This is a genomic window from Corallococcus sp. AB032C (genome assembly GCF_003668935.1).
GTDB classification, from domain to species: Bacteria; Myxococcota; Myxococcia; order Myxococcales; family Myxococcaceae; genus Corallococcus; species Corallococcus exiguus.
On record NZ_RAWP01000026.1, the window covers coordinates 57,146 to 97,829 of the forward strand.

Consider the following 40,684-nt stretch of genomic DNA (forward strand, 5'->3'; position numbering starts at 1 on the left):
CGCATTCCTGTCGTCAACCAACTGCGCCGGGTGTCGTCCACGCCCATCGCGGTGCTCTCGCTCGCGTACGACCTGTGATGATCCGCGCCTCGCGTCTGGGATTGTTGCTGTTGGGCCTGAGCGCGTGTGGCGAGCGCGTGGACGGCATGACCGTCACGCTGGGCCTGGAGCACCGGGCCACCGCGCAAGGCGTGCAGGCGGCGGGAGGAGAGCGCTCCTTCACGCGAGCGGACGGCCAGGTGCTCACGCTGACGCGCGGCTACGTGGCGCTGAACAGCGTGGAGTTGAAGCCATGCGAGGAGGCGCTGGGGTGGCGGCTCTTGAGGGCACTGTCGCCCATTGGCACGGCGCACGCGCACTCGGAGGGGTCGCCGCTGAGGCTGGGCACGCCGCACGTCAGTGGCCTGGAGCGGCCGGACGGGAACGTGCTGACGCTGGGCACGGTGCGTCCGCCGCCGGGGCGCTACTGCCGGGCGAGACTCACCTTCGAGGCCGCGGACGCGGACGCGGAGGGGCTGTCGGACGTGGCCCACGGTGTGGACATGGTGGGGCGCACGCTGTGGCTGGAGGGGACGCGGGTGCCGGCGGGCGGCGGTGAGCCCCAGCCCTTCCGGCTGGTGACATCCAACATCGCCACGGTGGACGTGGTATTGGACGAACTGACGCTGTCCGAAGACGAGCCGGCTGCCGAGCGCACCTTCGCGCTCGCCTGGGACACGTGGCTCGCCACGGTGGACCTGGAGTCGCCCGGGGCAGCGGCCTCGGCGCTGGACACGGTGGCCCGCTCCGTGGCGATGTCCTCCGTCGCGCCATGACGTCTTCTCCACCGCCCTCCTCCTCCGAACCCTCGCTCCGAGCCCGCATCAACCTGGTGTGGCTGCTGAGGCTGCGCTGGGGCGTGCTGATGGGGCAGGCGGTGCTGGTGGCGGTGGCGGCGTGGGGTCTGAAGCTGGTGCTGCCGGTGCCCGCGTTGGTGGCGCTGCTGGGCCTGGAGGCGGTGACGAACGCGGCGGTGCGAGCGGGGCTCACGAGGGCGAGGCCGGTGGCGGAGGCGGCCATCTTCGGGCTGATGCTCTGGGACACGCTGGTGCTGACGGGGCTCCTGGCGTTGAGCGGAGGGACGCACAATCCCTTCACGACCCTGTACCTGGTGAACGTGGCGCTGGGCACGGTGCTGCTGCCGCCGCGCCGCACGTGGGCGATGCTGGGCTTCACGCTGTTGGCGTTCGGGTCGCTGTTCGTGTTGCAGGACGTGACGCTGCCGGGTCTGGAGAAGCCGGACCACGCGGAGTTGATGCGGCTGCACCTGAGCGGAATGTGGGTGGCGTTCGCGGTGGCGGCGGGCTTCATCGTGTATTTCATCCAGCGAGTGACGCGGGCGCTGGCCCGGCGTGAGCAGGAATTGGAGCAGACGCGGGCGAGGCACGAGAGGCAGGAGAAGGTGGCCTCGCTGGCGACACTGGCGGCGGGAGCGGCGCATGAACTGTCCACGCCCTTGTCCACCATCGCGGTGGTGGCGAAGGAGCTGGAGCGGGCGCTCGCGGCGTCACAGACGTCTGAATCCGTAAGAGAGGATTTGAGACTGATCCGCCAGCAGGTGGACCGCTGCCGGGACGTGCTGGTGCAGATGTCGGCGGACGCGGGCCAGACGACGGGCGAGCCCTTCCAGGCCATCCCTCTGGAGCGGCTGGTGGAGGAAACGCTGTCGGAGTTGTCCGGCCGTGAGCGCGTGAAGGTGGACGTGCCGGAAGCATTGAAGGCGCATCCCGTCCACGGACCGCCGAGAGCGTTGGCGAGGGTGCTGAGGGGCCTGGTGAAGAACGCGCTCCAGGCGACGCCCGTGGGTCGAGGCGTGGAGCTGCGGGTGCTGCCGGAGGGTACGGGAGCGCGGCTGGAGGTGCGCGACGAAGGCCAGGGCATGCCGGAGGCGGTGCTGACACGCGCGGGAGAGCCGTTCTTCACCACGAAGGCACCGGGAGAAGGCATGGGCCTCGGGCTGTTCCTGGCGCGTTCGCTGGCGGAGCAGCTGGGCGGGGCGCTGGAGCTGCGCTCGAAGGCAGGAGAAGGCACAACGGCGAGCCTGCGTCTGCCGGGGGTGGATGCGAAGGAGGCGGCGGCATGAGCACGGCCCCAGTGGATCAACGTCCCAGCCTGCTGCTGGTGGACGACGACAGCACCCTGCGCGAGCGATTGGCGCGGGCCTTCCGCGATCGCGGCTGGGACGTGACGACAGCAGGCAACCACGACGAGGCGATGGTCGCGGCAAGGCGCGAGTCACCCGAGTACGCAGTGGTGGACCTGCGCATGCCGGGGCAAAGCGGATTGGAGCTGGTGCGAGACCTACTGGCCGTGGACGCGTCCACACGAGTCATCGTGCTGACGGGCTACGGCAGCATCTCCACGACGGTGGATGCCATCCGGCTGGGAGCGGTGAACTACCTGCCGAAGCCCGCGGACGCGGACGACATCCTGGCGGCGTTCGCGCGCGCCGAAGAGGCACCCAACGTCGCGGCACCAGAGACCCTCCAGGCGCCATCACTGGCGCGCGCGGAGTGGGAACACATCCACCGCGTGCTCGCGGACAGCGCCGGCAACATCTCCGAAGCCGCGCGCAAGCTGGGCATCCACCGCCGGTCGCTCCAGCGGAAGCTGCAGAAGTATCCGCCGTCGCGCTGACGCGGGGTCTTCACTTCCGTTGCCGGAGTGCCGAGATCCACGCATCCACGTTCGGTTGTCCGGTCTCCCGCAGGGCATGGACGACGTCGGGCTTCAAAGCCTTCTCAACCTCGGAAACGGGCTCAGGGAAGTAGAACCGCTCCACGAACCATCCCTGGTCGAATGACTCGACGCTGAGCGGAAGCGCACCGAACAACTGCACGTATTCAGGCTGACCGCCGTACTCGGACCTGAGCCAGGCCAGGAAGAGGAGTTTCATCTACACGAGATGATCTTCCCGGCTCCACGGCGAGCGGTCCGGTTCGCCCAAGACAGCCCACATTCGCACAGCCATTACTCCTACAGCTGCAGTTTGAACCGCGCCTTTCGGGCCCGGTAGTGGCATTGCATGGCCACGGCTTGGTGGTGGCGTCGCCAGCGACTCCACGCCAGGACATGGGCAAGTGGAGCCGCCGTGCGCCGAAGTAGCGCGACCAGGAGCGCTCGCACTTCCTGGACGGAGTAGCGGACGAAGGCCGTCAGTGAAGGCCGCGCCGGGCGAGAAACGCGCGCATGGGGTTTCTGCGCCTCGGCAGGCCGAGCGCTTTTGGGGGCAGGCCCTCCTGGAGTTGCTGATTGGCCACGGCGCGCGCGGCGGCAAGAAAGACGTGGGCCACCAGGCACAATGTCATGTGCCGATGCCAGGCCGTCCAGGTGCGCACCTCATAGTCGGCGAGGCCCACCTCGTTCTTGGCCGATTCGAAGTCCTCTTCCACGGCCCACCGACTGCCCGCCGCGCGCACGAGCGACTCCAGCGAGGCATTGCGTCGGGCATGGGCGACGTAGAAGGACACCTTGCCGTCCGCGAGGCCTCTGCGAAATAGCAGCCACCGCGACAGGCCCAGGTGCCGGTTGAGACGCATGCGCGCCCAGTCACAGAGGCGTGGGCCCTTGGCGCCCGCGCCCGCGGACAGACGCGCCCAGGCCTCTGGAGGTACCTCCTTCACCATGTCGCCAGGCTTCACCTGGTAGAAGCCTCGCCAGACGTGCGTGTTGGAGGCCACTGCCAGCACATAGGGTTGGTGCAAGTCTTCGAGGAATCGGCGCAGCGTGCTGTCGCGTCCATAGACTTCGTCCCCCACCACCCACGCGGGCTTCAGTCCTGCGCCCAGCGCTCGCTGTAGCATGCCTTGCGCCAAGGCCGGTTTGGGCTCAAAGCCCACTTCATCCGGAATCCCTCCCGCCTGGCGGCGGGCAGCGTCTTCCGCCCACGGCTCTGGCAGGTACAGCTCCCGGTCCACCAGGGCGTGCCCCAGAGGCGTCACGTACGAGAGGAAGACGCCTACCTGCGCATTCTCCACCTTGCCCGCCGTGCCCGTGCACTGGCGCGCCACGCCCACGGACTTCTCTCCTTTCTTCAGGAAGCCCGTCTCGTCCACCGCGAGAATGCCGCCTTCACCCAACGCCCTGCGCGCGTACTCCAGCACGTCGTCGCGCACCGCATCCGCGTCCCACTTCGCACGCAGTAGCAGGTGCTGGAAGGCATAGGGCGCTCGATGCCCTGCATCCTCCGAAAGGCCCCACACATTCTTGCGCTGCGCCCGCCCCAGCAGGGCCTTCATGTACTCGACGGCGGCGGCATAAGCCTCGCGCCTGCGGAAGTGCGGCTGCATCCAGGTGCCGACCGCCTCCAGCTCCGTCACGAGACGGCCAACCAGCCGGACTTCCGGTGCCTTCTCTTCTGTGCCCGATGGCTGCTGCATGGGAAGTCTCGCACCTCCCCCTCCTGTTTCTTCAACAAGAGGAGGACCGCGTAGTCTTCCGAACTACAGCTGTAGGATTAATCAGCACCGTCAATCGGGAAACTCCACAACCACACACAAACCCAATGCCAGAGCCCTCTCCTTCAACTCCTCGGCCATGCCAGAAGTCAACCCATCAAACACCCACTCACCGTGCCCCCTAATCCTGGCAAGGACATCACCCACTGACAGTTCCTTGAACTCCTGAACGAGTTGCCGAAGCGCTAACGCATCGCGAGCCCGAGGTTCCTGATTTTTCCAACTTACCTTGAGCCGGCCCCTAGGGCCTAACGCGCGATAAAGCTCCTCAGGATCTGGAACCACATGGAACGCCTGCTTTTTCCCACAGCCCCGGCATCGATAAAAGGCTGTCGCTCCCACTTGCTCCAAAAACTCCAACTCCCCGCCACAGGCAGAACAGCCAAGACCATCATCAGGGCCACCATCCGATCTCGACATCTCAATCACTCCGGCACATTCCGATAAAGCGGGCTCAAGTTGATAATCTCCCAAATTTCCTCATCAGTACTCGCCGCACGCGAATCTACTCTCGACTGCCATTTATAGGCCTCAAACTCATGATGCCGCCCATAAGTTTCCGGTGTCAACCGCTGCAGAAAATGCTTCGTTTCATGGACGGCCACACCAGCAGCCTGCCTCGGACTTCGAGCACCATACACATGCAACTCGTTCGTAAAGTATGGCTGGAGTCCGCCACGCCTCATTCCCAGTGGATCTCGAGTAAACAACCTCAACCTTACGGTTCCCCGCTTAATCAACTTTGCTGCAGCCGCACCCTCAACCGCCTTGCTTTGACGCAAAGCCCGCATAACGCTCTCTGCGGTAACCCTTTCACTCTCAGCCGCAGCTTTCCGTGCATATCCTGGGGCCGCGCTAGAGGGACCATTGAGGATCTCCTCAGCGATCCGAACCCCCTCGGAATCCGCTGCTGAGACAGTAGCCCTTGCGAGTGCCGCTTCCTCAAGCGTACGAAGGTTCCTCATAGCGCTCAGGCTAGACAGCCCTGCAGTTGCACCAGACAACAGAACGCCCTCTGGCGTCACTTGCCGCGTCATTCCATATTCTGCGAGAACTCCACTCGCAGTTTCTCCTGCGAGCATGAACCACCCTGCTCCTGCAGCAGACACTCCAGCGGTCTCCACCAGGAGCGGCGCCGCAACAGGTACAGCAACAGTCAACGCCGCGCCCGCGACCAGCGCAGCTCCCTGAAACTGAAGGTACTCTTGCTGCTTGCGCCGCGCGTGAAACAACTCTGCTTCGCTCTTGAATTCCTTGAGCCCTCCCGGACTTGTGTGGCTCTCTACGGCCACGTACTCCCGGAGCTTGGGGGGCTGTGGCTGTCGAATGCGAATCGCATCCGCCTCTGAGTGATATATCGGCTGCTCTTCACGCGGATCCGCCGGAGCATCCCGCAGCCCAAGCGTCACGAGCGCGTCGTTCCAGTCCTCCTTGATGTAGTCAATGCATTTGTCATCCCAGAAGCAGCGCCCGCTGAAGTCCGTGTATCGCAGAGGATTGTTCGCTGCGTACACGTACCGATGCAGGCTCGGAGCATCATTCAGCAAGCCCTCGTAGCTGTCCCTTGAGATGAACCGCCCCAGCTCACTGTCGTAGTACCGGGCTCGCGCATACGTGAGCCCCGTCTCCACGTCGTACTGGTGCCCCGTGTAGCCCAGCTTGAACTCACTGGCCGTGGGCGCGGATCCACTCTTGTGGCTGCCCCAGGCGTCGTACTGCCGAGCCGCCGTGACGTCGCCGCTCGTGGACAGCGCATCCGTCACGCTTCCCAGCGCATCCATCCCTAGGAAGTTCGTCGCAGCAGAGGCCACCTCGCTGACGGCCAACGGGCCTCCGCCGTAGTGGTAGCGCCGCTTCGACGGGTGAGTGGACTGGGCTCCATCCAACTCCTGCACGATGAAGCCATCATCAAGCACATACGCGACGTCCTCAGACGCCGTGTGCCTTTGCGTCCGCTGGAGGTCGCTGTCGTAGTCATACCGCCCCACCTCCTGCCCGTTGTCATACACGGCGGTGAGGGTGTTGCGGATGTCCCAGGCGAAGGTGCGGGTGCTGGCCTGCGTCACCTTCTCCACTAGGTTGCCCACAAGATCGTAGTTCAGCACCGTGTTCCGCGTGGCGTCCTTCGCGTCCTCCAACCCACGCAGCCAGCTCACCCTATTGAAGGTCGCGGTGACATCGCGCGTGAGCGCCTTGGGTTGCACGCTGGAGTAGGCATCGGGCCCGAGCCCCCTCACCCATCGAGTCGAAGCCTGACGCTCGCCTGTGCGGTTACCCACGGCATCCAGCCGATACAGCGTGCTTTTCAGGTCAGGCCCAGCCACTCCTGTGAGCCGATTCAAGACGTCGTAGCCGTACTGGGTCCTCTCCCTGGCGCCCAGCACCTGCGTCGAGGGGGACGTGCGCGTCTCCGCCTGCAAGTATCGATTCCCGTTGGCGTCATAGGTGTATTCGAACCGGCTGACCACCGGCCCACTCGCCTGACACGTATCGCTGACCGTGCCTCGGACAGTGACCAACTCAACCAACTGCCCGGCAGCGTCATAGCAGCGCCCTTCCGACAAGCCGTTGGGCCACACCACGCCCTTGAGCAAGGAGTCCGGCCAGTACCGGTACTCCACGTTGCCGACCGGAAGGGTCGCCTGCCTCAGGCGCCCCAGGGCATCGTACCCATACCCCGTTGCAACTCCGTCCGAGTCCGTCACGCTCGTACGGTGCCCCATGTCGTCGTACTCGAAGGAGAGCTGCTTTCCGTCCTGCTCCCTCAGTCGCGTCTTCACACGTTCGAGCGCGTCATACGTGTACGTCGTCGCCTCCTCCACCGCGCCGCCTGGCGTCTGCTTGAGCTGTGACTCATGCAGGAGGTTCCCGTTACCGTCATACGCGAAGCCCTCCGCGTCCACCGACGGCAGTTCTCGCGGTTGCGCATGCTGCGAATAAACGCGTGACTCCAGCCGGTCGAGGAGCCCATACCCAGACACCGTCGACTGCCCCTTCGGGTCGACCATGGAGTCCGGATTCCCGTTCGCGTCATATGTGTGGCGCCACGTCAGCGTGCCCACGTTGCCCGACGGCGTCGCGCCAGCCTCAAACAGCGGAACCTGGCTCCGCTGGGCCGCCGTCAACCGCGCATGCGAGTCCAGGTGCTGGTGTTCGGCCGTGCGCAGGTTGCGCACGTCGTACTCGTAGGTCGTGAGGCTCTCGTTCGCGTCCTGTTTCGCCACCAAGTTGCGGGCCGCGTCGTAGACATAGGACGTGAGCCCACCGGCGGCATCCGTGACGGACAGCAGCTTGCTCTGCTCGTCATAGGCGTACCACGTCACGTACGTGCCCGCGCAGCTCTCCTCCTCTACCTGCGCCAGCGTCAGCCCGACCGCCCCACCATGTGAAAGCGAGGGAGCGCCGAGCGGCGGGTTCATGCACACACGGTTGCCCGCGGCGTCATGGGCCCATGCCGTGACCTGCCCGAGCGCATTCTCCTCGCGCACGCGCCGGCCCAGGTCGTCGTAGGTGTAGCGCGCATCGAAGAGAACGCCCGTGGCGCGGGGTCCCTTCTGCTGGGTCAGCTGACCGGCGGCGTCGTACTGGAACGCAGTCGTCGCCGCTTCCGCCGTTCCGGCGCCCTGGGTCTCCTCCACCAGACGCGCCGCTCCATCGTAGAGCCGGGTGGTCGCGTAGCCATTCGCATCCACCGCCCGCACGACCTGCCCCGCGGCGTCATGGATCCAGGACTCCTCCGCCACATCCTGGCCCTGCCCCCGCGAGGAGTGCACCTTGCGCCCCAGACCATCCTCCCGGTGCACCGTAGGTACCTGGCGCCGGTCCCAGTGTGTCCGCTCGCGGGTCGCATCTTCGTACTGCCAGCTCTGGCCGTAGGCCGCCGGGCCGCTCGCCGACGCGGCTTCGGACTGGCTCAGCACCCGGCCCACGGCGTCGTAGGCGAAGCGGGTGAGGTGCCCCTTCGCATTCCTCTCCACGCGCTTGTAGAGCGCATCGAACCAGGTGTCCGAGGCATATCCCGCCGCGTCCGTGTGACGGACGACACGCCGGAGTCCGTCGCGGTACGTCACAGTGAGCTGCCCCCGCGCGTCCCGCACCTCCTCGCGCGTCAGCGCCTCAGGGTTCGGAGCATCCACATACGTGCGCTCGCTCACCGTCAGGGACTGCCCCCCCTGGGACAGACTCTCCATCAGGGTCTCGCTTCGCGGCCGCCCCAACGCGTCGTAGGTGAAGCGCCGCTCCACGCCGCGCCCATCGATAGCGCGGATGACATGGCCTTCCCCGTCATGCGACTGGCTCTCGGAGACCTCCATGGGGCGGTGCACTTCCAGTAGCCGGCCCAGCGCGTCGTGTACCTTTTCCGTCCGCCGGCCCAGCGCATCCACTCCGGCGGACTCATGGCCATAGCGGTCGTACTCCACGGTGTGGACCAGGTTGAGCGCGGGCCCCACCCTCGGGTCGTCCGGCTGGCGCGACAGCGGTCCATTTGCGGCGTCCTCCACCCCCTTGAAGACGCGTCCCAGCCCGTCCTGGTGCCGGGCCTGGACGAAGCCCCGTGCATCGCGCGTCCACTCGACATGTGCCACGTCGTCATGGACGGTCTGCGCCGTGTAGACAGCCTCGCCTGAATCGGTAGCGACCCGCTCCGTCATGGACAGCACGCGGCTCAAGCCGTCATACGCGGTGATGCGCATCCGATGCTGGACTCCTCCCGCCTCCCAGCGCGCCTCCGTCACGTTGCCCCGTCCGTCATGGACGCGCCGCTCGACCCGCCCCACAGCGTCCGTCTGGACCGTGGCACGCCCCAGCAAGTCGTACTCCACCGTCGCAGCGTGACCGTTCCCATCCACCTGCCGCACCCGGTGCCCCGTCAGGTCATAGGCAAACGTCTGCGTGTAACGAACGGAAGGCGCATCATGACTCGCGCCCTGCACCTCGGGGCTCTGCTCCTCGACGACACGGTAGAGCGAGTCCAGCCGGTAGCTCCGGTCGAAGCCGTACACATCCTCGTCCGCCACCTTGTTGCCCACGGCATCGTAGGTGACATGGGAAAGCGTGTGGCTCTTGCCGACCTCGTCGCTGCTTCCACCCTGGGACGTGAACCGGGGCCCGTCCGCCACGGCCACCCGCACCTCCACCGGACGGTCCGCGAAGTCGTACACCGTGGTCGTGCGGACACCGCGCCGGTCCACGACGGACGTGCGGTTGCCCGCGTCGTCATGGCCATAGCGGGTCTCCAGCGAGCCGGAGAGACCGCCCCCGGACTCCACCGTGCGCGCCCGCCGTCCCGCGGCGTCCAGCCAATGCTCTCGGACGAAGTCCGCTCCCAGGGTCTCGTAGTGGAGCTGACCGCCCGGGTAATACAGCGCCGTGCGCACCTGCCCCTCACCGTGAGGATTCACCCACTCCTCGCGCTTCACCCGGTCCAGTCCGTCCCACGCCTGGGTCCGATGGCGGCCCAGGCCATCCTGCTCGTCCTCCAGTCGGCCGCGAGCGTCGTAGACGGTCTGCACCGTCACCGTGGACGTTCCGCTCACCTGGAGCGTCTTGGTCCGCAGCTGGCCGTAGACGTCGTACGCCGTGGCCTTTTCCCGGTGCCCGTCCGCCCCCACGCTCTCCACCCAATCACCCGTGACGGACAGCGGCGGACAGGCCGCGCCTTCAACTCCGCAGTAGCGCCAGCTCAGCACGACGTCTTTCGACGTCTCCTGCAACGAGGCCACGGCCTCCTCACAGGTCGCGGAGGAGGTCAGCACGGCGCGCGGCACACGGTTCACGTAGCGCCGGGTCTCCAGCAGGCGCCCCGTCCCCAAGGGCAGCACGTCCTCGGGCGCATCTCCGGAGGAATCCACCTGGGACACGGTGGCGTAGCCTTCCGCGTCCACGTGGCAGACCTGCGCGTTGAAGCCCGCTTCGTAGCCCCACTTCTCCACCACCTCCGCGACGGGCTGCCCCTGCGCGTCGAGCACGGGCAGCGTGGCCGCGGCCTCCCCCTGTGCAGGGAGCGCGGTTCCCGCGATGCGGCGCTCCACCAGGTTGCCTCGCGTGTCGTAGACGAGGTGCGTGACACGCCCGCGCTCGTCCATCTCCGTCTCGCGCACCCGGTGGACCGAATCCCAGAGCGCCTTGGTCCGCGCGACCACGCCCTCCGACAGAGGCTTCTCCGTCTCCACCACGGCCCCGGTCGCCATCATCCAGTAGAGGGACTCGGGAACCTCGGTCCGAGGGCCCTTCACCGCCGTGCGGTACGTGGTGAGGGACTGCCCCAACAGGGTTCTCGACTCCGGCGCGATGGAATAGGTGAAGGTGGTGGTGGCCTCCCGCAGCGGCGTGGTTTCCAGCACCTCCACCACCTGCTTCACCCGCGCGTCCTTCTCCATCAGCAGCAGGAAGGCGTCCTCTCCAGGCATCGCCTCCGTGCTGCCGTAGTAGGTGTAGCGGATCACTTCACCACTGGGCCCCGTGTACCGGGTCAGCCGCGTCCGCCCCACCTCCGAGGCCCCCTCCGCGTAGGCATGGGACTCCGTCCGCAAGGGGCTGCCGCCCCCGCACACGCCGTCGTAGCGAGATACGGAAGCCAGTCGCTGCTGGCTGTCGTAGCCGTACTGTACGCAGACGCCGAGGAAGGTCGTGGACGTCGCATCCACCGAGGTGGCGTGGCGCAGCTCCACCGTGCTCAGTCGCAGATGGCCTGCCTCGCGTACGTGGCCCAGTTCCAACAGCCGCCCGCTCGCCTCGTCGAACACCCGCGTCAGCGCCCCGTCGACCGAGGCATCGCCGTAGCGCATCAGCACCCGGTGTCCCGTGGGCGCCACGACGGAGGTGAGGCGGTACTTCACGGGGAAGCTCGCACTGTCGAGCCGGCCGTGGCGGTACTCCGTCCCGTCTTTCGCGCGGAAGACGTACTCCCGTGCGGCTCCCACGCCTTCCACCCGCAGCGTGCCGTGGTAACCGCGTTGGGCCACGCATCCCGTGCCATCTCCCGTGCAGGCAAACACCTGCCCGCCGCCCTCGCCGCTGGTGACCGCGTAGCGGAAACCTCCCCCCACCCCCAACAGCGGCTGCACAGCGCCTTCGTACGCGTGCGTCCAGCCCAGGCCCAGCGCACCCTCCACGGAGTCGCCGCTGGCATAGGCACGCTGCCATGAGAGTCCCAGGCCCCGGCTGGGGGCCTCCACGTCCACGGCCTGCTTCACCAGGTGGCCGTCCACCACGCTGACGCCCTTCACGAAGGTGTGGCCCACGGGCAGCTTGCCCACCGTCCCCACCGTGGTCGTGAGAGGGGCCTCCCTGTTCAGGGATGCCTGATTGGGATTGTCCGGAATGAGCGTGACCCGGACCGTCTCCTGTCCCACCGACCCGGGCGGGACCTCCATCACCGCGAAGCCCTCCTGCCCCAGCACGATGGCGGCGCCCCCCAGCGAGGAGACTTGGGTGATGCCCGCGGCGTTCGCCAGCACCTGCGCGCTCGCCACCTCCATCGCTCCGCGGCGAACCACCAGCCGTCCGTTCACGAAAGCCTTCATGCCGAGCGGAGCGCCGAAGGCGATGGGCGACTGCGCGTCGTCCAGCGGAGGTTCACCGGGCGCCGGCTTCCACGCGGACACGAAATCCCATACCGGCAGCACCCAACGTGCCCGCAGCGGAAGCCCCGCCACGAACAGGCCCGGCTCCGGGGGACGCAGGTCCACGTCCTCGGTGGCCTGCAACACCTTCACAGAGGAAGTCGCGGAGTAATCCTTCGCATACAGCTCGAAGCGGACCCGTCCTCCCTGCGTTCCCGCCGCCAGGGACAGGGCCTTCTGAACGTTGGAGGACGCCGGCAGGACGATGTCTCCGTCCGCGTCCCTTTGCAGACTGGAATCCAGGACCAGGACATCGTCTCCAGGCACGTTGGGCTGGAGCGTCACCCGGACATACAGATTGTCAGAGCTCTTGTTGACGACGAAGAACCCCAATCCCGAGTCAGACGTCGATGCCTGACCTCCCGCCACGACCATCGAGCCATCCTGCAATCGCCGACGGGCCTGCAAGGTCGGAACGGTCGAGGTCTGCTGGGTGTAAAGCTCCTGACCGCAACACACCTCCACGAGCTGCCCGTTCGCTTTTCGCTCGTACGCCTCCGCGACGAAGATCACCCACTGCGGTCCATTCTCCACCAGGTACCTCGGCCGGAATGCCACCGAGTCCTCATCGTCCAGGGGTTCGGGGCCCGTCGTAGCCGGAGTCGCCACGAAGAGATCCAGGATGGTGTCGTCTTCCGCGACCGTATAGACGCCCACCGCCACGCCCTCGAGCCCGGCCTCGTCGCCACGAACCGGCACCCAGCCAGGGGCCCCCACCGGCCAGCGCAGGATTTGCGCGACCAGTACCTCGGGACCAGCCGTCTGATAGACGCCGTTGAAGTCACCGTTGTAGGTCGCCCGCAGGGTGTATCGAGCCGTGGGGATGGTGGCGGAGACGCCGAACGCGCGAGAAAGGCCTCCCACGGAGGCTGTCACGGCGTAGTACCCCGCGGTCATGCCTGGGATGTAGCCCGCGCTCAGCCAGCCATCGACGTCCGACCACTCCTGCATCGTCAGCAGCTGCATGGGATTGCTGGGATCCAGGACCTGAGCGGTCGTCGAATCCTGATACCGGAAGAATCGCCCAGTCGCGGGGGACTGGGTCCACGTCACCTGCTGATTGGCCAGAGCATTTCCATAGCGATCCAGCACCTTTCCCGAGAAGGGGGCAATCATCTGCAATCCCACTTCGGTCGACGGCGGAACAGCGAACGCCTGAATCTGGTACGGCGCGTCCGGCAACCCCACCTCGATAAACGGCGCATCCAGCACGAAGGTCTGGGTGCCGTTGGAGGTCTCCGCCGTCACGGCGTTGTAGCCCAGCCGCTGGGGGAAATGCGTTCCCTGCCTCAAGAAAGACAAGCGGGGGATGTTCGTGTCCGGCAGCACCTGGACCGCGGCCAGACCATTCTCATCCGTGGTCGCCTGGAGTTGAGCCTGGGCCTGTCCCGTGCCACCGACGGGACGGAAACCGGGTTGGGAGCCACTCGCGCGCTTGAAGGTCACAACCGCCCCGAGCACCGGTTCCCCGTTGGCGGTCGTCACCCGCACCGCCACAGGTTGGGGAAGGGGCTGCCCGACCACGCCTTCCTGCAGGTCGGTCATCACCACCTTTTCGATGCGGGCGACCTGCGTCACGTCCTCCACGGCGAGGTCCGCCTCCAGGAGGGAACTGCTCTCTCGCAGACGAGCGATTCCGTCCTGCGGAAACCGACCCAAGGCCATCTCCCATGCCCGGGAGAAGCCACCTTTCATCAGCGTATCGAGCGACTCCACCTGCTGATCGAACTCCAGCAGCATCAACTGTCTGCGCGCTCGGGCCGATTCATCCGCGAGCTCGACCTTCTTCAGCTGCCTTCTGGCTCGCAGCAATTCATCCCTGGAGCGCGCAAAGGCCGCCTTTTCGGCCTCCCCCACTGACGTGGAATGCCAGAATCGCATCCACCATGCGGGCCTGGGGCCGAGTTCGGCACGCGCCTTCAACAGGGATTGCGCCAATTGCTCCTGGGGGGTGTCCCGCTTCGCCTCCCATGCAAGCCGGGCAGCTTCGAAGGATCGTGTCTGATCGGTGGCCACGATGGCGGCACGCGACTGCATCTGCCTGGGGTCCTCCCGCACCGCGGCCTTCTCATGAAGTGCGAGGCGGCTTTGCCATCCCACGGCGTCGCCTTCCGCTCTCGACACCCATGCCACCCCCAACACCAGCAACACGACAACCCATCGGCCCGCTTGCATCAGACGCTCCCTCAGGGGCCTTGACTCAAGGCGCCTGCATGGATTTCCGCCCCATTCAATGCAACCTCCTTGCCTGCATTGGATAGCGGGGACTCGTCTTCGGGGAGTCCGAAGCTCCGGACCCGTTGTCCACGAAGTGGGATGGGCCCCTCTGTCCTTTCCGGCGCGACATAGGCTTTACTGAGAGGCGCTTTGCATTTCTCTCAGGGGGGCAGAATGCATTGTCGTTGGCTCGTCGTCGCATTGACCCTGCTGTCCATCGGCTGTGCCCATTCGAAGCGTGCACCCGAAGCGGAGCTGCCCAAGTACGAGCACGTCTTCCAGAAGCCGCTGACGGAGGCGCTCGCCGCCACGCGCCAGCTGCTGGAGGAACAGGGCTACACGTTCGAGGACACGGAGGACCCCAACCAGCTCGTCACCACCTGGTCCGAGCCCGACCGAGCCGGCTCGCGCAACACCACATACACGCGCTACCTGGTGACAGGCATTGCACTGAGCCCGCGCCAGTCCGTCGTGCGCATCTTCCGCATGACGCACCAGGCGGCGGGCAATGACGTTGAGTGGAAGAAGGTGTGGTGGAAGGTCTACATGGAACGCGGGGAGCAAGTGTCCAATCCCTTCGTGAAGGAAGTCGACTTCAGCATCGACGACGCGGAGACCAAGCGGCTGTCCATGCTGCGAGGCGCCCAGCACGGCACCCGCGACCTGGACCTGGAGCAGGCCCTCACGCTGCGGCTGGAGTCCGCGCCCTCCGTCGAAGTCCTCGCCGGTAACGCGGCGGAAGACAAACGCCCCGCCCCCGTCCGCGCGCCGGAGTTCTACCTGGAGCGCTGGAAGGATGAGGCCGTCGCGGAAGGCCCGTGCACCACGTCCGTGCGCGGCCTGCCGGAACTCCTGCACCCGGGCCTCACGCTGCTCATCGGCGAGCAGCTGGGCTCCAACGAAGTGCCGGACGTGGTGGGCCACGTGGTGTGCCAGGCGGCCCAATCCGGGCTCGCGGTGACACTGGGCCTGTCCATCCCCGACACGGAGCAGGCGCGCGTGGACGCGTACCTGTCCAGCCCCGGCGCCCCCGCCGACCAGGACGCGCTGCTGGAAGGCCGCTTCTGGACGCGCACGTACCAGGACGGCCGCAGCAGCCGCGCCGTCATGGAACTCATCGACCGCGTGCGGGCCCTGCGCGCGGCGGGCCTGAGGGTGACGGTGGTGGCCTACGACACGGACCTGATGAACGGCAGCGAGCGCGACGCGGCCCTGGCCCAGGTCTGGACGAAGCGCCGTGCCGTGAAGCCGGACGAGGTCCAGGTGGTGCTCGCCGGCAACACGCACACGCAGATGGAGAAGGGCACGCAGTGGGACCCGTCCTTCACCCCCATGGCCCACCTGATGAAGGACCGCTCACTCGTCGTCCTGGACATGAGCTACGCGCAGGGCACGCGATGGGGCTGCGACCTGAACCGCGACAGCAAGCTGGTCTGCGGCATCGTGGGCGCCACGCCCGCGCCGACGGTGGCGGCCCGCGCCGGTCTGAGCCCGTACATCCAGATGCGCGAGACCTCCGCCACCGAAAGCCTCCAGGGCCTGCTGTACGTGGGCAAGCTCACCGCCTCCCTGCCGGCCATCCTCGGGCCACACGTGGAACCGCCAAAGGACCCCCGCCAGGCCCCCCGGATGCCCGGCCGCGACCGGCCTCTCCCAGGCGTCTTCTAGCGGACCACGGGTTGACGATAGTTAACGTCAGGGTTAACCATTCACCCTGACGTTAACGAACCTCGTCCGCCCGGAGTCACCGCCATGAAGCCCATCCCCGAGGACTGGCCGCGCATCTCCTCCAGCCTCTTCTACGTGGACGCCCCCGCCGCCATCGACTGGCTGGAGCGCGCGTTCGGCTTCCAGACGCGCCTCAAGGTGGAGGGCGCGGACAACAGCATCGTGCACGCGGAGCTGGCCTACGGCGACGGCGTCATCATGGTGAACTCCTCCGGGCGCCACGGCCTCCACCAGAGCCCCCGCCTGCACGGGGGCGTCAACACGCAGACCCTCACGGTCTACGTGGACGACGTGGACGCCCACTGCGCCCAGGCGCGCTCGGCCGGCGCCGTCATCCTCATGGAGCCCGAGACCAAGAACTACGGCGACGACTGGGGCACCAACCGCACCTACGGCGCCGAGGACCTCGAAGGCCACCGCTGGTGGTTCACCCAGCGCGTCTTCGGCCCGAAGTAGGTTCCTCACTCATGGCCACCCCGTCCGCGCTCGACCGCACCCTGGCCGCCCTCGCCGACCCCACGCGCCGGGGCGTCGTGGACCGGCTGCGCCACCGGCCCCACCCCGCCGGAGAGCTGGCCGCCGCGTTCGACATGAGCCCCCCGGCCATGTCCCGCCACCTGCGCGTGCTGCGCCAGACGGGGCTCGTGGAGGAACGCATCGACGCGGACGATGCCCGCGTGCGCGTCTACTCGCTGCGCCCGGAGCCCTTCGCCGCCCTGCGCGGCTGGCTCGACGAGGTGGAGTCCTTCTGGGGCGACCAAATGGGCGCCTTCAAGGCCCACGCCGAACGCACCCGCGGCACGAAGCCCTCCAGAGGCCGCAAGTCATGACGGCCGACCGCGCCCGCGTCACCACCTTCGTCGCCGTGTCCCCGCTGGACGCCTTCGAGGTCTTCACCGAGGAGACCGACCTCTGGTGGAAGAAGGGCCCGCGCTACCGCGGCCTCCAGAACCCTCGCGGCGTCCTGCGCTTCGAACCGCCCGGCCCCGGCGGCCGGCTGCTGGAGTCCTGCGAAAACGACGTCTACGAAATCGGCCGCGTGCTCGTCTGGGAGCCCGGCGCGCGGCTCGTCTTCCAATGGCGCGCGAGCAACTTCGCCCCCGGAGAGACCACCGAGGTCGACGTCCGCTTCGAGCCCACCTTCGGCGGCACCCGCGTGGTGCTCGAGCACCGGGGCTGGGACGCCATCCGCATGGACCACCCCGTGCGCCACGGCCAGGATGGACCGGCCACTGTCGCGACCATCGGCCGCTGGTGGGGGGACCTCGTCACGCGCTACCGGCTCCACGCCGCGCGGCCCCGCTCCACTTGAGGAAGCCCCGCGGACTACTTGCAGGGGCCGCAGTCCGCCGCGCAGCTGTCCGCCGTGTTGCTGCCGCCGCACTTCTCCGTCAGCTGGCACACGCCGTCACCGCAGCGGTAGATATCCTGGGGCAGCATGCGCGTGGTGATGGGCCGGTAGTTCACGCCGTTGTACGTGCAGCGCGTGTAGTACGTCCGCGTGGCGTCCAGCGTGCAGTAGTACCGGCACGCGCCCACGTGCTTCATCGGCGTGCACGCCGTCGTGTCGCTCCAGGACGACAGGCCGCAGGTGCGCACCGTGCTCTCGTCGTAGTCCAGGTACGCGCCGTCGTTCGCCGCGAACGTGCCCTCGCCCGTGAAGAGGTTGCCGAAGAAGCACGCCTCCTTCTCGTTGTAGGTGCTCAGCTCGTCCGTGGAGTACGGCATCGTCCCGCCCACCGCGTCGCGCCCCAGCACGGAGATGTTCACGTGCACGCCGTACTTGTTCGCGTGCGCCGCCAGACACGCGCTCACCACCTGCTGCTCCGCCACCGTCGCCGGCTGTCCCCCGGCCCACCCCGGCGCCAATCCCAGACTCCCGTCCCACAGGTAGCTCTTCCCCGTGGACGGCGACTGGTAGGTCAGCGTCATCCCCGCCGCCATCGAGCACCTCACCACGTAGCGCATCACCATCTCCGCCGTGGCGGGATCCTGCTGGAACCAGGTCTGGAACGCGTTCGTGGACAGCCCGTTCACCGTCAGCCCATTCACTGTCAGGCCATTCACCGTCAGCCCATTCACTGTCAGGCCATTCACCGTCAGGCCATTCACCGTCAGGCCATTGGAGGAGACGAGCGCGTCCGAGGACTGGCCCGTCACCTCCGTGGCTTCGTCGAGGGGAGCACCGCAGCCCACCAGCGCCGCGGCCAGACAGAAGAGCGCCGTCCAGGGGGAGGAACGGAATGAAACATTGCGAGGGGGATTGAGCTGCATGGGGACTGCCTCCGCGTGAGGGCCTCACGAGCCGTGCGGCCTGATCAACCGGTAAACGCACTCCGACGAAGCGAGCAGCACCCCTGCCCTCCCGGCCCATCCCCTTCGGTCCTTCGCACAACACGCGCGGCGTGCGGCGGCGGACGCTCCCTCCCTCAGCGCATGGCTGCGAACGCTCACCCCTTCCAAAAAGGTCAGGCAGTCCGCGTCCTGCTCCGGCCGGCCTTCGCCTTCGCCTTCGGGCGCGGCGGCCGAGGCAGCCGCACCGTGAACGTCGTGCCGTCCTTCTGCGTCGACGTCACCTCCACCGTCCCCCCGTGGGCCAGGACAATCTCCTTCACGATGAACAACCCCAGCCCCAGCCCGCTGTTGCGCCGGCCGCCCTGCTCACGCTCGCCCTCGCCCTGGTGGAACGGATCAAACAGCCGCTCGCGCAGCTCCTCCGGAATGGGCGCACCGGGGTTCTGCACCTCCAGCACCTGGTGCTCGCCCTTCGCCCAGCAGCGCAGGAACACCGGCGAGTCCGGGCTGCCGTGCTCCAGCGCGTTGCCCACCAGGTTGGAGAGCACCTGCGCCAGCCGCTCCGCGTCCCACTCCCCTTCCGCCTTGCCGTCCACGTCCACCGCCACCGCGCGGTCCGGGTACGCCGCGGACAATTCGTCCACCACCTGCTGACACACCGCCCCCAGGTCCGTGGGGGCCTTGCGCAGCGGGATGCCGCCGGCCAGCCGGGCGCGCGTCAAATCCAGCAGGTCCGCGATCATGTTCCCCATGCGCGTCGCGGAAGACTCAATCCGCTGCGCATGCTGACGGTGCTGCTCCGGCGTGCACTCCAGCGGCCCCCGGCGCTTCTGCGCCCGCGCCGACAGCACGATGGCGTTGAGCGGGTTGCGCAGGTCGTGCCCCAGGATGCCGATGAAGCGCTCGCGGAAGCGCGCCTCCTCCACCATCGTCTCCATCTGGCGGGTGCGCTCGGTGACGTCCATCATCGAGCCAATCATCCGCACCGGGCGCCCCTCGTCGTCGCGCGCCAGCACGCCCCGGTCCAGGACATGCGCCCAGCTGCCGTCCGCGCGCTGGAAGCGGTACTCCTCGCTCCAGACGTCGCCCGTGGACGCGACGAACTCCACCAGCCGGTCCACCACCCGGTCCCGGTCGTCGTCGTGCACGCGCTCGCCCCACCAGCCCAGCTTGTGCTCCAGGATGGACGTGGCGTGGCCGAACGCGTTCCCCGTGCCCGGGTCCCACCGCACGTGGTCCGTGGCGAAGTGCCAGTCCCACAGCACGTCATGCGTGGCGCGCGTCGCCAGCCGGTAGCGCTCCTCCGCCTCCCGCAGCGCGCTCACCGTCTGCTCCGCCCTGGCCAGCGCCGCCTCCACCTCCTGCCGCGCCGCCCGCTCCCGCTCCGCCTGATGCGCGTCCGCCGCCTGGCCCTCGTCGCGCGGCAACAGCCACAGCGCCAATCCCTCTCCGTGCCGCACCACCACGTACCGCCGCCCCGCCGGGTCCCCCGGCAGCAGGCCCACATGCGGAACACCCCGCATCAGCACGCGCACGAACGTCGCCACGTCGAACAGCGCGGCGCCCTCCCGCGTCCACAGGGACACGTGACGGCCCAGCTCCAGGGAGCGCACCCAGCCCTCCGCCGGGACGTTCATGGACGTCCAGCGGAAGTCGAGCGCTTCGCCTGTCTCCCCGTGCAGCGGCTCGAGGAGGACGCAGGGCGTCTCGCTGTCAGCGGGCAGTTCCCATGCCGGAGCCATTCCCGGCCCCCAGGACAAACCCATCATCGTGCTCCCCCCGACGCTACAGGTCTGTTCCCCCACCCTTCACGTCGGTGCCGGGCAGGCTGGAAAAACCCGCGTCTCACGGAATACTGACACATCTGGCCAAGAGTGGAGCAGCCCTGGAGGGCAGGGTGCGCGAAAATCGGTTCACCCCCGAGCAGTGGACCTGCCCTTCAGGACAGGTCAGTACCGGCCCTTGACGCCAATGATGGGCAGGGCAATGGGCAGTCCCACCGCACTCTTGGTCAGGGGTTGCCGGCTGTAGCCGCCGCCCAGGTAGTCGAAGCCCAGCGTCTCCGTGTTGAGGGTGACGTTGAGCATGTCCAGGTAGGCCTCCAGGGTGAACGTCTCGTAGGCCCAGGCCTTGGAGACGCGCAGGTCGAAGCGGAAGAAGGGCGGCAGCCGGTCCACCTGATCGCGATCCACCTGCACCCACGCGGGGCGGCCGTCTGCGTCCACGCCCTCGCGGTGCGTCTGGCTTCCCAGGGTGCCGTACTCCGGGCGTCCGCTGTTGAAGTGGAGCACGCCTCCCAGGGTGATGTTGTTGGAGAACTTGTGGCTGACCACCAGGTTCAGGATGTGTGTCTGATCGAACGCGAAGGGCAGGTCCGCGCTGTCCTCGGAGACGGCCCGACCTGACGAGTCATACCGATAGAAGGTGGTCCGCCGCGTGCTGCGCTGGAGGCTGTACGAAAGCCAGCCGAACCAGTTGTTCCCCAGCGGGTAGCGGATGAGCAATTCCAACCCATACGCCAGCCCATGGCTGGTGAAGTCCGGGATGTCCCAGTCGTCCCGGCTGACGGGCGGTCTATCAACGTCAATCTGCCGCGCGCGCACCCGGCGGAAGCCATCCTGGCGAGGGGGGCCCCCACCGGGCGGAGGTTCAACGACGTCCGGGTCTCCCGGGTCTCCGATGTCGTCCAGGTCGTTCGTCAGGCCTTCGTCGGAGAAGGGCGTGAGCTCGATGGTGCGCAGCATGGGGTTCACGTAGAACTCCAGCCCCACCTCCCACTTGTCGAAGGCCTTCCACTCCACGCCCGTGGAGAGCTGCACGCCCTCCTGAAGTCCCAACAACAGACTGCCCACGTCCACCACCGGCAGGCTGATGAGGGTGGTGGGCGGCTGGTGGAAGATGCCGGCGCCGCCCTTGAGCGTCACGGTGTCGGTGAGCTTGTGGCGCACGGTGAGGCGCGGCTCGATGACCTTGTGGTCGAACCCGCCGGACAGGTGGTAGCTGTCCAGGCGCAGGCCGGGCACCACCGTCCATTTGTCATTGGGCATCCACACGGCTTCCGCGTACGCGCCGGTGAAGGTGGCCAGGGCCACGGGCACGCGCACCGTGTCCTCCTCCACCTCCTGGCCGTTCTCCACCGTGAGCACGTCCACGATGGCGCGCTTGTGCTCCAGGTCCGCGCCCGCGCGCAGCACCAGCCGCTCATCCCATGGCACGCTGTAGCCCAGGCGCCCGGAGAAGTTGCCCTGGTCGATGTAGATTTCGTTCCCGTTGTCCGGCCCGCGCGACACGACGGCGAAGCGGTCCAGGCCCCACGTCCCGCCAATCTCGAGCTCGCCCTTGCCCAGCGGGTGGCGGCCGCGCAGGTCCACGCGGTGGAAGGCGACGGACTGGAGCGCGGTGTCGCCCTGGTCGTCCTGCGCCTCCGAGCCGAAGGTGTCCGACGAGCCAAAGGCAAACAGCCGCAGCTTGCCCTGCCCCACGTCCTGCTCCACGCGGGCCTGGTAGTCCCAGAAGTCCAACACCACCTTCGGGTTGGTGCGCCCCGGCGGCGGCGGGTCCTGCAACTGATTGGCCGCCAGCGCGATGATCCACGGCGTATAGGAATAGCGGCCCGCGAGGCTGACGTTGGTGCCGGTGGACTTGAAGGGCGTCTCGATGAAGAAGCCCGCGTTGATGAAGTCCGCGTAGGCGCTGCCGTGCACGCGGTCATCGCGAGGCCGGGTGAGGCGTCCGTCGATGGCTCCGCCCATCAGCCGGCCGTACCGCGGCGGCGGCGAGCCCGGATAGAAGTCGATGGCGTCCAGGAAGTCCGGGTGGATGACCGCGGGCCCCAGGAACAGGTGGAAGAGGATGGGGATGCGGATGCCGTCCAGGAAGTAGCCCGTGGACGCGGGCTGGCTGCCGCGCACCACCGGGTACGCCACGCCGGACAGCATGCTGCCCACGCCCGGCAGCAGCATGACCACGCGGAAGGGGTCGCCCATGGTGCCGGGCACTTCCCGCAGCTCCGCGTCGTGCAGCGTGATGCGGCTCACCTCCGTGCGCTCGCGGTCGCCGCGCACCACCGTCTCGTAGGGGTTCAGCACGAGCGGCTCCAGGCCGTAGACGACCTCCAGCGACTCGGTGGACTTCAGCGCCTCGCGGAACAGGCCGGGCTTGTGGCCGGGGGCGAACACGCGCACCGCCTGGCCGCCCGTGGGGAAGCGCGCCTCGAAGCGGCCGTTCTCGTCCGTCTGCACCGGCGAGTCCGGCGCCGCGTCCGACACCAGCGTCGCCCCAATCAACGGCCGGCGGTTGCCCTTCTCCCGCACCAGGCCCTTGAGGGTGATGGGGCCCTGCGGCATGGGAACGCCGCCGTCCGCGCTGGTGGCCATCGGGACGGGCGCCTCGAAGCGGTACTCGAAGAACAGGCGCACCGCGACGGGCTGGCCCTCCATCATCGCGGGAGAGAAGCGCAGGGACGGCGCCGCGTGCAGCGCGGCCTCGTTGAGCAGCGGGTGCACGCCGTCCACCAGCGTGGCGGAGTCCACCTCGCCCGCCTCGTCCACCAGCAGCTCCAGCTTCACCGTGCCCGCCACGCCCTCGCCCACCAGCCGGGGCGGGTACGGCGCGGGCGAGTCCCTCACCAGCGCGGGCGGCACGAAGGCGGCCAGCGGCCCCCCGTCCACGCCAGCAGCCGCCGCGCCGGGCTCCACCGCCCAGCCGCCATCCGTGGTGCGCTGGAGGTCCGCTTCCTTCGCGACCGTACCCGTGCCCCCGTCCTGGGGACCGTCCCCTTCCGTCCACGGCGCGTCCATGCTCCGCGGGGCGGCGCCGGTGGTGAGGTTCTCCTGCGTGACGGGCAGGCCCGCGTCCAGGGTGTCGCCCAGCCGGGCACTGCCAGGGTCCGCTTCAGGAGCTTGGGCTCGAGCGGTCAGCGCCGGCCACGACAGGCACAGGCAAAGCACCAGCGCGGCGGCGTGCCAGGGGGTGCTCCTCTTCGCGAAGGTCATGGGCGATGGCGTTCGTGCAAGGAAGGTCCCGGCCGGCATCCATGAGGCCAGGGGATGTCCGCCCTGACAAGCGCTGCTCCGTGACGCGTGCCATCACCACCCGCCCGGGGCCGTGCAGGCAGCGGACCTTTTCCGCTGGAGGACATTTGCACTCCGCGTCAAGTCTCGCCGTGGATGACGGGACCGCTCCCCGGGACGGGGCGCCCCATTTCGGATCCATCCCCACCTTCCAGGAAGTCGCCCTTTCCCATTCCCGGACGCCATGCCCATGGTGGAACGCCCCAACCCTCCCAGAGCACTCTCCAACGACATGCACCAAGGCAGGGTTCGCGTGGCGCCCGGCGTCACGCGAGCCTGCTTATGATTCCCCCGCCGTCCCTGCGCTACCTTCCTCACGGACTGCTCGCGTCACTGCTGTTGGGCCTGATGTTGATGCCGCTGCTCTTCCCGCCGTCGCTGGCGCGCGCGGGCAATGAAGGACCGGACACGTTCATCGACGAAGGGCCCCCCGGGGCCACGCCCTCCAGGGAGGCCACCTTCGTCTTCACCGCCACCACGCTGAAGCCCGTGTTCTGGTGCTCGCTGGATGGCAGCCTCTACATCCCCTGCGAATCCCCATGGCGCCTGAAGGACCTGCCCGTGGGCGAGCACACCCTGGACGTGTACGCGGTGGACGTGAACACCGCGCAGCGAGACTCCACCCCGTCCGGCTGGGTGTGGCGGGTGACGAAAGCCGATCCGCGCGCGGGCACGGCCCGCCCGCCCGCGTCCGCGCCCTGAGAGGCCCCTTCAGCGGCGCGTGGGCAGGATGGCGCTGGCCACCAGGCTCATCAGCTTGAGCTGGGGGCGCGGCAGCCGGCGCACCGCGCGGAGCAGGCGGCGCATCTCCGGCAGGTCGTCCTTGTCCGTGGAGTCCTCCTCCCACAGCCCCGCGCCCGCCGCCGCCGCCAGGGCCAGCCCCAGGGACGCGTCCGCGGACAGCTGCAGCGCCAGACACAGGCGGAACAGCGTGGGGACGCTGGGCATCATCTTGCCCCGCTCCAGCCGGCCGTAGACCTCCGACGCGATGCCGACGCGATCCGCCACGTCCGCCTGCGTGAGGCCAGCCCGCAGCCGCGCGGCCCGGGCCGCCGCCCCCACGCTGACCGCCAGCTTGCGCTCCAACTGCCGCCGCGACAGCGCCGCCGCTGACGCGGGCGCCACACGGGGCTTCTTCCGGAGGCGGCCGGAAGCGAGAGGACCTCGGGGGTGGGTTTTCACCACATCAACCTTGCACGTGACGTCCGGTGGGGTGGCCGCAAGGCTCGCGACCCCTCCACCGCCGGAGCAGTTCAGAGGTCGTTATAACCCGCCACGTCACCCGGGCCCATCCCTATATGGCAGGTAGTCCCGCATTCCCCCGTCCACCGGAAGCGCGTCGTTCATGGCTCCATTAGCCCACATGAAACGACACGCGAACCCTGGAAGGTCTGGGAGATTGTCCGGGTTCGGGGCCCCGGGGTTGCGCCGGGGGGGTCAACCGTCCGCGGTGGCGACGCGCTCCCAGCCGTCCGGGTAGTGCGTGACGAGCCCCAGGGCGTCGGTGTCCACCTCGGCGACGAAGGCGCCTCCCGCGCTCTCGTAGCGGTAGCGGGTGGAGGACAGCCGGGTGTAGCGCTGCTCCAGCCGCTCCAGGGACAGCTCCGGCAGCCGCACCCACGCGGCCGTCACGTCCCGGGACTGGCCTTGCTCCAGCCCCAGCCGGCGGATGGGCAGCGTGTTGGTGGCGGGGGTGACGCTCAGGTCCACGTCCACGCACCCGCGCAGCTCCGGCACCTCGCGCCCGTCGCGCCACCAGCGCTGGTGGTCATCCACCTGGAGCACCAGCGTGCGCCGCGTGCCGCCCTGGTGCACGGCCAGCCGCGCCTCGCGCGTGTGCCAGTCCGGGTCGCACGCCACCGTGTAGCGCACGAGCAGCGGAAGGCCCTCGCCCACCAGCACCACGGTGCCGGAGAGGAGCGGGCCTTCGGCGGACTCCCACAGCTCGAAGTGCTCGGTGCCGGGGGACTCCAGGCGCCGCCAGGTCAGGGCTTGCAGGCAGCGGCCCTCGGGCGCTCCGCCGGGCCGGGCGGTGCGCGCCGTCATGGGACGGGACTCCGGGAGCTCCCGGGGCTCGGAGACTTCACCGGGCCGCCTCGGGAGCCGGCGGCCTCACGGCGCGCCACGTCCGGCGTAGAGGCAGTCCAGGGCCTCGTCCAGCAGGCACAGGGCGGCGTCGCTCCAGCCGCGCAGCCGCTGCTGGGGCGTGGGGCGGCCCACGTGGGGGATGAGCTGCGCGTCGGCGGCGTCCTCGATGAACTGGGCCTGCTGCTCCGGGTTGAGCTCCGCCCAGCGCCGGTGACCCACGGCCTTGCGCCAGTCGTAGCCGTCACCCAGGTATTGCGCGGCGAGCGCGCCGCTCAGGTAGCCCGTGCCGCCGTGCTGGTGCTGCCACACGTGCGTGAGCTCGTGCACCAGCAGCCGGAAGCCCACCGCGCCGTAGCCGGGCGGGATGAAGAGGACGTCGCCGTGGGCGAACGCGCGGCCCGGCAGACCCAGCAGGCCCAGCGCGCCTTCCTTCACGCGCACGCAGCGGTAGTCCAGGCTGTCGCCGAAGATGGGACGCAGCCGGTCCACCTCCGCGTCCGTCAGCCGGCGGCCCACGGGCTCCAGGCCCGTCACCACCTGCACGGCGGACAGCACGCGCCCGCCCAGCATCAGCACCAGGTCCACCGGCACCTGCGCCACGCGGAACAGGCAGCGCTTGAGCTGGGGCAGCCCGTCGCGCGAGCGCCCCGTCGCGCAGCGGGCCATGCCGCCGGCGAAGAGCACCAGCGCCAGGTACGCGCTGCGCGCGGCGCCCGCGGACGCCCCGGCGATACCGGTGAACAAACCGTGGCCCGCGTCCGCCACCCGCGCCGTCAACGGCGCCAGGCGGGGAGCGTCACCACGGCGGGAGTCACGGACTGCTTGCGGATTGAGCGAGGTGGGAGACCCCAAGGACCCTCTCCAAGAGCGAGCGCAGCTCACCGGCGCGCCAGGGCCGGCCGAGTGCGAAGTGGGTGTCACAGGCCGTCAGGAAGGTGGCGCTCGCTTCAGGACGGAAACCAGAGGACAGGAGGATGCGCGGACCGTGGAAGCCCCGGTCCACCAGACGGCAGAGGAAATCGCTCACGACGCGGCGATCCGCGTCCAGGTCCAGCACCAGCCCGTCCACCTCCACGCCCATGTCCAGCCGCCGGTCCGCCGACGTCGCCCCCAGCGACGTCACGATCCGGCACGCCAGCCCCACCTCACGCGCCACCGCCAGCCGGACCTCCGGGGCCTCGGAGACCACCAGCAGGACCGGCGCCGCCTTCCCCGTCCGGGGCGAAGCGACCGGGACCCGGGCCCCGCGCCGCGCACCCGGGACCGCGGGCGCCGTGGGACGGCTGAAAGCGAATTCCGGGACAAGGAGGGAAGATGGTGCGGTGGACACGCCCCAAACAATAAGCAGCAAGAACGGAAATATCAAGCTTGGCTTGAATCACCGCCAGAACGGGGAGTTCCTACCAGGGTGAGGGACGCGATCTCCGGGGCGGGGCCCAGGCGCAACGGGGGGCCCCAGTAGCCCGTGCCGCGGTGCGTATAGACCCGGGTCCCGGCGACGGTGGCCAGGCCCTGGACGACGGGCTGCTGGAGCTTCACGAAGAACATGAAGGGGAAGATCTGCCCGCCGTGGGTGTGGCCGGACAGCTGGAGGTCCACGCGCAGGCCCTGCAGGGACAGGGCGGTGCGGGGCTGGTGGGCCAGCAGCAGGCGGGGCACGTCCGGCGGGGCGCCAGCGAGCGCGAGGTCGGGGCGGCTCTCCAGGGGCGGATCGATGTGGCCGGCATCGTGGTCGGTGACGCCTGCGACGACGAGCCGGGCGCCACCGCGCTCCACGACGCGGTGTTCGTTGGTGAGGACGGTGATGCCCAGCCGGGCGACCTCGGCCATCCAGGCGCGGGCGCCGTGGTAGAACTCGTGGTTTCCGGTGACGTAGTAGACGCCCAGCGGAGCCTTGAGGGACGCGAGCGGCGTCATCTGGTCGCGAAGCTCCTCCACGGAGCCGTCCACCAGGTCGCCGGTGATGGCCACGATGTCCGGCTTCAGGGCGTTGACCTGGTCCACCACGCGCTGGAGCCACACGCCGTCCAGGGTGGGGCCCACGTGCACGTCGGACAGCTGCACGACGCGCAAGCCCTCCAGGCCCGGGCCCAGGTCCTTGAGCGCCACGGTGGTGCGCTCCACGCGGGCCTTGCCGCGCGCGGTGACGAAGGCGAAGGCCACGGCGGGCACGACGGTGCCCAGCACGGCGGCCGCGCGGCCCCGGGCGAGCGCGTGCATGTCCGTGACGGTGCCGGACAGGGACAGCACGGCGCCGACGACGTCCGAGGCCAGCACGGCGGTGAGGAAGATGCCGAACGCGCCCAGCCAGAGGTACGCGCCCCACTGGATGACGCGGGAGAAGCCGGTGGCCTCACGGCGGGCGGCGCGGAAACCCGCCAGCAGGACGAGGAAGCAGAGGCCCAGCAGTCCCCAGCCCACGGCGGCCCAGGGAGCGGGCCAGCCGGGCGCGGTGAAGAGGCGCAGGCCGATGTAGACGTGCAGCGCGACGGGCAGGCCCAACCCCAGGAGGAGGGACAGCACCGACCGCCAGCCGGGAGCCCCGGCCGAGCGCCGGGCCCGCCGTGATGAAGCTTCTTCCGAGGACACGTCCGTCGTCACGCGCGCCACCCTGTCGTCCCGGGAGCCGGGACGCCTTCGAGCGCGGGAAGATAACGGCCACCCCCACGCCGCGCCCGCCAGCCCCGCCGGACGCCTGGCGGGCCGTCATGAACTAGTATTTCTTGATAAACATGGAATCACGCCCTGGGTATTCCTGGCTCGCGCTGGCGCTGTGCAGCGTGTTGACGACGGGCTGCGCGACCGCGACGTGCCTCGACAGTGTGACGTGCTGTGTGGAGGCACACCCGGGCAATCCGGCCGCGTGTGGACTCACTGACGCAGAGGCCGCCGCCCTCCTGGGTACCGCGGCTGTCGGAGCAGCAGCGGTCGGCGCCACGCTTAAGGAACTGGATGATCCGAACGAGGGATGGCGACAGCACTGCATTGACCGCTACGTGCAGTGCAAGGACTCGAAGAAGCCGCGCTGGTTGGGGGACTGTTACGCCTGCCTGCGAAACTGCGAGGGCCAGAAGCAGTGGCCATTCGATCTCTGCCGCCCTCGCCGAAACTAAGCAGGTCGCCAGAAGTTCCTGAACCCATCGGCCTGACCCGCTGGGCAGTCAGGGGTGGATTCATCTCGGAACTCACGGCGTTCTACTTAGACGAAGTAGCCCCCAAGGATCCTCTGCAGCTGAGCCTTCAGGCCCGCGTCGCCGAACGCTGCGCGAAGGACGTCGCCGTCCTGGCAAACCGCGCGCATCAGCGAGTCGAGGTTGTTGCTGACCGCTTCGGGCTGATGCTGCTTGAGCGCCGTCCACATGCGCTGGGACACGACCTTCAACGGTTCAGGCCCGCTCGCGCCATCCAGCCATGTGGCGCACCTGCCGCCAAGCCCCAGGAACGAGAAGAGGTCCTCCTGCTTGGCCTTCGCGTCCGCCTTCGAGTCGCACGGGATGGCGTAGAAGCGCGGCATGTTCCCGTGGAGCACCGTCGAGGCGGCAATCACGAATGCCTTGGTGTGCTTCGGACACGGGGAGCCAGGGAACAGCCCCGCGAAGCGCGTCGTCGTCTTACCCTCCCCGATGTGCAGCAGGTGGGGGCCGTTCATGACGACGTAGGCGACGTAGGGGCTCCTGACCTGCTTCGGGTTGGAGACCTCGACGGCTTCGATTTTGTGAAGAAACTTGGGAAGGTCCTGGAGCATCACGCAATCTCCTCACTTGGCCGACGACGGCGTCGGTGCCATTCCTCTACGTTGTGAGGCGGCACCACCTCCATTCCCGAGTGGAGTCGACGAACAGGCCGTTCCCGGGAATCGGTCAGCGTAGTTGTGCGAAGTACTTGCACCACGATGCGCGGATGGATGGGTCGAAGGGGGTGCGTCCGGCGCGGGCGGTCCGCCTGCTCCCGGCGGGGTTGAAGTGGATGAACTCCCCGTCCCTCACGAACTTCTTCTGCTTGAAGCGGACCCTGTACGTGGAGAGGTAGTTGAGAAGCGTTTTCTCGGATGGGACGGGCCGGGGCAACCGATGCGATGCGTTGAGATGGTCGAGCAAGAAGTGCGCATGCCAGGCCGCGCTCTTGTGCCAGTGCTCTCTCTGCACGGCGCGGCCGAACACACCCACGATCAAGCCGAGCCTGATTTGTATGGTCCCCTTGATGACGGGCCCACTTCGCTTCTTTCCGCTGAGCCGCCGCTCCTCGGAAGACAACAATTCGAGGTAGGCCGATGCGGCCTCGAGGCCGGCGATCGCGGCCTCGCGCGCTCTGCCGTAGACGTCAGGGTGCGGCGCTCGAAAACGCCGGGCGCGCGTCACGACCTTTTCGAGGTCCCTGACGCCGGACCGCAACTCTCGAGCGAAAGCTGATTCATCGAGCAGATTGAGATCGCGCTCGATCTCCAGAAGCATCTGAGCCAGATGCTGCCGTTCTTGGAGCGTCAGCTCGGGCGCGCCGACTGTTTCGAGGAACTCGCCGATCCCCTCCATGAACTCGGCGTGCCGTGAATCCTTTGCCTGCGTTGGTGCCGCGTCATCGCCCATCGCTTCCTCGACCGGGGATAGAAGGGAGTGGGAGACAAGCTCATTCCGGCCAGCCCTCCCCCACTCGCGGCGAGCTCGGCGGGACTATTTGAACTCCCGGAGCATAGATGCGCTCTTGCCGCCCAAGAATGTCTCCGATAGTTCCGAAACGGCTGGCCCCTGACGGCCCAGCGGGTCATGCCGATGGGTTCAGGAACCTCTGGCGACCTACATAGGAGCCCCATGGACGAGCAGGAATTGAGCTGGGACGACATTCGGGACCTCGCGCGTCGCGTCTCGGACGGGGAGCCGTTCAAACTCACCTCCGAGTCGCGTGCCATTCTTCAGCGCACCGGCCTCCAGGTCGGAATTCCCGCAGCGGACGTCGAGCGGGCGCTCCATGGCGAGGCCAGCGCCGCGACGCTGCTCGGCGAGGTTGCAAGGCGCATCCGGGATGGGTCCCACCGCTTGTCACGCGCCCTCAGCGAAGCGACAAGGCTCCAGGAGACGAGCGACATGGCCGGCGCGCGGCAGGTGCTCCGCGCCATCCTGGAGGACGAAGTGGTGCCGCTCTACCGCGACATCGCGCAAATCCAACTCGAAGCCCTGGATGAAGGCTGATGGCCGGGGCGCGGCGCCCGCGAGGCACCGCGCCCTGCCCCTGTCAGCTCCGCGAGCGGCGGCGGCGCACCAGGGCGCCCAGGCCCACCAGCGCCCAGAGGCTGATCATCCCCGCGGGCGCCGAGCCGCAGCCGCAGCCCACGTCCAGGTCGGTGGGGCCTCGCACCTGGAAGCCCACCTCCGGTGAACGCAGCCCTGCCTCGCCCTGCGGCGTCACGACCTGCGCGACGACCTTGTGCGCCCCCGTCGCGAGCGCCTTGTCCGCCGTCAGCACGTGGCGGAAGACCCCTTCGTCATCCGCGGTGGCGGTCGCGAGCGCCGTGCCGTCCAACTCCAACCGCACGGACGTGCCGGGCAGCGCCACGCCCACGAACATGAAGGTCGGATCCACCGTCGAGCCCTCCTCGGGCACGAGCACCCTGGGCGTCGCGGGATCCACCGGGCCCGCGTCGGAGCCGCCATCCGCTCCGCCGTCCGCGCCGGGCACCACCACCTCGAAGCCCACGACGTCGGAGTACGGCCCGTCATCGCCCGCCTCGTTGTGCGCGTGCACCGTGACCTTGTGCGCGCCCACGCTCAGCGGCGCGGAGTCCGGCACCTGGAAGCGGAAGCGCCCCAGCAGGTCCAACGGCACGATGTTGTCCGGACCGTCGTCGATGACCACGCCCACGTTGACGCCATTGGGCGCGGTGCCGGCGAACAGCGGCGTGCGCCCCACCGTGTCCCCATTCGAGGGCACCACCAGCACGGCCATCTGCACGACGCCACCGTCCGCGAGCACCACCGCGGGCGTGGAGAAGCGCACCGGCGTGGAGGGCTTGCTCGCCACGCCCAGCGACTCCGCCCACGCGATGACGTCATGCGCGCCCGCGCTCAGCGGCGTGGTGGGGTCGTAGGTGAAGCGGCCATCCGAGCCCGGCACCGCCGCGCCAATCTCCCGCCCATCCACGACGAGGTGGACGACCGGCCCGTTCGTGCCCGCGGTCCCCTCGAAGCGAGGGCGCGTGGTGGTGGACGCCTCGCCCGCCACCGGCGCCGTGATGACGGGCGTGACGGGGACCTGGAAGGACTGGGACAGCTCCTGCACCGTCCCCGTGGACGTGCCCCCGTCCGGAGTGCCGGCATCCGACGTCGTGGTGGCCGGCCCCGCGCCGTACGAACCCGCGCCCGGGTAGGCGGACACGCCCGCGCTGCCCGCGCTCGCGTTGGGAACACACGCGATGCTCTTGCCCTCGAGCAGGATGCGGCCCCCGGCGCCACCACCGCCCGGCCCGAAGGGCTGTTTGTCCAACTGGGTGTTGCCGCCCGCGCCGCCCCGCGCCTCGACCCCGCCGCAGTTCACGATGTCCACCGCGCGCAGCACCACCGCGCCGCCCGCTCCGCCACCGCCCGCGCCGTCGTTGCCCGACGAGGCCCCCGCGGTCGAACCCGAGGCGCTGTAGATGCCTTTTCCCTCGAACGCGGTGGAACGGATGAACACCACGCCGCCGCCCGCGGCGCCGTTGGAGCCGGCCGCGTCGGAGCCCTGCCCCGCGCCGCCGCCGCCGCCGAACGCGAAGCGCTCGAACACCAAGTAGCTCAGCGCCGCGCCGCCCACTCCGCCCTGGTCTCGCGCCCCGTCCGCCGTCGACGTGCGCCCACCGATGCCACCCACGCCGCCGTGCCCGCCACCGCCGCCGCCGGCCGCCGCGCAGTTGCCGCCGCCACCGCCGTTGGTCAGGTTGCCGCGCCCGGTGGTGATGCCGGTGCGGGAAATCTTGCCAGCCACGCCCTCGCCGCGCTCGGAGCCACCCTTGCCAGGGTCCAGCTCCAGCGCCGTGCAGCCATTCAGGTCAGCGACGTCGGCCCGGAAGACACCGCCCAGGTAGCCCAGGCCATCCGCGTCGATGCGGCCATCGTTGACCACCTTGCCACTCACCAGCATCGCGAGGATGCCGCCGGACTTGCCATTCCACGGCGTCACGGTGAGCCGCGCGCCCGCCTGGATGACGACGTCGGAGTACTCGGCCACGCGCACCACCTGGGCGCGCCCGGAGGCGTAGGCGTAGCGCAGCGGTGCGGTCAGCGTGAGGAGGGCGGGCGTGGAGGACGACACCTTCTCCAACCGCGCCAGCTCCCAACGCCCCAGCGTGACCGCCCCCGTCAGCGCCACGGGCTTCGTGTTGCCCACGTCAGGCGCGGAGGACAGGCCGGTGCTCTCGTGGATCATCACCAGGTCGCCAGCGGAGATCTTGAGGCCGGAGACGACCAGCTCCTGGCCCCCCGCCGCGACGCTCTTGCCCAGGGGCGCGTCCACGCCCATGGCGACGCCCTGCCCCGAAACAAGGTTGAGCACGCCGTCGCGTCCGGTGCCCAGGTCAAAGGAATCCGGCTCCGCGCGAGCGACCTGCGCCAGGAGCAATCCAACGATGAGAGCCAGCGTGATGCGCATGCCCCCATGGTGCCCCACCGGGCGTCCGGGGTCGAGGGTGGCCCACCCGCTTCAGCGGGACGGAATCAGGTCCTGGAGCCCCCGCGCGTTGACGGGCGCGAAGAAGGGCTGCCGCAGGAGCCGTCCCAGGGCGCGGCGCTCGACGCAGAGGAGTTGGAGCGAGTCCTCCCACTCCCCCAGCACGGCCACCGCGCGCACGTCGGCCGCGTCGCGGTACAGGTCGTTGAGGTTGTGCACGAGCGCGGACACGTCCTCCACCTCCCAGCGCTCCGTGACGTCGCCCGCCGCGACGTGCAGCTCCAGCGCGGGGCGCTCGCGCACGTCCACGACTTTGAACTTCCGGGCCGCGCCGCCCATGGCCGCGGTGAGGGGGCCCACCAGCTCATCCGGCCGGACGCCGTACCCCACGGTGAGCCCGCCCACGAGCACACCCGCTTCGCACAGCCGCAGCAGCGACACGTGGGGAGGCTCGCCCTTGGGTACGAGCCCGGACGCGGCGGCGGAGTCCTTGAGCAGCCGCTCGCGGTCGAGCGCATCCAGCAGGGAGGCCATGGCCGGGCCACCCTATCAGGGCTCCTCGCCCTCCCAGTAATCGACCTGCGCGTCCAGGGGCAGGTATGCCATCAGCGTGCGCGCCGCCTTGTCGCCTCCGGGCGCGGCGCCCGCGAAGACGCCCACCTTCTTCGAGTCCGGGTACACGAGCACGTCCGGCGCCTCCATGGTGGAGAAGCACAGGTAGCGCAGCGGCTCCGCGCCATCGTTGATGAGCTGGTGCGCGCACTCCGCGCCCGGCGGCAGCGCGACGTAGTCCCCTTCGCGCACGGGCAGCGTCTCCGTCCCCAGGCGCAGCGAGCCCGTGCCGGACAGGACGTAGACGGCCTCTTCATTGCCCAGGTGGTAGTGCAGCGGCCACGAGCGGCGGCCCGGCGGGAGCTCCACCAGGCTGCACCCGAGCTTGCGACCGTGCGCGGCGGCGCCCAATTGCTTGCGCTTGAGCGCCACGCGGCTGCCGTGGGCGAGTTCGGTCCAGGGAACGTCTTCGGCGTGGATGAGGTGGGGCGAGGCCATGGTGGACTCCTGCTTCACGGGCGCTCCGCGACGAGCGCGAACACGCGGTGGGGAACGGACATCGGCTCCTGGGGGAAGCGCGCGGTGAGGAGCGCGGCCAGCGCGGCGTCGAAGCGGGCCACCTGCTCGGGAGGGAGCATGGCGCCAATCCGCGCGTTGGCGCGCATCCGCCCGCGCCACGCTTCGTGGGTATAGGGCGTGAGCGTGTCGAAGGTGAAGGACGTGAGGGACTGGAAGCCAGCCACGCCCACGTCACGGAACCACTGCGGGTAGATGCCCACGCCCTGTCCGAAGTGATCCACGGCCAGTTTGACGCGAGGGCTGAACTCCTCCACCAGGGCCTCGGTGGCCTCCAGCAGGTTGCCGGGCAGGGCCGTCCAGTCGAAGTGGCAGACGATGAGCTTCCCGCCGGGCTTGAGCAGGCGGAAGACCTCGCGCGCGGCGGCGGCGCGGTCGAACCAGTGCCAGCACTGGCCCGCGAATACGCGGTCGAAGGAACCCGAAGGCAGGCCGGTGTTCTCCGCGGGCGCCTCACGGAAGTCCACGCGGAGGCCCTCGTCGCGAGCGAGTTGTGCCGCGGCCTCCAGTTGCGGCGCGGACACGTCCAGGGCGGTGACATCGCAGCCGCGCCGGGCCAGGTTGCGCGCGACGGTGCCGGTGCCGGTGCCCAGGTCGAGCACGCGCAGGCCAGACGTCAGCACGCCGTCCTGTTCAAGCCGTGTGTAGAAGGCCTCCGGGAAGCCTGCCCGGTGTTTCGCGTAGTCCGACGACGTGCGTCCGAAGTCCACGTTCATGGTCGTTCTCCCCGCCAGGTCATGCCTCGGCCATGGGGAGGCTCAGCTCGACAGGATGGTCCAGTCGAGTCGAGACTCCGCTCCAGGGAGGCACGCGAAACATGGTGCGTCGTGCAGGGGGACGTTCTCAATCTCGATTCGACCATCCAGTTGAGGAGGAGCTGCTGCGCGCGGAGGAGGCGGCGGCCCTGCTGGGGGTAAAGCGAGCGACGCTCTACACGTACGTGAGCCGGGGGCTCGTGCGGTGCGTGCCGGAGAAGGGCACCAAGGAGAACCGCTATCTGCGCGCGGACGTGGAGCGGTTGAAGACGCGCCACGACGCCCGCGCGGGCCACGCGGCGGTGGCCTCCGGAGCACTGCGCTGGGGCGAGCCCGTCATCGACTCGTCGGTGTCGCGCATCAGCGAGGAGGGACTCTCGTACCGGGGCCACGACGCGGTGGAGCTGGCCACACAGGGCCACCGCTTCGAGGACGTGGCGGAGCTGCTGTGGACCGGGCACCTTCCGCGGGAGTCCACGGCGTGGCCCGCCCCGGAAGCGCCGCAGTCGTCACTCACGCCCACCGCGCTCGCGGCCATGCTCCCGCGAGACACCCCGCCCCTGTCCTCCCTGGCCGCGCTGGTGCCGCTCCTCGCCGCGAGCGACGCGGGCCGCTTCGCCGCGCCCGTGGAACAGGACATGCTCCGCGCGCGGCGGATCATCCGCCACCTGGGCGCGTGGGTCTGCGTGGCCCAGGCTCCCGGCCGCGTGTCGCGCGCGTTGAAGGAACCCACGGTGGCCGCGTCACTCGCCACGGCCTGGGACGCGAAGCAGAAGCGGGCCGCGGAGCTGATCAACCTGGCGCTGGTGCTCTGCGCGGACCACGAGCTGAACACTTCCACCTTCGCGGCCCGCGTGACGGCCTCCTCCGGCGCGGACCTGTACGCGTGCATCAGCGCGGCGCTCGCGGCCATCTCCGGCCACCGTCACGGCGGCGCTTGCGACCGGGTGGAAGCGCTCATCGCGGAGGTCGGCCGTCCCGAGCGCGCCGCGCAGGTCGTCCACGGCCGCCTGCGCCGGGGTGAAGCCGTGACGGGCTTCGGCCACCGCCTCTACCTGAAGGGAGACCCGCGCACGCCACCGCTCGTCGCCGCCGCGTTGAGCGTGAAGCCCGAATCCCTGAAGGTCCGCGTGGCCCGCGCCGTCATGGACACCATGCGGGACGCCGGCCATCCGCCCCCGTCACTGGACTGGGGACTGGTGATGCTCGCGGACGCGCTGGGCCTGCCCTCCGGCGCCGCCACCGTGCTGTTCAGCCTGGGCCGCACCGCGGGCTGGGTCGCCCATGTCCTGGAGCAGCGTGAACAGGGCCACCTGCTCCGCCCCCGCGCCCGCTACGTGGAAGCCCCCGCCCAGTAGCACCGTGAAACATTCCGCGCGGCTGTCACCTGGCGTGCACGCCGCGCGGCTTTCCGTTTGGCGCTCCGGGCTCCCGTGCACACACTGGCAGCCCCGTGAGCACCTCCCGTCCGACCCTGCCCTATCCCGCCCTGATGTTGCTCGGCAACGTGGCCTTCATCGCCTCGTGGATCGTCATCCTCAAGCGTCCCGAGGGCTGGCAGCTCGTCGGCCCCGTCCTCCTCGCCCTCTTCCTGGCCCTGCGCGTGGGCGGCGTGTGGAAGTACGCCCTGAACCACCCGGACCCCTCCGGCCGCACGAGGCGCTCCGCCATCCTCTCCACCGTGCTGGCCGTGCTCGCCGTGGGCCTCTGGGGCTACACATGGATGAGCGGGCCCCGCTAGCAAACGAAACGGGCGCCCCTTCCGTGAGTGGAAGGCAGCGCCCGTCGTCACTTCCAACAGCGGAAGCAGTCCCGCGTCAGACGTTGAAGCGGAAGTGCATGCAGTCGCCGTCCTGCACGACGTACTCCTTGCCTTCCACGCGCAGCAGGCCCTTCTCCTTCACGGACGCCTCGCTGCCCAGCTTCACCAGGTCCGTCCACCCGAAGACTTCCGCCTTGATGAAGCCGCGCTCGAAGTCGGAGTGGATGACGCCCGCCGCCTGCGGCGCCTTGAAGCCCTTGTGGATGGTCCACGCGCGGCACTCCTGCTCGCCCACCGTGAAGTACGTCCACAGGCCCAGGAGCTTGTAGCCCTCGCGAACCACCTTGTTCAGGCCGGGCTCCGTCAGGCCGGAGTCCGCCAGGAAGCCGGGGCGGTCGGCCTCGGCGAGCTGCTGGATTTCCGACTCCAGCGCCGCCGCCAGCACCACCACGCCCGCGCCTTCCTTGGCGGCCATGTCGCGCACCTGCTGCACGCGCGGGTCGCTGTCTTCCTTGCCAATCTGCCCTTCGCTGATGTTCGCCACGTACAGCACGGGCTTGTCCGTCAGCAGGAACAGGTCCTGGATGGCCGCCTTCTCGTCGTCGGTGAGCTTCTGCGCGCGCACCGTGAGGCCTTCATCCAGCTTCGCCTTGATGCGGTCCAGCAGCGCGACCTCGGCCTTCGCCTCGTCGCCCGCCTTGCCACCCATCTTGGTGTTCTTCAGCGAGCGCTCGCGGCGCTTCTCCACGGTCTCCAGGTCCTTGAGGCACAGCTCCGTGTCGACCACGTCCCGGTCCCGCACCGGATTCACGCCTCCCTCGACGTGAGTGACGTTGTCGTCCTCGAAGCAGCGCAGCACGTGGAGCACCGCGTTCACCTGCCGGATGTTCCCCAGGAACTGGTTGCCCAGGCCCTCGCCCTTGGACGCGCCGCGCACCAGGCCGGCGATGTCCACGAACTCCAGCGACGTGGGGATCTTCTTCAGCGGCTTGATGAGCGCCGACAGCTGGTCCAGGCGGTCGTCCGGCACCGGCACCACGCCCACGTTCGGCTCGATGGTGCAGAACGGATAGTTCGCCGCCTGAGCGCCCGCGGCGGACAGGGCGTTGAACAGGGTGGACTTGCCCACGTTGGGCAGACCGACGATGCCAATGGAGAGAGCCATGATGGATTCCTGGAACAGGCGGGCGCGGCGGAAGACTCCCGGCCGTCAGGCCGAGCGGCGGGTCGCCGAGGCGCTGGTGGCGCCGGGCAGACCCTGCACGAACTGCTCGGCCAGCGCGCGGTGCTTGGCGTCGTCCATGCGCTCGCTCATGAGCTTGCCGGCCACTTCCATGGCCAGGTCCACGGCCATGGAGCGGACCTCCGCGATGGCCTTGGCCTTCTGGTCTTCAATCTCGCGGCGGGCGGACTGCTTCAGCTCCTCCGCCTCCTTGCGGCTCTTGGCCATCAGCTCGTCGCGGAACTTCTCCATGTCCGCCTGCACGCGGCGGGTGGTCTCCGCGGCCTCGCGGCGGGCCTCCGCGATGGCCGTCTTCTGGTCGGCGAGCAGCTTCTCCGCCTCGGCGCGCTCACGCTTCGCGCTCTCGATGGCGTTGGTGATCTGCTTCTCGCGCTCCTCGACGAGCGACAGGATGGGCCCCCACGCCTTCGCCCGCAGCACCAGCAGGACGATGACGAAGGTGACGATGGTCCAGAAGATGAGGCCCGGACGGACCTCCACGAAGCTGCTGGCGGCGAGGACTGAGGGCAGGAACATGGCGGGTCCCGGTGAAGCGAAAAGGCAGAGGGAGGATGCGGGAGACTTCAGGTGAGACGGTACGGCGGTACTGCGAGCCGGAACGCCGGCGCCCCTTCTTCCCGAAGAGGACGCCGGCTCCCGGTGACACCAACGCCCTGACTCAGACCTTGATGGCGAGCAGGATGCAGACGACCAGCGCGAACAGCGTGGCGCCTTCGATGAGCGCCGCGGCGATGATCATCGTGGTGCGGATGTCGCCGCCGGCGGCCGGCTGACGGCCCGTGGCGTCCATGGCGGCGGCGGCCAGCTTGCCGATGCCGAGGGCGGCGCCGATGATGGAGAGACCCGCGCCGATACCGGCGGCGAGGAACGCGAGAGCGATGTTGGTCATGGGAGCACGTCTTCTTTCGTGAGGCGGGACCCGCTTGTGGGGGGGTCGTGAAATCCCTTTAGGACTACCTCCGGCGGCCTTTCGAACCGCCGGGTCTTCAACCGGAGCGCGCCGTCACGAAGACGTGCGCCCCGTCAACTTGTCCGGCTCAGGCGTGGTGCGCCTTGCCGTGGTCGTGGCTCTTGTCACCTTCGTGGTGCTCGTCGTGGTGGTGGCCCATGGCCACGCTCATCCCGATGAACAGCGCCGACAGCATGGTGAACACGTACGCCTGCACGAAGGCCACGAACAGCTCCAGCAGGTAGATGCCGAAGGCGAACGGCACGCTCACCAGCGCCACCGCGGGGTTGCGGAGCATGAAGATGAGGCCCAGCAGGAAGAAGATGACGATGTGGCCCGCCAGCATGTTGGCGAACAGACGGATGGTGAGCGCGAAGGGCTTGGTGAACAGGCCCAGGAACTCCACCGGAATCATGATGGGCCACAGCCAGGGGGCCACGCCGCCCGTCAGGTGCTTGAGGTAGCCACCGATGCCCGCCGCGCGGATGCCCGCCGCCTGCGTGACGAAGAAGGTGCACAGCGCCAGGCCGCAGGTGACCGCGATGTTGCCCGTGGCGGTCGCCATCCAGGGGAACAGGCCCAGCAGGTTCATGAAGAGGATGAAGAAGAACGCGGTGAGCAGGTAGGGCACGTAGCGGGGGCCCTCCTCCTTGCCAATGTTCTTGATGGCCAGCTCGTCACGGACGAAGAGGACCAGCATCTCGAAGAGGTTCGCCCCGGCGCCGCGCGGCACGAGCTTCGTCTTGTCGCGGTTGCTCCACACCAGGATGGAGCCGATGAGCAGCAGCGCCGCCAGCCACATCATCACCGTGTGCTTGGTGATGGAGAGGTCCACGCAGCCGGCGCCCAGGCCCGGGTAGACCTCGCCGTGACCGCCGCCGTGCGGATCCGCCACCGGCGTGCAGGCGCCATCCTTCAGCGGGATGAGGATCCGCGGCAGGTGGATGGGGATGTGGTTGTGGCTGAGGGGGATCTCGAACTCGTACTCGTTCGAGTCGGACACGTGGTGGAGGATGTACGCGGCGACGTCCTCGCCCTCGGCGTCCGTCTCATCGTTCGCGTAGCCGTGCTCGGCGGCCTGGTCGGAGGCCCATACGACGCCCGCGAACAGACAGGCGAACAGCACCATTGCCTTGCGCATCACTCGTCTCCGCCCGCCGTGTCTTTCGACGCGGCCATCACGTAGCTGACTTCAATCCACTGCAGCGCGAAGTAGACGCCGAAGAAGCCGCCCACGAACGCGATCGCGCTCAAATTCCGGGACACCACCCACGCCAGCCCAATCCCCACGCCCACGCCCCTGAGGGCGAAGACCACACCGACCACCTTCAACGCCGCCTTCAAATCCGCCTGCAACGACGCGCGCCGCTTCAACACCAGCGCCAGCACACCCGTCAGCGCCGCGATTGCCACGCCCAGCAGCGCGGCGACCCGGTCCTCGGTCACCTTCGGCAGCGCCGCCGCCACCACCGTGCCCACGCCCATCACCGCCGCCGCCAGCCCCGCGTGCGTCCAGAACGGGTCCCGCTTCGGCTGTCCGCCCGTCCCCGTCACTTGCGCTTCCCCAGCCGCGTCATCGCATGGAGGAAGCTGTAGAACCCCACGCCAATCCCCACCAGGCTCAAGCCCAGGAGCAGCCAGGGCGACGTCCCCAGCCACTTGTCCAGGAAGTACCCTCCCAGGACCCCCACCAC

The 40,684-nt window shown here is 68.9% G+C and carries 35 protein-coding genes (1 of these 35 only partly in view); 12 read left to right on the forward strand and 23 right to left on the reverse strand.

Annotation, left to right across the window (positions count from 1 at the left end; translation table 11 throughout):
- The 4 genes in view from D7X99_RS14105 to D7X99_RS14120 are tightly spaced (each overlapping or abutting the next) and all read left to right on the forward strand, a layout consistent with a single transcriptional unit that may run on beyond the window.
- Positions 1 to 78, forward strand: partial view of a transporter gene (locus D7X99_RS14105; protein WP_233613371.1) — the final stretch only. 705 nt of this gene lie to the left of the window's left edge; only the last 78 of its 783 coding nucleotides appear in the window; its start codon lies off the left edge, out of view; its stop codon occupies positions 76 to 78.
- Positions 78 to 815, forward strand: coding sequence for a hypothetical protein (locus D7X99_RS14110; protein WP_121778263.1), 738 nt, complete (start codon positions 78 to 80; stop codon positions 813 to 815). Before D7X99_RS14105 ends, D7X99_RS14110 begins: the two co-directional genes overlap by 1 nt.
- Positions 812 to 2,122, forward strand: a complete 1,311-nt coding sequence (locus D7X99_RS14115; protein ID WP_121778264.1) for an ATP-binding protein — start codon at positions 812 to 814, stop codon at positions 2,120 to 2,122. Before D7X99_RS14110 ends, D7X99_RS14115 begins: the two co-directional genes overlap by 4 nt.
- A complete protein-coding gene (locus tag D7X99_RS14120; RefSeq protein ID WP_121778265.1) occupies positions 2,119 to 2,676 on the forward strand; it encodes a response regulator transcription factor in 558 nt (185 codons plus the stop codon). The genes D7X99_RS14115 and D7X99_RS14120 overlap by 4 nt, the downstream gene beginning before the upstream one ends.
- Before the next feature lie 10 nt (positions 2,677 to 2,686).
- On the opposite strand, the gene D7X99_RS14125 is transcribed toward D7X99_RS14120, so the two are convergent.
- The 3 genes from D7X99_RS14125 to D7X99_RS14135 form a co-directional block, all read right to left on the reverse strand.
- Positions 2,687 to 2,935: a hypothetical protein gene (locus tag D7X99_RS14125; protein ID WP_121778266.1), complete on the reverse strand. Its 249-nt coding sequence runs from the start codon at positions 2,933 to 2,935 to the stop codon at positions 2,687 to 2,689.
- Positions 2,936 to 3,194: 259 nt separating this feature from the next.
- Positions 3,195 to 4,418 carry an IS701 family transposase gene (locus D7X99_RS14130; protein ID WP_121778267.1) on the reverse strand — a complete coding sequence of 408 codons (1,224 nt, stop codon included), beginning with the start codon at positions 4,416 to 4,418 and terminating at the stop codon, positions 3,195 to 3,197.
- A gap of 503 nt (positions 4,419 to 4,921) precedes the next feature.
- Positions 4,922 to 13,933 carry an RHS repeat-associated core domain-containing protein gene (locus D7X99_RS14135; protein ID WP_233613369.1) on the reverse strand — a complete coding sequence of 3,004 codons (9,012 nt, stop codon included), beginning with the start codon at positions 13,931 to 13,933 and terminating at the stop codon, positions 4,922 to 4,924.
- Positions 13,934 to 14,512: 579 nt separating this feature from the next.
- Here D7X99_RS14135 and D7X99_RS14140 point away from each other — a divergent pair.
- The 4 genes from D7X99_RS14140 (at position 14,513) to D7X99_RS14155 (ending at position 17,378) form a co-directional block, all read left to right on the forward strand.
- On the forward strand, positions 14,513 to 16,006 hold the full coding sequence (locus D7X99_RS14140) for a hypothetical protein (RefSeq protein ID WP_121778268.1): 1,494 nt from the start codon (positions 14,513 to 14,515) through the stop codon (positions 16,004 to 16,006).
- Between the two features lie 84 nt (positions 16,007 to 16,090).
- Positions 16,091 to 16,522 carry a VOC family protein gene (locus D7X99_RS14145; RefSeq protein ID WP_121778269.1) on the forward strand — a complete coding sequence of 144 codons (432 nt, stop codon included), beginning with the start codon at positions 16,091 to 16,093 and terminating at the stop codon, positions 16,520 to 16,522.
- An 11-nt stretch (positions 16,523 to 16,533) separates the two neighbouring features.
- A complete protein-coding gene (locus D7X99_RS14150) occupies positions 16,534 to 16,896 on the forward strand; it encodes a helix-turn-helix transcriptional regulator (RefSeq protein WP_121778270.1) in 363 nt (120 codons plus the stop codon).
- Positions 16,893 to 17,378, forward strand: a complete 486-nt coding sequence (locus tag D7X99_RS14155) for an SRPBCC domain-containing protein (RefSeq protein ID WP_121778271.1) — start codon at positions 16,893 to 16,895, stop codon at positions 17,376 to 17,378. Before D7X99_RS14150 ends, D7X99_RS14155 begins: the two co-directional genes overlap by 4 nt.
- Before the next feature lie 14 nt (positions 17,379 to 17,392).
- On the opposite strand, the gene D7X99_RS14160 is transcribed toward D7X99_RS14155, so the two are convergent.
- The 3 genes from D7X99_RS14160 to D7X99_RS14170 form a co-directional block, all read right to left on the reverse strand.
- Positions 17,393 to 18,340, reverse strand: a complete 948-nt coding sequence (locus tag D7X99_RS14160; protein ID WP_121778272.1) for a hypothetical protein — start codon at positions 18,338 to 18,340, stop codon at positions 17,393 to 17,395.
- 194 nt (positions 18,341 to 18,534) lie between these two features.
- Complete coding sequence (locus D7X99_RS14165; protein WP_158624501.1) at positions 18,535 to 20,103, reverse strand: ATP-binding protein; 1,569 nt, start codon at positions 20,101 to 20,103, stop codon at positions 18,535 to 18,537.
- Between the two features lie 207 nt (positions 20,104 to 20,310).
- The gene (locus D7X99_RS14170; RefSeq protein ID WP_121778273.1) at positions 20,311 to 23,355 is read right to left on the reverse strand and encodes a TonB-dependent receptor; all 3,045 of its coding nucleotides are present in this window, start codon (positions 23,353 to 23,355) and stop codon (positions 20,311 to 20,313) included.
- Between the two features lie 360 nt (positions 23,356 to 23,715).
- Here D7X99_RS14170 and D7X99_RS14175 point away from each other — a divergent pair, with 360 nt between their 5' ends.
- Complete coding sequence (locus D7X99_RS14175) at positions 23,716 to 24,135, forward strand: hypothetical protein (RefSeq protein WP_120579241.1); 420 nt, start codon at positions 23,716 to 23,718, stop codon at positions 24,133 to 24,135.
- Between the two features lie 9 nt (positions 24,136 to 24,144).
- On the opposite strand, the gene D7X99_RS14180 is transcribed toward D7X99_RS14175, so the two are convergent.
- The 7 genes from D7X99_RS14180 to D7X99_RS14210 form a co-directional block, all read right to left on the reverse strand.
- A complete protein-coding gene (locus tag D7X99_RS14180) occupies positions 24,145 to 24,558 on the reverse strand; it encodes a helix-turn-helix transcriptional regulator (protein WP_223639461.1) in 414 nt (137 codons plus the stop codon).
- Between the two features lie 312 nt (positions 24,559 to 24,870).
- A complete protein-coding gene (locus D7X99_RS14185; protein WP_121778274.1) occupies positions 24,871 to 25,479 on the reverse strand; it encodes a putative glycolipid-binding domain-containing protein in 609 nt (202 codons plus the stop codon).
- Positions 25,480 to 25,545: 66 nt separating this feature from the next.
- Positions 25,546 to 26,373 (reverse strand): DUF4157 domain-containing protein, encoded by an 828-nt coding sequence (locus D7X99_RS14190; protein ID WP_233605113.1) that lies wholly within the window; start codon positions 26,371 to 26,373, stop codon positions 25,546 to 25,548.
- Positions 26,333 to 26,710 carry a hypothetical protein gene (locus D7X99_RS14195; RefSeq protein ID WP_304988689.1) on the reverse strand — a complete coding sequence of 126 codons (378 nt, stop codon included), beginning with the start codon at positions 26,708 to 26,710 and terminating at the stop codon, positions 26,333 to 26,335. The genes D7X99_RS14190 and D7X99_RS14195 overlap by 41 nt, the downstream gene beginning before the upstream one ends.
- A 173-nt stretch (positions 26,711 to 26,883) precedes the next feature.
- Entirely contained in the window at positions 26,884 to 28,044 is a 1,161-nt protein-coding gene (locus D7X99_RS14200; protein ID WP_121778275.1) for a metallophosphoesterase, read from the reverse strand.
- A gap of 676 nt (positions 28,045 to 28,720) precedes the next feature.
- Complete coding sequence (locus tag D7X99_RS14205) at positions 28,721 to 29,266, reverse strand: hypothetical protein (RefSeq protein ID WP_121778276.1); 546 nt, start codon at positions 29,264 to 29,266, stop codon at positions 28,721 to 28,723.
- Between the two features lie 115 nt (positions 29,267 to 29,381).
- A complete protein-coding gene (locus D7X99_RS14210) occupies positions 29,382 to 30,104 on the reverse strand; it encodes a hypothetical protein (RefSeq protein ID WP_121778277.1) in 723 nt (240 codons plus the stop codon).
- Positions 30,105 to 30,326: 222 nt separating this feature from the next.
- Here D7X99_RS14210 and D7X99_RS14215 point away from each other — a divergent pair, with 222 nt between their 5' ends.
- Complete coding sequence (locus tag D7X99_RS14215) at positions 30,327 to 30,704, forward strand: DUSAM domain-containing protein (RefSeq protein ID WP_121778278.1); 378 nt, start codon at positions 30,327 to 30,329, stop codon at positions 30,702 to 30,704.
- A gap of 43 nt (positions 30,705 to 30,747) precedes the next feature.
- On the opposite strand, the gene D7X99_RS44475 is transcribed toward D7X99_RS14215, so the two are convergent.
- Genes D7X99_RS44475 through D7X99_RS14235 form a run of 4 tightly spaced genes read right to left on the reverse strand, consistent with a single transcriptional unit; the run spans position 30,748 to position 34,997 of the window.
- On the reverse strand, positions 30,748 to 33,135 hold the full coding sequence (locus D7X99_RS44475) for an MYXO-CTERM sorting domain-containing protein (protein WP_121778279.1): 2,388 nt from the start codon (positions 33,133 to 33,135) through the stop codon (positions 30,748 to 30,750).
- Between the two features lie 51 nt (positions 33,136 to 33,186).
- Positions 33,187 to 33,687 carry a hypothetical protein gene (locus tag D7X99_RS14225; RefSeq protein WP_121778280.1) on the reverse strand — a complete coding sequence of 167 codons (501 nt, stop codon included), beginning with the start codon at positions 33,685 to 33,687 and terminating at the stop codon, positions 33,187 to 33,189.
- Between the two features lie 15 nt (positions 33,688 to 33,702).
- Positions 33,703 to 34,203: a cupin domain-containing protein gene (locus D7X99_RS14230; protein WP_121778290.1), complete on the reverse strand. Its 501-nt coding sequence runs from the start codon at positions 34,201 to 34,203 to the stop codon at positions 33,703 to 33,705.
- 14 nt (positions 34,204 to 34,217) lie between these two features.
- Positions 34,218 to 34,997 (reverse strand): class I SAM-dependent methyltransferase, encoded by a 780-nt coding sequence (locus tag D7X99_RS14235; protein WP_121778281.1) that lies wholly within the window; start codon positions 34,995 to 34,997, stop codon positions 34,218 to 34,220.
- Positions 34,998 to 35,098: 101 nt separating this feature from the next.
- On the opposite strand from D7X99_RS14235, the gene D7X99_RS14240 reads away from it, so the two are divergent.
- Together D7X99_RS14240 and D7X99_RS14245 are read left to right on the forward strand one after the other, a co-directional pair.
- Complete coding sequence (locus D7X99_RS14240; protein ID WP_121778282.1) at positions 35,099 to 36,394, forward strand: citrate synthase; 1,296 nt, start codon at positions 35,099 to 35,101, stop codon at positions 36,392 to 36,394.
- A 95-nt stretch (positions 36,395 to 36,489) separates the two neighbouring features.
- A complete protein-coding gene (locus D7X99_RS14245) occupies positions 36,490 to 36,777 on the forward strand; it encodes a hypothetical protein (protein WP_169830798.1) in 288 nt (95 codons plus the stop codon).
- Positions 36,778 to 36,853: 76 nt separating this feature from the next.
- Here the strand turns inward: D7X99_RS14245 and ychF are convergent, their stop codons facing one another.
- The 6 genes from ychF to D7X99_RS14275 form a co-directional block, all read right to left on the reverse strand.
- On the reverse strand, positions 36,854 to 37,963 hold the full coding sequence (gene ychF / locus D7X99_RS14250) for a redox-regulated ATPase YchF (protein ID WP_121778284.1): 1,110 nt from the start codon (positions 37,961 to 37,963) through the stop codon (positions 36,854 to 36,856).
- 45 nt (positions 37,964 to 38,008) lie between these two features.
- Positions 38,009 to 38,557: a F0F1 ATP synthase subunit B gene (gene atpF, locus D7X99_RS14255; protein WP_121778285.1), complete on the reverse strand. Its 549-nt coding sequence runs from the start codon at positions 38,555 to 38,557 to the stop codon at positions 38,009 to 38,011.
- A 142-nt stretch (positions 38,558 to 38,699) separates the two neighbouring features.
- Complete coding sequence (locus D7X99_RS14260; RefSeq protein ID WP_014400382.1) at positions 38,700 to 38,930, reverse strand: ATP synthase F0 subunit C; 231 nt, start codon at positions 38,928 to 38,930, stop codon at positions 38,700 to 38,702.
- A gap of 148 nt (positions 38,931 to 39,078) precedes the next feature.
- Positions 39,079 to 40,131 carry a F0F1 ATP synthase subunit A gene (gene atpB, locus D7X99_RS14265; RefSeq protein ID WP_121778286.1) on the reverse strand — a complete coding sequence of 351 codons (1,053 nt, stop codon included), beginning with the start codon at positions 40,129 to 40,131 and terminating at the stop codon, positions 39,079 to 39,081.
- Positions 40,131 to 40,544 carry a hypothetical protein gene (locus tag D7X99_RS14270; protein ID WP_121778287.1) on the reverse strand — a complete coding sequence of 138 codons (414 nt, stop codon included), beginning with the start codon at positions 40,542 to 40,544 and terminating at the stop codon, positions 40,131 to 40,133. The genes atpB and D7X99_RS14270 overlap by 1 nt, the downstream gene beginning before the upstream one ends.
- On the reverse strand, positions 40,541 to 40,684 hold a 144-nt coding region (locus D7X99_RS14275; protein WP_169824969.1), incomplete at its 5' end, for an AtpZ/AtpI family protein. The genes D7X99_RS14275 and D7X99_RS14270, both read right to left, overlap by 4 nt.

Excerpts from the sequence above, each read along its gene's own strand:
- D7X99_RS14110 (WP_121778263.1), top strand. The coding sequence starts at position 78 with ATGATCCGCGCCTCGCGTCTGGGATTGTTGCTGTTGGGCCTGAGCGCG.
- D7X99_RS14115 (WP_121778264.1), top strand. The coding sequence starts at position 812 with ATGACGTCTTCTCCACCGCCCTCCTCCTCCGAACCCTCGCTCCGAGCC.
- D7X99_RS14120 (WP_121778265.1), top strand. The coding sequence starts at position 2,119 with ATGAGCACGGCCCCAGTGGATCAACGTCCCAGCCTGCTGCTGGTGGAC.
- D7X99_RS14125 (WP_121778266.1), bottom strand. The coding sequence starts at position 2,935 with ATGAAACTCCTCTTCCTGGCCTGGCTCAGGTCCGAGTACGGCGGTCAG.
- D7X99_RS14130 (WP_121778267.1), bottom strand. The coding sequence starts at position 4,418 with ATGCAGCAGCCATCGGGCACAGAAGAGAAGGCACCGGAAGTCCGGCTG.
- D7X99_RS14140 (WP_121778268.1), top strand. The coding sequence starts at position 14,513 with ATGCATTGTCGTTGGCTCGTCGTCGCATTGACCCTGCTGTCCATCGGC.
- D7X99_RS14145 (WP_121778269.1), top strand. The coding sequence starts at position 16,091 with ATGAAGCCCATCCCCGAGGACTGGCCGCGCATCTCCTCCAGCCTCTTC.
- D7X99_RS14150 (WP_121778270.1), top strand. The coding sequence starts at position 16,534 with ATGGCCACCCCGTCCGCGCTCGACCGCACCCTGGCCGCCCTCGCCGAC.
- D7X99_RS14155 (WP_121778271.1), top strand. The coding sequence starts at position 16,893 with ATGACGGCCGACCGCGCCCGCGTCACCACCTTCGTCGCCGTGTCCCCG.
- D7X99_RS14160 (WP_121778272.1), bottom strand. The coding sequence starts at position 18,340 with ATGCAGCTCAATCCCCCTCGCAATGTTTCATTCCGTTCCTCCCCCTGG.
- D7X99_RS14165 (WP_158624501.1), bottom strand. The coding sequence starts at position 20,103 with ATGGCTCCGGCATGGGAACTGCCCGCTGACAGCGAGACGCCCTGCGTC.
- D7X99_RS14170 (WP_121778273.1), bottom strand. The coding sequence starts at position 23,355 with ATGACCTTCGCGAAGAGGAGCACCCCCTGGCACGCCGCCGCGCTGGTG.
- D7X99_RS14175 (WP_120579241.1), top strand. The coding sequence starts at position 23,716 with ATGATTCCCCCGCCGTCCCTGCGCTACCTTCCTCACGGACTGCTCGCG.
- D7X99_RS14185 (WP_121778274.1), bottom strand. The coding sequence starts at position 25,479 with ATGACGGCGCGCACCGCCCGGCCCGGCGGAGCGCCCGAGGGCCGCTGC.
- D7X99_RS14205 (WP_121778276.1), bottom strand. The coding sequence starts at position 29,266 with ATGCTCCAGGACCTTCCCAAGTTTCTTCACAAAATCGAAGCCGTCGAG.
- D7X99_RS14210 (WP_121778277.1), bottom strand. The coding sequence starts at position 30,104 with ATGGGCGATGACGCGGCACCAACGCAGGCAAAGGATTCACGGCACGCC.
- D7X99_RS14215 (WP_121778278.1), top strand. The coding sequence starts at position 30,327 with ATGGACGAGCAGGAATTGAGCTGGGACGACATTCGGGACCTCGCGCGT.
- D7X99_RS44475 (WP_121778279.1), bottom strand. The coding sequence starts at position 33,135 with ATGCGCATCACGCTGGCTCTCATCGTTGGATTGCTCCTGGCGCAGGTC.
- D7X99_RS14225 (WP_121778280.1), bottom strand. The coding sequence starts at position 33,687 with ATGGCCTCCCTGCTGGATGCGCTCGACCGCGAGCGGCTGCTCAAGGAC.
- D7X99_RS14230 (WP_121778290.1), bottom strand. The coding sequence starts at position 34,203 with ATGGCCTCGCCCCACCTCATCCACGCCGAAGACGTTCCCTGGACCGAA.
- D7X99_RS14235 (WP_121778281.1), bottom strand. The coding sequence starts at position 34,997 with ATGAACGTGGACTTCGGACGCACGTCGTCGGACTACGCGAAACACCGG.
- D7X99_RS14240 (WP_121778282.1), top strand. The coding sequence starts at position 35,099 with ATGGTGCGTCGTGCAGGGGGACGTTCTCAATCTCGATTCGACCATCCA.
- ychF (WP_121778284.1), bottom strand. The coding sequence starts at position 37,963 with ATGGCTCTCTCCATTGGCATCGTCGGTCTGCCCAACGTGGGCAAGTCC.
- atpF (WP_121778285.1), bottom strand. The coding sequence starts at position 38,557 with ATGTTCCTGCCCTCAGTCCTCGCCGCCAGCAGCTTCGTGGAGGTCCGT.
- D7X99_RS14260 (WP_014400382.1), bottom strand. The coding sequence starts at position 38,930 with ATGACCAACATCGCTCTCGCGTTCCTCGCCGCCGGTATCGGCGCGGGT.
- atpB (WP_121778286.1), bottom strand. The coding sequence starts at position 40,131 with ATGCGCAAGGCAATGGTGCTGTTCGCCTGTCTGTTCGCGGGCGTCGTA.